The organism is Haemophilus sp. SZY H8, assembly GCF_018829755.1.
Classification (GTDB): domain Bacteria; phylum Pseudomonadota; class Gammaproteobacteria; order Enterobacterales; family Pasteurellaceae; genus Haemophilus; species Haemophilus haemolyticus_K.
The window spans coordinates 575,406-627,603 of record NZ_JAHKJY010000001.1 but is presented as its reverse complement, the minus strand read 5'-3'; the positions used below and the strand labels follow the sequence as shown (position 1 = coordinate 627,603).

Below are 52,198 nucleotides of genomic sequence, written 5' to 3'. Positions count from 1 at the left end.
GAACATAGATAGAAGTTAGAATAAAAGTTATCAAAGAATTATCCTGGCGGCGATAGTGCGGTGGAACCACCTGACACCATACCGAACTCAGAAGTGAAACGCTGTAATGCCGATGGTAGTGTGGGGCTTCCCCATGTGAGAGTAGGGCACCGCCAGGTTACTAAATACAAAGCTAAATTAAATAAAATAAAATAAAAACAGAAGAACCCCAGTTGAGCTACTGGGGTTTTTGTTTTTTATAATTTATTCATTATTTAAAGAAAAGAATTAAAGTAGAAAATAGAAATCTTATTTCAACAACGAGTTTTTATTTTTGTATTGCCTACAATGTAGTTTTAATAAATATACCTATTTATATCATTTAGAGTTTTGATTTTTCATATTTTTCAAATAGACTTTATATATTCATTTCTAATCTCATCCATTATGCTTAAAAATTTAAACGAAATAACTTCAAGTATTATCGCTGATCCTCAAAATAAAGATTTTACACAACGTGGAATTTTTCCTTTATTTTCGGCCCCTAAAACAGCTAGGATTAATATTGTTGGTCAAGCACCTGGATTAAAGGCTGAGCAAACTCGTTTATATTGGAATGATAAAAGCGGTGATCGTCTGCGTGATTGGCTAGGTGTGGATTACGATTATTTTTATAATTCAGGGATATTTGCGGTTCTTCCTATGGATTTCTATTATCCTGGAAAAGGAAAATCTGGAGACTTACCTCCAAGGTCTGGGTTTGCAGAAAAATGGCATCCCCAGATTCTAGAAAATTTACCGAATATTCAGTTAACCCTTTTGATTGGTCAATATGCACAGAAATTTTACCTTTCGGATAATAAAAATAACGTAACTGAAACAGTTAAAAATTATCAAAAATTTTTACCGCACTTTATTCCTTTAGTTCATCCTTCACCTAGAAATCAATTTTGGATAGAAAGAAATCCTTGGTTTGGCGAAAAGGTCATTCCCGATTTGCAAAAATTAGTGAAGCGTATCATCAATGAATCAAAAGGGTAGTTGTCATATTTTTACTTTTTTCAATCTTAAGGCATTTATCAATACAGAAATTGAACTCATCGCCATCGCGGCGCCTGCAATGACTGGATTTAGAAAACCGAAAGCTGCAAGGGGGATGCCGAGAATATTGTAAATCAAAGCAAAAAATAGATTTTGTTTGATATTTTTCAAGGTTGCTCTTGCAATAAAAAGCGCATCCACAAGTTGATTCACCGAATGTTGCATAAGCGTTGCTGAGGCCGTTTGTTCTGCAATATCTGAACCTGATTTCATTGCAAAACTGACGTTTGCAGCGGCTAAAGCAGGCGCATCATTTATTCCATCACCTACCATTGCTACAACATGACCTAGAGCTTTCAGCTTTTGAATTTGTTCCGCCTTATCTCTAGGACTAAGTCCACCAAACGCTTTCTTAATGCCGAGCTGTTTTGCTATGTAATCCACGACAGATTGTTGATCGCCACTCATAATTACTACATCAATATTTTGCTGTTGTAAGCGTTGAATGGCATGCAAGCTATCGTTTTTTAAGGTGTCCGTCAGCGCAAATGCTCCAATAGGTTCATCATTTATAGATACCGCGACAATGCTCGCAATTTGCCAGATATCCTCTAAATTTTTAGGTAAGATTAAACCGCAATAATCTGGTTTACCGACTTTTATTGTTCCCACTTGTTCTAATTTGGCTTGAATTCCTTGACCAACCTCCATCTTTGCGAAAAGTGCGGTAGGAATTTCTAACATTTTTTGTTCTGCTGCGTGCACAATAGCTTTTGCAATTGGGTGGTTAGCTTGTTGCTCAACGGCTGCGGCAAAACGATACAAATCGTCTTCAGAATGCACCGAACTTTGTGGTTGCCATAGTGCTGAAATTTCAAGCTCTCCCTTTGTTAGTGTGCCAGTTTTATCAAGTACAACGGTATCCACATGGGCAGTTCCCTCCATTGCTGCCGCATCTTTAAACCATACGCCAGCATTGACCGCTTTACCTAAACCAACCATTATGGCTGCTGGTGTGGCTAATCCCAAGGCACAAGGGCAAGCAATCACAAGCACGGATACCGCGTGAATAAGTGAAGATACACTATCATTCGTCAGAATGTAAGTGAGAGTGAAAGTAACAAGTGAAATCAGTAATACAGCAGGTACAAACACCGACGCAACTTTGTCAGCAAATCGTGCAATTGGCGCTTTTGAGCCTTGCGCATCAGATAATGCATTCATCATATCGCCAAGTAAGGTTTGGCTACCAAGTTGATTCGCTCGGTAGATAATAGAACCTTCTGTTACCATCGCCCCCGCTAATACTTTTCCACCTTTCTGTTTTTCTTCTGGACGAGATTCGCCTGTTAAATGGCTTTCATCACACCACCCATTTCCACTTTCAATTATGCCGTCTGCCGCAATACGCTCGCCTTGATTCGCACGAATGATTTCGCCGATATTGACTTGGTCAAGTGCAATTTCAGTCCATTTGTCATTACGTAGAGCGGTGACTTTTTTTGGTGTCAGTTGCAAGAGCATGCTTAAACTATTTAAGCTGTGCTTTTTAGTGCGCTCTTCAAGAAATTTTCCAAGACTGACAAAACCAATTACCATAACAGAAGCTTCAAAGTACACATGTCTCATTGCATGATTGGCGTGGTAAAGCAACATGAAAGCAGAATAAATATAAATGGTGAGCGTTCCTGTACTGACCAGTACATCCATATTGGCAAGTCCACCACGAATACTACCGATGGCTCCGCGATAAAATGGAATGGCTAACCAAAGTTGCACAATGCTCGCTAACGCAAATTGCCAAATCGGGGGCAACATCAAATTATGTGAGCCACTCATCATGCCAAGCATACCAATCAGAAATGGAATATTGATTATCCAAAGTATGATTAATCGCCAAGGAATTGATGTATTTTTTTCTTCTATTGGTAATTCATTGGCTTGTTTGATATGAGCAGAAAAACCTGTTTTATGAATAATCTCTATAATTTGAGTTTCGCTTGCTTGCGTAGAGTCAAATACAACTTGTGCTTCTTCGGCGGCAAAATTCACTCCAGCTTGTTGCACAAATGGTTTTTTATTTAAAACTTTTTCAATACGATTGGCACAAGATTGGCAGGTCATCCCACCAATCTGAATCGAAATTTTTTTACTCTGTGGCATCAAATCCGGCATCTTCAATTACCTCAATCAACTGTGCAACATTGACTCGATTTTCATCAAAAGTAATATTTGCTTTACCTTCTAATTGCACAACAGCAGACTGTACGCCATCTAATTCAGTTAAAACTCGAGTAACGCTTTTTACGCAACCGCCGCAATGCATGCCTTCTATGTTTAATGTGATTGTTTTCATTTTTACTCCTTGTTAGTCGTTTTATTGATGGCTACACTATAAACCTTTACGTTAGGTTAAGGTCAAGAAATTTTTTATGAATATTAGTGAAGCTGCCAAATTAGTAGGTTTATCTACGAAACAAATCCGTGATTATGAAAAAATGGGTTTAATTAAACCCGCTGTTCGCAGTTTGTCAGGCTATCGAAATTATGGAGAAAGTGATTTAGAAAGATTGCATTTTATTCGCCACTCACGCGATGTGGGATTTTCGCTACATCAAATCGCACAATTATTAGAACTACAAGATAATCCTAAGCGTAGCAGCCGCGAAGTGAAAGCGCTAACAGCTCAACATATTGCGACATTAAATCAACAAATAGAACAGTTACAAAAAATGGTACAAGAATTGCAGCGTTGGCATGATAATTGTCAGGGCAATGACTGCCCTGAATGTTCAATTTTGAATGGATTAAAAGGATAAATGAAAAGTGCGGTTAATATTCCCAGCTTTCTGGATCAACACCTAATTCACGCATAAGCACTTTGGCATCTTCGGGAATTTCATCATTACGCTCTTTCATTAAATCTGCATCGGTGGGCAAAGGTTGACCGGTGAATGCATGCAAAAATGCTTCGCAAAGTAATTCACTGTTGGTTGCATGACGTAAACTTTTTAATTGGCGGCGAGTGCGTTCATTCGTCAAAATTTCCAATACTTTGATTGGAATAGACACAGTGATTTTTTTTACTTGCTCGCTTTTTTTGCCATGTTCTGCATAAGGGCTGATATATTTTCCGTCCCAATCTGCCATAATTTACCTTAGTGCTTATTGATAACCTTACAAATTGTCCGTATTCTAATGAAAAATCAAATAAATAACAATCTAGACGGCTAAACTTCTATGTTAAAAAGAGAAAGAAAAGTGCGGTAGTTTTTTAGATTAAATATAAATAAACGCTAGACAGTACAGGGTTTTAGTGATAATTTACGCTTCATTCAAAGGGCATATGCCCACCATTCGAATCATCAATTCTTATTAATTCCAATATTTATTCATTATGCATTTAACTGAACTTAAAAATACCCCTGTTTCTGATCTTGTGAAACTTGGCGAAGAACAAATGGGCTTAGAGAATTTAGCTCGTTTGCGTAAACAAGATATTGTCTTTGCAATTTTAAAACAGCACGCCAAAAGCGGTGAAGATATTTTCGGCGGTGGCGTGTTAGAAATTTTACCGGATGGTTTCGGTTTCCTTCGTTCTGCCGACAGTTCCTACCTTGCAGGCCCTGATGATATCTATGTTTCCCCAAGTCAAATTCGTCGTTTTAATCTTCAAACTGGTGATAAAATCGAAGGTAAAATTCGTCCACCCAAAGAGGGTGAACGCTATTTTGCACTTTTAAAAGTTGATCAAGTTAATGATGACAAACCTGAAGTTTCTCGTAGCAAAATCTTATTTGAAAACTTAACTCCATTACATGCTAACTCTCGTTTAAGAATGGAGCGAGGCAATGGCTCAACAGAAGATTTAACTGCACGTATTTTGGATTTAGCATCACCAATTGGTAAAGGTCAACGTGGTTTGATTGTTGCTCCGCCAAAAGCAGGTAAAACCATGTTGCTGCAAAATATTGCGCAAAGTATCACGCATAATTATCCTGATGTAGAGCTTATCGTATTATTGATTGATGAACGCCCAGAAGAAGTGACAGAAATGCAACGTTCAGTAAAAGGCGAAGTCATTGCGTCTACTTTTGATGAGCCTGCAACTCGTCATGTTCAAGTGGCAGAAATGGTAATCGAAAAAGCGAAACGTTCAGTAGAGCATAAAAAAGATGTAGTGATTCTGCTTGATTCTATTACACGTTTAGCGCGCGCTTACAATACGGTAACCCCTGCTTCAGGTAAAATTTTGTCTGGTGGTGTGGATGCTAATGCGTTGCATCGTCCAAAACGTTTCTTTGGTGCTGCACGTAACGTGGAAGAAGGCGGCAGCTTAACTATTATTGCGACTGCGCTAGTTGATACCGGTTCGAAAATGGATGAAGTTATTTTCGAAGAATTTAAAGGTACAGGTAATATGGAATTACACCTTTCTCGTAAAATTGCAGAAAAACGTGTATTCCCTGCAATTGATTTCAATCGTTCAGGTACTCGTAAGGAAGATTTACTTACTTCACCTGAAGAGCTTCAAAAAATGTGGATTCTACGTAAAATTCTTAATCCTATGGGAGAGGTAGAAGCAATGGAATTCCTTATTGATAAACTTATGGTTGCAAAAACCAATGAAGAGTTTTTTGAAGTAATGAAACGTTCATAGAAAGAAATATTCTAAAACTCTTTTATATAGTCGGTACTCTTATAGGAGTACCGATTTTTTATTGTTCGAATTTACCGCACTTTTTATAAAAAAATTTTAACTTGATCACAATTTTAGAATTTGCTCTTTGAGATTCTCTATTTATCGGCATAACATAATACTCAAATTTTGTTAGGGCATATTTTGCTCTGCAAATTGACAAATTTAAATAATTTATGCTTTGGAGCAAACTATGAAACCAACAGAAAAACTCAAATGGAACAAATTTGATGCAACATGGATGTTAAACCTTTTCGGTACGGCGGTTGGCGCTGGCGTCTTATTCCTACCGATTAACGCAGGGATGGGTGGATTTTGGCCATTAGTTTTAATGGCAATTATCGTCGGACCAATGACCTATTTTGCTCACCGTGGTTTAGCCTATTTTGTACTTTCATCAAAAAATCCTGGCAGCGATATTACTGAAGTAGTTGAAGAACACTTTGGTAAAACAGCGGGTAAACTTATCACCCTACTTTATTTCTTTGCTATTTTCCCTATTCTTTTAATTTACGGTAACGGTATTACTAACACGGTCGATTCTTTCATTGTGAATCAACTTGGCATGGCGTCACCAAACCGAGCGATTCTCTCTTTTGTATTAATTGCAATATTGATTTCCGTTATGCTATTTAATGAAAAAGTGATGTTAAAAATCACAGAATGGCTTGTTTACCCGTTAGTATTAATTTTATTCGCACTTTCTATTTACTTAATTCCAGAATGGAATGGTGCGATGTTACATGAATTCCCAACAGCAGGCGGTTTCGTCACAACATTATGGCTTACTATTCCTGTATTGGTATTCTCATTTAACCATTCACCAGCAATTTCATCTTTCACTTGCTCACAATTCCGTGAATACAAAACTTTCGATGGTGCAGAACGCCATATCGGCCATACAGAAAAAGGCACCTCAACGATTTTGTTATTCTTTGTAATGTTCTTCGTATTTAGCTGCGTATTGACATTAACACCTGAAGAATTAGTGGCAGCAAAAGCACAAAATATCAGTATTTTGTCTTTCTTAGCGAATAAATTTGATAATCCATATATCTCTTATTTTGGCCCGCTTGTTGCATTCTTAGCGATTACGAGCTCATTCTTCGGTCACTATATGGGCGCACGTGAAGGCTTAGAAGGCTTATATTTGAAAATGAAAGGCGAATCTGTAAATCGTAAAAAACTCAATTATGCGACCGCACTTTTCTTCTTATTAACTTTATGGGGCGTTGCGATTATTAATCCAAGTATCTTAGGCTTAATCGAATCTCTTGGTGGTCCAATCATTGCGATGATTTTGTTTATCATGCCAATGTACGCGATTCGCAAAATCCCAGCGATGAAACGCTACAGCGGACGTTTCAGCAATGTTTTTGTAACGATTATGGGATTAATCGCTATCTCTGCGGTTGTTTATGGATTATTATAAACGCCCTTTAAAGTTTAGCGAATTTTGAGAAATTTATGATTAGCGTATTTGATATGTTTAAAGTGGGAATTGGGCCATCCAGTTCCCACACTGTCGGTCCGATGAAAGCCGGCAAACAATTTATAGACGACTTAATTGAACGAAATCAGTTTGAACAAACCGCTGAAATTCATGTGGATGTTTATGGTTCTCTTTCAATGACAGGGAGAGGCCATAGTACGGATATCGCCATCATCATGGGGTTAGCGGGTTATTTACCACATAATGTGGATATCGATATGATTTCAGGTTTCATCGAGAAAGTGAAACAAACTGCGCTTTTACCAATTAATGTTGGTCAAAAAACGGTAAAATTTGATTTTGAAAATAATCTCATTTTCCACCGCACTTTTTTAAAATTGCATGAAAATGGCATGACAATTACCGCTCTTGATGAAAATCGCACAGAGCTTTATCGCCAAACCTATTATTCGATCGGTGGTGGTTTTATTGTCGATGAAGCCCATTTTGGTCAAGAAGAAAAAAACACAGTCCAAGTGCCTTATCCTTACAAAAATGCAGAAGATATTTTGAAACATTGCAGTGATAACGGCTTAATGCTTTCCACTGTGATGTTGGAAAATGAAGTCGCCTTGCATGGCAAAGAAGCTGTCAGTGCTCATTTAGAGAATGTCTGGAAGACGATGCAAGCTTGTATCGAACATGGTATTCATACTGAAGGGATTTTACCTGGGCCATTACGAGTGCCACGTCGTGCAGCATCCCTTTATCGTATGTTGCAAGCAAATACTAATTTGTCCAACGATCCAATGCGTGTGATCGACTGGGTTAATATGTTTGCGCTTGCTGTCAATGAAGAAAATGCAGCGGGTGGACGCGTAGTCACAGCGCCAACCAACGGTGCATGCGGGATTATTCCAGCAGTATTAGCTTACTATGAGAAGTTCATCTCACCATTAACGCCTGAGATTATTGAACGCTATTTATTAGCAGCAGGAATGATTGGTTCACTTTATAAAATGAATGCTTCGATTTCTGGCGCAGAAGTGGGTTGCCAAGGTGAAGTGGGTGTAGCATGTTCAATGGCTGCTGCGGGACTGGCTGAAATTTTGGGTGGTAATCCACTGCAAGTATGCATCGCAGCTGAAATTGCAATGGAGCATAACTTAGGATTAACTTGCGATCCGGTGGGAGGCCAAGTTCAAGTACCTTGTATCGAACGTAATGCAATTGCTTCAGTAAAAGCAATCAATGCATCACGAATGGCTTTACGCCGTACCACTAATCCAAGAGTAACCTTGGATAAAGTGATTGAAACAATGTACGAAACAGGCAAAGACATGAACGCCAAATATCGCGAAACATCTCAGGGCGGACTAGCAGTTAAGATTGTGTGTTCTTAGTATAGGTAAAAAAGGATTGAGCAATGCTCAATCCTTTTCATTTTGTTAACAACAAATATCTTGTACCACAAATTGAAGTGAATGGCGCGTAAATTGTTGCTTTTTTCGATGTTTTAAACGTCTTAAACGTGAATTTCGAGATAAAGAGGTTTGTTGTAAATTGGTTTTCTTTTTAAGAAAAGTTTTGCGTTTTAACATTTTATTTATCCTTTTTTCCTTTTATTTCTTCTGCATTTTCAATCGCACTTTCGTTGTTGGCATTATCATTCATTGTTTGATTTTCTTGGACTCGATGATAATTCACAATGCTATTCATATAGCGGCGAATATTTTCTACATATTGATGCGCTTCATAGCCTCGAGCATAGCCGTATTTGAGTTGGGAATAATAACGTTTTTCTGCTAATAAAGGCAGGTTTTTTTTCACATCGAGCCAATTATCTGGATTTCCGCCAAGATTTTTGGTTAAACGACGCGCATCAATTAAGTGGCCAAGCCCCATGTTATAGGCGGCTAAGGCAAACCAAATTCTTTCTTCTTTTTCAATGGTTTCTGGAATTTGACTAATCAGCCAGTGTAAATATTCTGATCCCGCTTTAATGCTTTGTTCAGGATCTGTTCTATCGCTGATTTTCATATGTTGCGCGGTATCTTTAGTTAACATCATTATGCCACGCACACCCGTAGGCGATGTTGCATCAGGATTCCAATGAGACTCTTGATAAGCGATGGCCGCGAGTAATCGCCAATCTAATTCGCCTTTATATTTTTCAAAGAGCGGTGAGAATTGTGGCAGTGTATTTTCAATTGCGTTCATATAAGAGCGCGTATCCACGTAATCAAATTGTGAAATATGCCCTAAATATTTTTCTTTTAAATTATCCACTAGCCCTGTTTCTTGTGCATTATTCATAAAATTGAGTAAGGCAGCTTGCAGATCATTGTAGGCATTATTTGGTAAATACCAGTGAATGTTTGCTTCATCAGTAATATCAAAGGCAATGGCTAATTCTGGTTTGATTTGTTGGATCGCCGCAATATCAATCGAATTTGCAATAACGTAAGGAATTTTTCCTTCAGACAGCTGTAGCAATAGTTCTTCTTGAGTAAACGCTTGATTTCTTTTCCAAGTTAATTGTGGATATTGTTTTTGTAATTCTTTTAGTTTTTCTTCTAATGATGAATTGTTAGCGATATAAATTTCTTTCTTGATATCGCCTAGATTTTTAGGGCGTTGTTCATTTTTTCGATAAGCTAATTGCCATGAAGCGGAATGATATGCTGGGCCAATTTGGAAACGTTCTGCATGATTAGGATGATATAAAAGGTGAGCCGCAGCTAAATCAATATTATGTTTATCTAGCTCATTAAATAATTGTTCTTGATTATCGAAAGTTTTAATTTCGAGTTCTACACCTAGTGAATCAGCAAATGCTTTAGCCAATTCATATTCAAAGCCTCGTTCTCTGTCTTTATTTATAAAATAAGAAATAGGATTGTTCATTGTGCCCACAATGAGTGAGCCTCGTTCTTGAATTGCTGTATAGTGGTTTTCTTCAGCATGGCGTAAAAATTGCCATGGGAATACCATATCTATAGCCCAAAGCAATAAAGCCAAGGCAGTAATAATACGTAAAAAGAGACCTTTCAATGATTTTTCCTATATAAAAAGCTTGCGGGATTGTAGCTAGAATTTAAGCAATAGACAATAAAAAGCCCCTTGAGGTTCAAGGGGCTAAGTTTTGTTTACCGAATAGTGCTAAATTTTAAATGATGCAAAAAACATTAGGAAATAGCACTATTCTTTATATCGCAAGGATACTATCCTCGACGATCACGGCGTGGTTTATCGCTAAAAGAGCGGTTACTTTTTTCATTAAATTTACGATTTCCACGATTGTCATTACTGCGTTCATTACGTCCGCGTTCTCCACGGAAATCGCCACCACGGCCTTTACGTTTACCATTAAAATCATCACCACCACGAGAACTATCAGACTTCACAGCACCTAAGAAAGACATTTGCATTTGTTTATTCAATACGCGTGTTTTACCGAATTGTTGAAGTAATTCTTTCGGCATACCTTGTGGCAATTCAACGGTCGTGTAGTCATCATAAAGTTTGATATGACCAATATAGCGGCTATTGATATCACCTTCGTTAGCAATCGCACCCACGATATGGCGAACTTCTACGCCATCAGCACGACCCACTTCAATACGATATAAATCCATTGGTTGTGGATTTCCGTAGCCTTTACGTTCGCCACGACGTTCAGCTGAACGTGGATTTTCACGGCGATCACCTCGTTCATTACGTTCACGACGACGTTTTTCCATTGGCGGATCTGGAGGAAGAATTAATTTTTGTTTACCTTGAAGCAGCATCAACATTGCTGCAGCAATATCTTCTTGATCCTGATCGGCTGTAAATAAGTCTTCTAATAAACTACGATATTGCTCTAAATCGTGATGCTCGAGTTGTTTCGTAATTTTTGCGACGAATTTTTTGCGGCGGCATTCTTGTAACACAAGATGATTTGGCAATTCTACTTCATTGATACCTTTTTTCATTAGGTGTTCAATATTACGCAGTAAACGACGCTCGCGAGGTTCAACAAACAATAAAGCACGACCAGAACGACCTGCACGACCAGTACGGCCAATTCGGTGCACATAAGATTCTGCATCAAGTGGAATGTCGTAGTTCACCACAAGGCTGATGCGTTCAATATCAATACCGCGTGCGGCCACATCGGTTGCCACAACAATATCTAAACTGCCGTTACGTAAGCGATCGAGGGTTTGTTCGCGGAGTTGTTGTGTCATATCACCATTAAGTGCGGCAGAACGGAAACCATTTTTTTCAAGTAGTTCTGTAATGTCTAACGTACCGGTTTTAGTGCGAGCAAAGATAATCGCTGCATCAAAATTTTCCACTTCTAAGAAACGAAGAAGGGCTTCGTTTTTACGCACGCCGTGCACATACCAACAACTTTGCTCAATATCTGGAGCATTTTCGTTATTAACTTTGATCTTCACTTCTTTCGGATCATTCATAAAACGTTTCGTAATACGACGGATCGGTTCAGGCATTGTTGCAGAGAATAACGCTGTTTGGTGATTTTCTGGTAATTCTGCCATGACAGTTTCTACATCATCAATGAAACCCATACGTAGCATTTCATCAGCTTCATCTAATACGATAAAACGAAGTTCAGAAAGATTTAATGTGCCGCGACGAATATGGTCAAGAATACGACCTGGTGTACCCACAACCACTTGTGCGCCTTGTTTTAATGCACGAAGTTGGATGTCATAACGTTGGCCACCATATAAAGTAACAATGCGGGAGCCATGAGCATATTTAACAAATTGTTCGCACGCATCGGCAACTTGAATAGCAAGTTCGCGAGTAGGCGCCATCACTAACATTTGTGGATGTTTTTCACTTGGATTGATTTGCGCTAATAAAGGCAGAGCAAAAGCGGCGGTTTTACCACTACCTGTTTGTGCCATACCTAGCACATCATTGCCACTGAGCAAATGCGGAATACAAGCTTGTTGAATTGGAGAAGGGGTTTCAAAACCTAAGTCAGAAACAGCTTTTAAGATGAACTCAGGTAAGCCTAAGTCATTAAAAGTAATTTTGTCAGTCATTAAAATACTCGAATATAAATAAGGAAAGCTCAAAGAGGCCTTCGGTTTATTAAGTTGAGCAGAGCGAATGAATTTTTCTATTCGTTCTACTGCAAAGAGCGGTGAGTTTTGGATTGATTTTTAGAAAACAATCGCTTTTGTTACCGCACTTTTCTCTTCTTTTTCGTCTTCTGTTTGAACCGGTTTTAATTTCATGAGTTCAAACGCGGCAAAACGATACTCAACAAAGTTATAAACCTGATTTGCCATAGCTAGTTTAAATAAAGCTGCTGCTTCATCTACTAGCCCTACATTGAGTTTTTGTTTTGCTAGATAAAAATAGGTTTCTGTGAGAATTTCAGCATATTGTTGTGAATTTTCAGCAAATTCACTTGCACGTTGTTGTAATTCTTCTACAGAGATGCGTCCTAAGTAATATTGAACGATGTGTGTACCCCAGAAGTCCTCTGATAGCCCTTTTGCTCGTTCAACAAGGTTTTTTTGGGCTTCTTGTGGTTTTAATTTTTGTTCGTTCAAATATAGCCATAAGACACGATAGGGATCTTTTGTATCGGCTTGGTAGAACTGTAAGAAATCTTGCTGAGCAAGATGGTAGCGCCCTACATAATAAAAATTTAAACCGCGATTAAGGTGGGTATAGTCATAACTTGAGTCTAATTCAAACACAGTATTGAAAGCTTCCAATGCGCCGTCGTAATCTTCTTCAAGCAATAAATAAAGCCCTAAGTAATTGTACACAGATGCCATTTTAGGCTGTAATGCAAGGGCTTGAGTAAAATCGTAACGAGCAAGTCCCCATAATCCAAGGGAATCATAGAGTACGCCACGTTCAAAATGTAGTGATGCACGTTCTTCATTACTCATTTTTCCAACGAGTAGTACTTGGCTTAATCGCACGATCATCACTTCTTGTTCAAAGTGAGTATTCGGGTTTTGTTCAGCCAACACGACATGATTTTTAGACACAAAACCACTCCTAGACTGAACACAGCCTGCAAGGAGTAAGATCGCACATAAGCTAAATAAATAGACTATAAAATTGCGAGATAAGCGAAAACACCGCATTTGCTTTCTTTATGCCTAAAAGTTGGAAAACAACAAAACTTGGCAGCAGTTGCTACCAAGTTTTGATTCGATATTCCAAGATTATTCCTGTTCTTCTACAGAATCTTCTTGGTTAATTTCAGTTTCTTGTTTTGGAGCCAAGTCTTTCATTGTTAAACGAATACGACCTTGACGATCGATTTCAACAACTTTTACATTTACTTCTTGGCCCACTTGGAGGTAATCACTCACTTTCTCTACACGCTCTTCAGCAATTTGAGAAATATGAACTAAACCTTCTTTATTTCCAACGATTGCTACGAATGCACCAAAATCAGCAAGGCGAGTCACTTTACCTTTGTAAATTGCGCCAGCTTCAACTTCTGCAACGATTTCTTCAATACGTCCCATTACGTTTTTCGCTGCATTGCTGTCTACTGCGGCAATTTTCACTGTACCATCATCGTCGATATCGATAGAAGTACCAGTTTCTTCAGTTAATGAACGAATTGTTGCGCCACCTTTACCAATGACATCTTTGATTTTCTTAGGATCAATTTTCATTGTATAGATGCGCGGCGCATAATCGGAGATATCCGCGCGTGGAGCAGGGATTGCTTGTTCCATTACACCAAGAATGTGCATACGTGCACTTTTCGCTTGGTTTAATGCAATTTGCATAATTTCAGGGGTGATACCTTCAATTTTGATATCCATTTGAAGTGCGGTGACACCTTCGCGTGTACCCGCTACTTTAAAGTCCATATCACCTAAGTGGTCTTCATCACCTAAGATATCTGAAAGCACCACGAATTTCTCTTCTTCTTTCACTAAGCCCATTGCGATACCTGCAACAGCGGCTTTGATTGGTACACCTGCATCCATTAATGCTAAAGATGCACCACATACAGACGCCATAGAAGAAGAACCGTTAGATTCAGTGATTTCAGATACAACACGTACAACATACGGGAATTCTGCAAGGCTCGGCATAACCGCCGCTACACCACGTTTTGCTAAACGACCGTGACCGATTTCACGACGTTTTGGCGAGCCGATCATACCAGTTTCACCTACAGAGTATGGAGGGAAGTTGTAGTGGAATAAGAAGTGATCTTGACGTTCACCTGTTAATTCATCAATGATTTGTGCATCACGTTCAGTACCTAACGTTGCAACGGCTAATGCTTGTGTTTCACCACGGGTGAAAATTGCAGAACCGTGAGTACGAGGTAATACACCTGTGCAGATATCTAATGCACGAACGGTATCAACGGTACGGCCGTCAATACGCGGTTCACCCGCAATGATACGGCCACGGACGATTTGGCTTTCAAGTGCGGTGAAAATATCTACGATTTTACCTTCGCTGATTTCTTCATCTTCAGCTGTGATTTGTGCAATCACATCCGCTTTAATCGCATCGATTTGTTCGTAACGTGCTTGTTTTTCAGTAATGCGGTATGCATCGCCTAAACGTGCTTCAGCAATCGCTTTTACTTTGTTGATTAAATCTGTGTCTGGTTGTGGAGCAACCCAATCCCAACGTGGTTTACCCGCCTCTTTCGCGAATTCTTTAATTGCTTCAATCACAACTTGTTGTTGTTGATGACCGAATACGACCGCCGCTAACATTTGTTCTTCAGTTAAAATATCAGCTTCAGATTCAACCATTAATACGGCTTTGTCTGTACCTGCAACCACTAAGTCTAAACGGCTCTGTTTTTGTTCAGCTATCGTTGGGTTTAATACGAATTGATTGTCGATAAAACCAACACGTGCTGCACCGATAGGGCCGTTGAAAGGCACGCCAGATAAAGTTAATGCTGCAGAAGCACCAATCATTGCCACTAAGTCTGGGCTGATTTGTGGGTTTACAGAAACCACAGTTGCCACAACTTGGATTTCGTTGAAGAAACCTTCAGGGAATAATGGACGAATTGGACGGTCGATTAAACGTGCAATCAAAGTTTCGCCTTCAGATGGACGACCTTCACGTTTGAAGAAACCACCTGGGATTTTACCCGCCGCATAAGTACGCTCTTGGTAGTTTACGGTTAATGGGAAGAAGTCTTGACCTTCTTTCACATCTTTTTTAGCCACAACAGTAACGAATACCGTGGTATCGTCCATGCTTGCCATAACCGCAGCCGTTGCTTGACGTGCAATCGCGCCGGTTTCTAGAGTAACGGTATGTTGACCGTATTTAAATTGTTTAACAATTGGATTCACAATGTTTCCCTTAAAATTTATATTAAAAACAATGCCTTATTTTCCAGATTGCGACTAGCAAAAGAAATCTTTTGTAAAAATAACCGCCGAGCGCTTAAAATTGCTTTTGATAGCCGCACGCTAATGTAGAAAATAAAGCCTAGGCATTATACAGAGGTTTTTGTGTGATTGGTAACTTTATTTCATTTAACCGACTTGGTATCATAGGATAACTTTTAGCCACTATAAGGAAAATTCTATGATTATTAGCAGCTTAACCACCCCAAATTTTAAAGTTGGTTTACCAAAAGTGATTGCTGAAGTATGTGATTATTTGAATACGTTAGATTTGAATACGTTAGAAAATGGTCGCCATGATATTAACGATCAAATTTATATGAACGTAATGGAACCAGAAACTGCAGAATCAAGCAGCAAAAAAGCAGAATTACATCATGAATACTTAGATGTTCAGGTGTTAATCCGCGGCACGGAAAATATAGAAGTTGGCGCTAATTATCCTGATTTGTCTAAGTATGAATCTTACAACGAAGTGGATGATTATCAACTTTGTGCAGATATTGATGATAAATTCACCATCACAATGAAACCAAAAATGTTCGCTGTATTTTATCCTTACGAACCGCATAAGCCTTGCTGTGTAGTAAATGGAAAAACAGAAAAAATTAAAAAATTAGTCGTGAAAGTGCCTGTTAAATTGATTTAATTTTTGAAAAAGTGTTTATAAGGAAAAATTAATGAATATTGATGCATTTATTACAAAAACTAGAAAATTTTATAAGGAGCTTCAAGAACACACAGCAAGTCGATACCGTTCTTGGGAGTATTGCTATACTCAGTTTTATGAAGCTAGAAAAAATCCTGAAAGAGCTAATGTTGATAACTTGAGTTTACATTTGGCATTCTATTTAGCTAGTTGGGGGATGTATAGAGGTTCGTCCTTTTTATTACAATATGATTACACTATCCATACTTCAGTAGTAAAGGAAATATTAAAATCCGAATATAGCACATTATTTGGATTAGAGTGCAAAGAGTTAAATAATGAGCAAACCAGTTCGTTACTAAAGAAACTAAATAGTGAAATTAGTACCATTTATAATCCGTTTCGATTAGAACTAAAGGAAACAGAAGTAACACAAGATATTTCAAATATTTTAGTTTCTAAAGTTTTATTGGGCACATTAGGCTGTGTGCCAGCTTATGATCGTTTCTTTGTTGATGCAGTTAAAAAGAATAAAGTGACGACAGGAAATTACAATATAGCGTCTTTGCAGAAATTAATTAAATTTTATGAAGAGCATCAAGAAAAACTGGAAAATTTAAGAAGTGAATTTTTAATTAAATATGAATTTGATGGGGAAGAAAAAACTCTTGATTATCCTCAAATGAAGCTACTTGATATAGGATTTTGGAAAATTGGTTTTGATTTGTCGAAAGAGCCAAAATAGGTTTCCAAATTTAATAGAAAAAGTGCGATTAGAAATTTATATATTTTTCTGACCGCACTTTTTTATTATTTAATCACCGTAATTGACCATTTTGCATCATCAATTTGTTCGAAGTTTGTTACTTCATAACCTTCTTCTGCCGCCCAAGCAGGGATAGCTTCAGTAGCTTGGGTGCAGTCAAATTCAATTTCTAGGCTATCGCCTTTATTTAACTTAGCCATTGCTTCCTTGGCTTCAACGAGAGGAAAGGGGCAAACAAGGCCAAGTGTTGGTAATTTAACTATCATATAAACTCCTTATGATGCTTTTGCTAATTTTAAACGTTGTGGACGGATAATGGTGAAGTAGGCGGCCACCCAAGTGCCGAGAATCATCAATGGCAATGACACCCAGCCTTGCCAAGAGAAAAAGGCAGTTTCGACTAAACCGTTACCGATGGAACAGCCACCTGCAAGGGTTGCGCCAATACCCATGAGAATACCGCCGAGTCCGCTACGTAAAATTGTGGTGGCATCTGGTACACGGACACGAAATTCATTGCTTGCTTTCGCGCCGATGAATGACCCGATAAAAATCCCTAAGACCAAGAATACGCCCCAATTTATAAATTTATTGTCTCCAGTAACGAGGAATTGCATGATATTGGCTGATGGTCCAGTGATCCCGAGTCCAAATTCACGACCAGTAGCAACACTGAGTGGCCAAGCCGCAAGTGCGATTAATCCGATTAATACGGCAGAGAAAAATGGGTGCCAGCGTTTCTCAAATAATAAGTGAGGAAGCCCCGTTTTCTTTGGTTTTAATGCCGCGACTTTTACGCTTGGTTTGCTTAGGTGTTTGTATACATAGAAAGCCGTCACTAAAGTTAATAATGCGACTAACCACCAAGGTGAAATACCGAATGTATCGTAAATATTGCGTTGTTCAATATTGATACTGCGTAAGGTTTTATTGAATTCCCCTAATGGGCCAGTACGCATGATGGCGCTTAATAACATATAAGTGAATAAGGCGACCCAACTGCCGACTAAGCCTTCTGCAGCTCGGTACCATGTGCCTGTTGCACAACCGCCAGCAAGAACAATGCCGATACCAAACACAAAGGCACCGATAATCACGGCTAGAAAAGCAAAATTTTCAGCCGGATCCACATTTAATATACCGATTTCTTTTAAGAGAAAGAAACCAATAGATTGCACGGTAATCGCCAATAAAAGGGCTACAAACATTTTGTTATTTTTGGTGACATACATATCGCGAAATGCGCCAGTAATACAAAAGCGCCCACGCTGCATCACAAATCCGAGTAAAATTCCGCAAAGTAATCCGGTTAAAAGCATAAATATTCCTTCTATTTTAGAACTAAGTAGGTCGGTATTTTCTAAAAAAATAAGAAGGTAGCGCCAATAACTTTTAGCTAGAAAATATGTTTTTTTGATATAAAAAAAGTTCGGTCAAAAAATTTAGTGTTTTCTGACCGCACTTTGTCGTAAGTTATCTTAGTGTTAAGGGCAGGGTTTACTCACCATAATTTCAATTACTTGGCGATCGATGTGGTGCATACTCTTAGAAGCAATTGAGCATAGATTATCGATAGTGCGATCGAGATCATGCTCAACGATACCTTCATTGCCCGTAACATGGGTTTCGTCCATTGCCATAAGTACTGATTTATAGCCTGAAGCCACGCTGGTGGAGACTTTCATTGCACAGCTATTGGATGCACCATCGCAGATGATTCCGCTGATGTCACCAATCATGCTACAAATGCCCATACTTACCGTTTCAAATTTACCTGTAAGCAAATAGGCGATACCCGCACAGCTTCCCATTGATGCGGTTGTTACTGCGCAAAGGGCAGACAGTTTGGGTAATTTACTGTGGATATAGATGGCCATTAAATGTGATAAGAAGAGCGCTCGAAGGCATTTTTCTTCACTCACGTTTAAATAATCGGCGACTACAACTACTGGCATAGTAGCGGCAATCCCTTGGTTACCTGAACCAGAATTGCTCATTGCTGGCAATGTGGCTCCACCCATACGGGCATCGGAGGCTGCGGTAGTTTCAATCATGATTTTGCTGAGTAAATCATCTGACATTAAACCGCTACCAACTTGTTTACGTAACGTTCTACCAATGTGTAGGCCGTAATTTTCCCGTAATCCTTCGTTAGATAGTGCACGATTGAGCGCAGCAGCTTGTCCGATAAAGCGGATTTTATCGAGCTCAACTTCACAAGAAAATTCAAAGATTTCACGTGCACTCACCTGTTTGAAAATATCATAAGGATCGCAATCATTACATTCATCGTGTTCTTTCTCAAAAATGACCTCGCCATTTTTTTCAATCAAAATGATGTTAGTGTGTTGATCTTGAATTGCGACTTTCACGTAATCATTATCGGCAAACAATGTTGATTCTGAATATAAAATATGTTCGGTTTGATGAATATCTACACTCACTAATTTTTGTTCAAGCATAGTCTTGGCGGCAATAACTTGCTCTGGCGTGATGTGCTTTAACACTTCTAACTTACCCTCAGGGTCACCGCCCAATGCGCCAATTGCCGCAGCAATAGGTAATCCCACCATACCTGTTCCTGGCACTGCAACACCCAATCCATTTTTCATGAGATTAGGTGAGACTTTAGCTTCAATGCGTTCAGGTGTTTTGCCCAAATATTTCGCCGCTGTAGCAGATGCGAGCGCAAGAGAAATGGGTTCAGTACAGCCTAGGGCTGGCACAACATCATGTTTAACGATGTGGAGTAATGGTTTTTCAATTTTGTTAAGTCTTTCTTGATTCATAAAATTCTTTTTAAATACTGTCTTCTTTCTCTATGACTAATATACGCGCTTCGCCTTGTGGATGAGCTACATGTTCGGTACCGATACTCGCATAAAAAATATCACCCGTATGGAGCAATACGGCTTTCTCTTGGCCATTTTCTTTGTAGCGCATTTCGACCGTACCATCCATCACTGCAAAGACTTCTTCACCGTCATTGATATGCCATTTGTAAGGTTTATCTGTCCAGTGAAGACGCACGGAAATACCATTCATATTGGTAATATCGAGGGCTCCCCAAGCACGTTCTGCCGTAAAGTGGCGACTTTTAATAACTTTATTCATGATTAAATTCCTTAGTGCGCTTTATCCCAATTTTGTCCAACACCCACTTCCACAATCAATGGAACGACTAATTCAGCAGCGGCTTCCATGTGTTGTTTAATTTGCTCACGGAAAAATTCTACTTTTTCTGACCGCACTTCAAACACTAATTCATCATGTACTTGCATAATCATTTCAATATCTGGATCGTGACGGATTACTTCATCAATTTTAATCATCGCTCGTTTAATAATATCTGCAGCCGTGCCTTGCATCGGTGCATTAATTGCTACACGTTCAGCCCCTTTACGACGCATTGCGTTGCTAGAATTAATATCAGGTAAATATAAACGGCGACCAAATAGCGTTTCCACATAGCCTTGTGCTTTCGCTTTTTCACGGATATCGGTCATAAATTGCTGTACGCCAGGGTAGCGTTGGAAATATAAATCCATGTATTTTTGTGCATCTGGACGGGAAATTCCCAGTTGACGTGAAAGTCCAAAGGCAGACATTCCATAAATTAAGCCGAAATTAATCGCTTTAGCATTGCGACGTTGCTCACTGGAGACTTCATCTAATGATACACCGAAAATTTCAGCAGCCGTGGATCGGTGAATATCCTTGCCCTGAGAGAAGGCGTTAATTAAACCTTGATCGCCCGAAAGATGCGCCATAATACGTAACTCGATTTGAGAATAGTCAGCGGCGACAATAGAATAACCTTCACGTGCGATAAATGCTTGTCGAATACGACGACCTTCTTCATTCCGAATTGGAATATTTTGTAGGTTTGGATCACTTGATGATAAACGCCCTGTTGCCGTGACTGCTTGATGGTAAGAAGTATGTACTCGGCCTGTTTGTGAATTGACCATTTGAGGCAGTTTATCCGTGTAAGTGGATTTGAGTTTGCTCAACCCACGATGTTCGACCAAAATTTTTGGTAATTCGTGGCTATAGGCTAATTCTTCCAATACTTCTTCATTCGTTGATGGCGCACCTTTTGGCGTTTTTTGTAAAACAGGTAGTCCAAGTTTATCGAACAAAATTTCTTGTAATTGTTTGGTGGAGGCCAAATTAAATGGCTGACCTGCTAATGCGTAAGCTTGTTCCTCAAGTGCGGTTAATCTTGCAGCAATTTCGTTAGATTGTATAAAGAGGGCATCACTATCAATCAAAACGCCTGAGCGTTCCATACGAGAAAGCACATGAAGTAATGGTAATTCCATTGTTTTATATAATTCAACAAGTGTTGGTTCTTCTTGCAGTTTCAACCACAGCGCTTGCTGTAATTTCATTGTCACATCAGCATCTTCTGCCGCGTATTCTGTGGCTTGTTCTAATGGAATTTGATTAAACGTAAGCTGACCTTTCCCTTTTCCTGCAATGCTTTCAAATGCGATAGTCTCATGCCCTAAATAACGTTTAGCTAAATCGTCCATATTATGACGACCCGTACTATTTAGCGTATAAGAAAGCAACATCGTATCAAATTCAACACCTTGTAATTCAATGCCATGACGGGCAAAAATACTTTCATCAAATTTAATATTTTGTCCAATTTTGTGAATGTCAGGATTTTCTAAAATTGGTTTGATAGCCGCAAGTGCGGTCGATTTTTCGAGTGTTTTTGGTGCATCCAAATAATCTAATTGCAATGGTAAATAAGCTGCTTCGCCATTTTCAAGACCAAAAGAGATACCTACTAAATTTGCAGACATATAATCAAGACTGTCTGTTTCAGTATCGACTGCAATGAGTTTTGCTGCATTGAGTTTTTCAATCCAGCGCGTTAAATCTGTTTGAGTGAGCAAGGTTTCATATTTTGTACGATCGATTTGAATTTTAGGCGCGTTCTCCACCGCACTATTTCCCACCGAATTTTGAGCTGGTGATGTCGCCTGATACTGGTTCATTTTCACTGGTTGTTCACCGGTTTGGGTTATGGAGTCTGCGCCATTTATCACTTCATTAAGCCAGCGTTTAAATTCGTAGCGAGCAAAATATTCAATAAGTTGATCGTTTTTGCTTTCTCCAAGCAACAATTCATCTGTTGTCACGTTAAGTTCAACATCTGTTTTGATGGTTGCTAATGTATAAGAAAGATCGGCATTAGTTTTTTCTGCCAATAATTTTTCACCTAGTTTTTTCGCCCCACGAATTGGCAATTCTGCTACTTTCTCAAGATTGGCATAAATTTCAGCCATACTTCCGATACCTTGCAGTAAACCAAGAGCGGTTTTTTCGCCAACGCCAGCAACGCCCGGAATATTATCTGCACTATCGCCCATGAGTGCTAGATAATCAATAATGAGTTCAGGTGGAATACCGTATTTTTCAATCACGCCCTCGCGATCCAATAAGCTATTATTCATGGTGTTGATGAGCATAATATTGTCATCAACTAACTGTGCCATATCTTTATCGCCAGTACTAATGAGCACTTTTTTACCCAAACGCGATGCTTGTAGTGCGAGAGTGCCGATCACATCATCAGCTTCAACCCCTTCCACCACTAAAAGCGGAATCCCCAGTGCACGAATCATATCGTGCAAAGGCTGAATTTGTTTGCGTAAATCATCAGGCATTGGTGGACGGTGAGATTTATATTGTTCAAACATTTCATCACGAAATGTTTTCCCTTTTGCATCAAAAACAACAGCTATATGAGTGGGCTGCACTTGTGAGATGAGGCTTTTTAACATATTTAAAACGCCATACATCGCACCTGTTGGCTCACCTGCGGCATTAGTTAAAGGAGGAAAGGCATGAAATGCACGATATAAATAAGAAGAACCATCCACTAGCACAAGCGGATTTGTTGCAATTTGGGCCATAAAAATCTCGTTTTAAACTGAAAAATGCGGGCATTATAGCGTAATTTATGGTGATGAGCGAACGGCGGATTCAATGTAAAATTTGTGACGAACGTTTTTTGCTATGGCATAATATCAACCACTCAAATATTTAATTTAAGGAAATCAAATGTCGTTAAAATTGGTCGAAATTTTAGTTTTGGGTCAGGTCTTGCGTTTAAACGTGCCCGTTGAACAAGAAGAATTACTGCGCCAAGCTGCGCGTAATTTAGATATATTGGTTTCCGAAATGAAAGAAAAGACAGGCCTTATTCAGCTTGATCGTGTGCTTTCGATTGTGGCTCTCAATTTGAGTTTTGAATTAACACAAGAAAAGAATAAAACACTACAAATAGAAGATGTGTTGAGAACGAAAATCCAGCAATTGGATCATTCTTTAGGAAGTGTTCGAGTATTAAAAGAATAAAATCAGTGATTAATTGTGGCTGAAAATTTAATGATTTTCAGCCGTTTTTTATAGCGTTAGACACGCTTGTATAGTCCATTTTCATTCAAAATTAAATCTTGCAATTCAAGATCGAGCAACTGAACAAGTAAAACATCGACACTCAAGTTAAATTCTTCAGCTAAATCATCAATGCTCACAGGCGTGTAACCGATACGCGAGTAAAGTTTCGGGTGACTTGGGGCTTCTACTAATCGGCGAGGATCGGGTGGTGGCGTGTAATTAGGCACTGCGATCTGGTCAAAATCGATTTCAGTTTGGCTATGGATCGAATGTTGGTAGAGGGTTTCCAAAATATCCTTTGCATTTTCCACCAACATTGCGCCTTGTTTAATGAGACGATTACAACCTTGGCTAAATTCACTTTGAATATTGCCTGGCACAGCAAAAACCTCTCGGTTTTGTTCCAATGCATACCGAGCGGTAATCAGAGAGCCGCTTTTTTCCGTGGCTTCAACCACTAATGTCCCAACCGAAAGCCCGCTAATAATCCTATTACGACGAGGGAAGTTTATCGCAATTGGTGCTTGGTTTGGTAAAAACTCAGAAACTAATGTACCGTTGTTTTGCAAAATGAGTTCTGAAAGTTTTCGATGCTTTACGGGATAAATTTGTTCTAATCCGCTTCCTAAAACTGCAATGGTTTGTCCTTGAATATCAACAACTGCTTGATGGCAATGCCCATCTATTCCCAACGCAAGTCCACTGGTAATCGTAAAGCCAGCCAATGAAAGTTCCGTAGCAAAATATTTAGCCCAATATTCACCATAAGCTGTGCAGTAGCGACTTCCCACCATAGCAATTTGACGTTGTGAAAGTGCGGTTAAATTTCCTTTTACAAATAGCAGAGGAGGAAAGCTCGCTATCTGTTTCAATAGAAAGGGGTAAAAAGGGGAAAAATAATTCACCAAATGATTTCCCTCTTTTTGTGACCACTCTAGCGCTGGCTCAATAAATTTTGTTTCAGGCTTGAACCAACGACGAATTTGAATGGCTCCCCATCCCATTTGTCGAAAAGCAACATCATCATAATTGAGCAACTCATCTAGCGTAATATTGGATAAAATTTTATCAATGCCCACTCCGCCAAGTTTAGGGACTTGCATTAGGCGGAGTAGCGTGTAAGTAATATCGTGCATGCTTTTTCCTTTTTGATTTGAAAATTTAGTATGGAAAAAACGAGTGAAAGAAACGATTAACTTGAAAGCATTTTGCGATATAGATCGCAAAAATTCTTTTTGATGAGTAAAAAATTGCAAAATTTTTCTTATTTTGAAAATGTAGAAAATTCAATAATAAAAATTTGCCGATTATAATCTACTTGGTTGAATATTCTTTTTATTTTGAATTTATTAGTTAAATGTATATTTTGTTTTGTGTTGAGATGATTGTTTTTGATATAAAACGCTAAAAAATAGTTTGACAGCCAGTTTTTTATTCGTAATATGAAAAGTGTTTTACACAGAAGGATTTTTATTTATGTCTCGTATTGTTTCTTTATCTCTCAACCTGCTGCTCTCACATTTTGTGTGCGGCTAAGTTGTGGATGAAAAACATCAGATGTAAATACCCAATTTTAAACCCGCACTTTATAAGCTGCGGGTTTTTTGTCTAAAAAATACAGGAAAATGCGCCGCACTTTCGGAGTGATTTAAGAAGGATATAAATTATGATAGATCGCGTTATTATTTTTGATACGACTTTGCGTGATGGGGAACAGGCATTAAAAGCAAGTTTGACGGTAAAAGAGAAATTACAGATTGCTTTAGCACTTGAACGTTTAGGCGTGGATGTAATGGAAGTGGGGTTCCCCGTTTCTTCTCAAGGAGATTTTGAGTCTGTTCAAACCATTGCGCGTCATATCAAAAATTCTCGTGTTGCCGCGTTATCTCGAGCTGTAGATAAAGACATTGATGCCGCATACGAGGCATTGAAAGTCGCTGAAGCATTCCGTATTCATACATTTATTGCAAGTTCCGCATTGCACGTTGAAGCGAAATTAAAACGTTCTTTTGATGATGTGGTAGGAATGGCAGTTGCAGCAGTGAAACGCGCACGTAATTATACGGATGATGTTGAGTTTTCTTGCGAAGATGCCGGCCGTACAGGTATTGATAATATCTGCCGAATTGTAGAAGCCGCAATCAATGCAGGTGCAACTACAGTAAATATTCCCGATACAGTAGGTTTTTGTTTACCAAATGAATACGGCAACATTATTGCTCAAGTGCGCAATCGCGTGCCAAATATCGATAAAGCTGTGATTTCTGTGCATTGCCATAATGACTTAGGTATGGCAACCGCTAATTCTTTAACTGCAGTACAAAATGGTGCGCGTCAAATTGAATGTACTATCAACGGTATCGGCGAGCGCGCAGGCAATACCGCCTTGGAAGAAGTGGTGATGGCAATGAAAGTTCGCCAAGAATTTATGGGTGTAGATACTCGTATCAATACTCAAGAAATTCATCGTGTGAGTCAAATGGTTAGCCAGCTTTGCAATATGCCGATTCAGCCGAATAAAGCCATTGTGGGTTCAAATGCTTTTGCGCACTCTTCTGGCATCCATCAAGATGGTATGTTGAAAAACAAAAATACCTACGAAATCATGTCTCCAGAAACGATCGGTTTGAAAAAAGAAAAATTGAATTTAACTGCACGTTCTGGTCGTGCAGCGGTAAAAGGTCATATGACGGATATGGGCTATAACGAACAAGATTACGATTTGGATAAATTGTACGATGCCTTCTTAAAATTAGCCGATAAAAAAGGTCAAGTGTTTGATTATGATTTGGAAGCATTGGCGTTTATTGATATGCAACAAGGTGATGAAGATCGTTTAGTATTAGATAAACTTTCTGCTCATTCAACGAAAGAATATCCAGCAACAGCCTTTGTTCAATTGAAGTTGGATGGCGAGAAATTAAGTACGTCTTCAATTGGCGGCAATGGCCCAGTGGATGCCGTTTACAACGCCATCTTAAATTTAACTGGCTTAGAAATCAAAATGTCTCACTATAACTTAACCGCCAAAGGCGAAGGCGCAGAAGCCTTAGGTCAGGTGGATATTGTGGTGGAACATGAAGGCCGTAAATTCCATGGTGTTGGTTTAGCGACAGACATCGTTGAATCTTCTGCACTTGCTTTAGTCCACGCGATCAATGCGATTTATCGAGCGCATAAAGTCGCCGATATTAAAAGCCACAAATATCATTAACCCAATTCCCCTCTTTATAAAAGAGGGGAGAAAATATGAAAAAATTAACCGCACTTTAGTGTGACTGAAATAGGAAAAACAATATGCAATCATACAACATCGCAGTTCTACCAGGAGACGGTATCGGTCCGGAAGTGATGGCTGAAGCCATTAAAGTATTAAACAAAGTCCAAGAAAAATTCGGTTTTAAACTTAACTTCAATGAATTTTATGTAGGCGGCGCTGCAATTGATCACTGCGGTTGCCCATTACCGGCAGAAACCTTAAAAGGTTGTGATGAGGCTGATGCGATTTTGTTTGGTTCTGTTGGTGGCCCAAAATGGACAAATTTACCACCGGATCAACAACCAGAACGCGGTGCATTGTTACCATTGCGTAAACATTTCAAATTATTCTGCAATCTCCGCCCTGCTACCCTTTATAAAGGACTCGAAAAATTCTGTCCATTACGTGCTGATATTGCTGCGAAAGGTTTTGATATGGTGGTGGTTCGTGAATTAACAGGCGGAATTTATTTCGGTCAGCCTAAAGGCCGTGAGGGCGAAGGCGCACAAACCAAAGCATTTGATACGGAAGTGTATTACAAATATGAAATCGAGCGTATTGCTAGAGCTGCTTTTGAGGCAGCAATGAAGCGCAATAAAAAAGTCACTTCTGTGGATAAAGCGAACGTATTACAGTCTTCTATTTTATGGCGTGAAACCGTGACAGAAATTGCAAAAGAATATCCAGAAGTCACCTTAGAGCATATCTATATCGACAACGCGACCATGCAGTTAATCAAAGCGCCTGAGTCTTTCGATGTGCTACTCTGCTCTAACATTTTTGGCGATATTATTTCTGATGAAGCAGCGATGATCACGGGTTCTATGGGGATGTTGCCATCCGCTAGCTTAAACGAAGAAGGTTTCGGCCTATATGAACCGGCTGGCGGTTCCGCTCCAGATATTGCAGGCAAAGGCATTGCTAATCCAATCGCACAAATTCTTTCTGCGGCAATGATGCTGCGTTACAGCTTCAACTTAAACGAAGCCGCAGATGCCATTGAAAATGCGGTACAAAAAGTCTTAGCAAAAGGTCACCGTACGGGTGATTTAGCCGATGACTCTACACCTGTTTCAACTGCGGAAATGGGCACATTGATTGCTAACGCAATCTAATAAAAAACAATGAAAGTGCGGTTCAAAAATACCTCGGATTTTAACCGCACTTACCCTAACAAAAGCCTCTAACGAATTGAGAAATATTATGGCAAAAACACTTTACGAAAAATTATTTGATTCGCACATTGTGTATGAAGCAGAGGGCGAAACGCCGATTTTGTATATCAACCGTCATTTAATCCATGAAGTAACCAGTCCGCAAGCTTTTGATGGGCTACGTGTTGCGGGGCGCCAAGTGCGTCAAGTGAATAAAACTTTCGGCACAATGGATCACAGCATTTCTACTCAAGTACGCGATGTGAACAAACTTGAAGGACAAGCGAAAATCCAAGTGTTAGAACTTGATAAAAACACCAAAGCGACGGGTATTAAATTATTTGATATGACAACGAAAGAGCAGGGAATCGTACATGTGATGGGGCCTGAACAAGGATTAACCTTACCGGGTATGACAATTGTTTGTGGTGATTCCCACACAGCCACCCACGGAGCATTTGGTGCTTTGGCATTTGGTATCGGCACCTCCGAAGTAGAACACGTATTAGCCACACAAACCTTAAAACAAGCTCGCGCCAAAAGCATGAAAATTGAAGTGCGTGGCAAGGTGGCACCGGGCATTACCGCCAAAGACATTATTCTTGCCATTATCGGCAAAACCACTATGGCGGGCGGTACAGGCCATGTAGTGGAATTCTGTGGCGAAGCGATTCGTGATCTTTCTATGGAAGGCCGTATGACCGTTTGTAATATGGCGATTGAAATGGGCGCGAAAGCCGGCTTAATCGCACCAGATGAAACCACTTTCGAATACTTAAAAGGTCGTCCGCACGCACCGAAAGGTAAAGATTGGGATGATGCTGTTGCTTATTGGAAAACCTTAAAATCTGATGACGATGCAAAATTTGATACGGTGGTAACATTAGAAGCAAAAAACATCGCACCACAAGTAACTTGGGGTACCAACCCGGGGCAGGTTATTTCTGTGAATGAAACCGTACCAAATCCGCAAGAAATGGCAGATCCTGTACAGCGTGCTTCGGCGGAAAAAGCCTTACATTATATTGGCTTAGAAGCTGGCACTAATTTAAAAGAAGTTAAAGTTGATCAAGTATTTATCGGATCTTGCACCAACTCGCGCATTGAAGATTTACGCGCAGCAGCGGCAGTGATGAAAGGTCGTAAAAAAGCCGACAATGTAAAACGGATTTTAGTGGTACCAGGTTCCGGTTTAGTGAAAGAACAAGCGGAAAAAGAAGGCTTGGATAAAATCTTTATTGAGGCAGGTGCTGAATGGCGTAATCCAGGTTGTTCAATGTGCTTAGGAATGAACGATGACCGTTTAGGTGAATGGGAACGTTGTGCTTCTACTTCAAATCGTAACTTTGAAGGTCGCCAAGGCCGTAATGGACGAACTCACTTGGTGAGCCCTGCGATGGCAGCGGCTGCGGGAATGTTCGGTAAATTCGTTGATATTCGTGACGTAACATTAAACTAAGGAGCAGAAAATGGCAGGATTTAAACAACTTTCAGGCCTAGTAGTGCCATTGGATGCGGCAAACGTGGATACTGATGCGATTATTCCAAAACAATTTTTACAAGCCATTACCCGCGTGGGTTTCGGTAAACACTTATTCCATGAATGGCGTTATTTGGATGTAGAAGGCACCAAGCCAAACCCTGATTTCGTATTGAATTATCCACAATATCAAGGCGCGACCATTTTATTAGCACGTAAAAACCTAGGCTGTGGTTCGTCTCGTGAACATGCACCTTGGGCATTAGCCGATTACGGTTTCAAAGTAATGATCGCACCAAGTTTTGCGGATATTTTCTACAACAACAGCTTAAATAACCACATGTTACCGATTCGTTTAAGCGAAGAAGAAGTAGAAGAAATTTTCCAATGGGTGTGGGCAAATGAAGGCAAACAAATCCATGTGGATTTAGAAGCGATGACCGTAACCGTAGGTGACAAAGTCTATCACTTTGAACTGGATGAATTCCGCCGTCATTGTTTGTTAAACGGCTTGGATAATATTGGTTTAACCCTTCAACACGAAGACAAAATCTCAGAATACGAGAAAAACATCCCAGCGTTCTTGCGCTAAAAAGATAAAAGTGCGGTGATTTTTCACCGTACTTTTTGATCTAATCTAACGTTTTAATGATTCCATTATCGACTGAAAACATTTTTCTGTTTTCGACTTGCATCTCTTTTAATTGTTCTTGAGTAATGGCGGTAACAAACACTTGTGAACCGCTTTGTTGTAATCGTTCTGCTAATAATGCTCGCTTATATTGATCCAATTCCGATGCAAAATCATCGATTAAAAAAATACAATGGCGTTGCTTTTCTTTCATTAAATGCTCGCCTTGAGCCAGTCTCAATGCGCACATTAAAAGTTTAAGTTGTCCACGAGAAAGTACATCTTCCACCGGTAATCCCTGTGCTTTGAAACGAAAATCAGCTTTTTGAGGTCCAGAAAATGTGTAATTTAAGGCACGATCTCGTTCAAAATTTTGCTCAAGAACCTCTGCGTAATCTGTATTTTTTTCCCATCCTTGATGAAAGCTGACATTAATTTCTAATTCAGGGAGGAAAAGTTGGCAAGTTTGCTCGATTTCAGGGCGTAGTGCTTCTGCATAGTCGGCACGCCATTGACTCACTTGATGAGCGAGTTTGGCAAGCTCGACATCCCAAACTTTAATAGCGGAGTAGGGCTGATTTTGTGCAAGCGCTGCATTTCTTTGTTTGAGTAATCGATTAAGGTTGCTCCAGGCAGCATAAAAACTTGTTTGATGGTGAAACAGTCCCCAATCCAAAAATGCTCGACGATAACTTGGCCCACCATTCAGTAAGGTTAAGCCTTCTGGGGTGATTAATTGCATTGGTAAAAGATGAGCAAGATCGGAAATTTTATTGCCATCTTCGCCGTTAATTTTTACTAACGTATTGCCTTGACGAAGTTTTTGTAACCCCACTGACCATTGATGTTGGCTTTCTTGGATTTGTCCAAATAGAGTAAAGTGAGGTTCGTCGTAAGAAATGATGCGATTTGTTACCGCACTTTTGAATGAGCGTCCGTGACCAAGATAAAAAATTGCTTCCAATAAGCTCGTTTTCCCGCTGCCATTGTTACCGACCAAAAAGTTAAAGCCGGGATCAAAATTAAGATCCACGGCTGTTAAGTTACGAAATTTTTCTACCAGTAAGCGCGAAATCGCCATATTATAAACGCATTGGCATAATTACATATTCGCTACTGCTATCTTCGCAGTTTTCGATTAAGCAACTGGAAGAGGGATCAGTTAAGCGCATGCGAACTTGATTGCATTTAAGCGCATTTAAAACATCAAGAATATAGGTGACATTAAAGCCCACTTCTAATTCTTCGCCATTGTAATTTACATCGACGATTTCTTCCGCTTCTTCATGTTCGGTGTTGGAGGCGGTAATTTTTAGTTGGTTTTCGCTTAAGTTTAAACGTACGCTACGCACACGCTCATTCGATAAGATTGATGCGCGAACAAAGGCTTGTTTAAGGATTTCCCAGCTGCCTTCGACAATTTTCGTTGCGTTACGAGGCAGCACTCGGCGATAGTCGGGGAAACGACCATCAATTAATTTTGATGTAAATACAATGTTTTTTAGATGAATACGTAAATTGTTGGTACCGATTTGTAAACGCGCGGGTTCATCGCTTGTTTCTAATAAGCGAACAAGTTCTAACACGCCTTTACGCGGTAAAATCACAGAATGATTTTGTAATTCTTGTTCAAGTGAGATAGTACAGACAGCAAGTCTATGACCATCTGTCGCCACAGTACGCAATAAATTGCCTTCTGTTTCAAACTTCATGCCATTTAAGAAATAGCGCGCATCTTGGTTTGCCATGGAAAATTGAGTGGCTTCAATTAAACGGCGCAAGGTATTTTGCGGTAGTTCAAAATCTACTTCAGACTGCCAATCCGTGAGGTTTGGATATTCTTCTGCTGGTTGAGTTGTGAGTGTAAAACGGCTACGCCCAGATTGCACTAGTGCACGGTCTTCTTCAAAAGTAACCGTGATTTCTGAATCATCAGATAAAGTGCGGCAAATATCTAAGAATTTTTTTGCTGGAATCGTGAAGGTGCCATTTTCAGAAGACGATGAAAGCTGAGTTTGACTCGATAATTCGACTTCCAAATCTGTGCCTGTGATAGTCAATAGATTGTCTTCAATTTGCAACAACACGTTGTTTAACACAGGAATGTTTGGACGATTACTCAATACGCCGCATACTTGTTGCAACGGTTTTAATAAATTTTCTCTTGAAATACTAAATTGCATTGCGTTCTCCTTTTATGCGGACAAAGTGCGGATTAAATTCGCCCAATCTTCTTGAATGCTATTATCTTGCTCGCGGAATTTTGGTACTTCGCGGCAAGCGTTTAATACGGTCGTGTGATCACGGTCAAAGGCACGACCGATTTCAGGCAAACTGCGGTTTGTTAATTCTTTTGCTAATGCCATGGCAATTTGGCGAGGACGAGTCACTGAACGCGCACGACTTTTTGATTTTAAATCTGAAACCTTAATTCGATAATATTCAGCCACTACTTTTTGAATATTTTCAATAGTAACTAAGCGTTCTTGCAGAGCCAAAATATCTTTTAAGGTGTCACGCACGAAATCAATATCAATGTCACCGCCTTTGAAGTCTTGCATTGCTTTCACTCGATTTAATGCCCCTTCAAGTTCACGCACGTTGGTACGCAAGCGTTGAGCAATGAAGAAAGCGACTTCTTCTGGCAAGTTCATATTATGTTCTTCTGCCTTTTTCAATAAAATCGCTACACGCGTTTCAAGATCGGGCGGCTCAATGGCTGTTGTTAAGCCCCAGCCAAAACGTGATTTTAAACGTTCTTCAATTCTTTCAATTTCTTTAGGATAACGATCCGATGTTAAGATAATTTGGCGACCAGTTTCAAATAAGTTATTGAATATATGGAAGAATTCTTCTTGAGTTTTTTCTTTTTCAGCGAAGAATTGAATATCGTCCACTAAAAGCGCATCGAGAGAACGATAGAATTTTTTGAATTGATCCATTTTATTATCACGCACTGCTTTTACCATATGTTGCATAAAGTTATTTGCGTGAATATAAAGCACACGCGCATTCGGTTTATTGGCTAAAATACCGTTGCCAATCGCGTGTAATAAGTGGGTTTTCCCTAAACCTGTACCACCATATAAGAAGAATGGATTGGCTGAAGGTTCACCTGGCGCTTGAGCAAGTTTTTGACCAACTGCACGTGCGAGTTGGTTCGATTTACCTTCAACAAAGTTATCAAATAAGTGTTTAGTATTTAGATGGGATTCAAATTTTACTGAAGCACTAGATTCAGCTTGAAAATCTACCGCACTTTCTGTTTTAGGATTGCCACTTGGTGCACTTTCTACTACTTTAGGTGCAGGTTTGACCCCTTCTTTTAAAGAAATTCGAAGTTCAGGATTTTGTGCAAGTGTTTGACAAATTTGCTGGATTTGTGCGAGATAATGAGTTTCTACCCAACCTTTCACAAACATATTAGAAGCATATAGAACAATGTGGTTATCCGCCACCACATCAGCCTGTAAAGGACGAAGCCAAGTGCTAAGATCGCTGGCCGAAACTTGATCTTGAAGTTGTAACAGGCAACTTTGCCAAAGATTTGAGAGATTCACAAAAGGATCCTTGTTGTTTTTGTAATAGAGAAAAGTGCGGTAAAAATTGGCGGAGATTTTACAATAAATGCGTGGAAAGATCTTCTAAAAAATCGGCTTGAGATTTATACAAAAATCCGTATAATCCCCCCGATTTTGGAAGTTCGAGAGTTTTTCCCGAAAAATTTCCGTTTCTTATTTGACGAACGCGTATTTTATGATTAAAATTGCGCTCTATTTTTATTAACTTATAATCTGGATTTAGGTAGATTACAATGAAACGTACATTTCAACCTTCTGTATTAAAACGTAGTCGTACTCACGGTTTCCGTGCTCGTATGGCAACTAAAAATGGCCGTCAAGTTTTAGCGCGTCGTCGTGCTAAAGGTCGTAAAAGTTTATCTGCATAATCACCGTTCTTAGTGGTTAAGCTGAACTTTTCAAGGGAGTTACGTTTGTTAACTCCCGTTCAATTCAAAAATGTCTTCGAACAACCGTTCAGAGCTAGCACTCCAGAAATAACCATCCTTGCCAGAAAAAATAATCTTGAGCATCCTCGCTTAGGTTTGACTGTGGCTAAAAAACACTTAAAACGAGCCCATGATCGTAATCGTATTAAACGCTTAGTACGAGAAAGTTTTCGTTTATCGCAACATCGTTTACCAGCATGTGATTTTGTTTTTGTTGCAAAAGGTGGTATTGGTAAGCTTGATAATAGCTCTTTTGTGCAAATCTTAGAAAAATTATGGCAACGACACATTCGTTTGGTGCAAAAATCTTAATTGGATTTATTCGTTTCTATCAACTTGTTATTAGTCCTCTTATCGGGCCTCGTTGTCGGTTTGTGCCCACTTGTTCTTGCTATGGCATTGAAGCGTTAAAAACACATGGATTGTTAAAAGGTAGTTGGCTTACTCTAAAACGTGTATTAAAATGTCACCCCTTGAACGCTGGTGGATTCGATCCTGTTCCACCTAAAATCAATAATAACGATGAGAAAAAATAATGGACTCAAGACGTAGCCTATTAGTGTTAGCGCTAATTTTTATTTCTTTCCTTGTTTATCAGCAATGGCAGTTGGATAAAAATCCACAAGTGCCAACTGAGCAAACAACTTCAATGACAGCCAATTCTGATGTTCCGGCAAGTTCTCCTTCTTCTAATTCACAAGTCGTAGCAGATTCTCAAACTCATGGCCGTATTATTACTCTTGAAAACGATGTACTTCGTTTGAAAGTTGATACTTTAGGCGGTGATGTAATTAGTTCTGAATTATTAAAATATGATGCAGAATTGGATTCAAAAACACCGTTTGAGTTATTAAAAGACACCAAAGAACATGTGTATATTGCGCAAAGTGGTTTAATTGGTAAAAACGGTATCGATACTCGTTCCGGTCGTGCGCAATATCAAATTGAAGGTGATAATTTTAAATTAGCAGATGGTCAAGAATCTCTTTCTGTGCCTCTTCTTTTTGAAAAAGATGGTGTAACTTATCAAAAAATCTTCGTATTAAAACGTGGTAGCTATGATTTAGGCGTAGATTACAAGATTGATAACCAAAGTGGTCAAGCTATTGAAGTAGAGCCTTATGGTCAATTAAAACATTCTATTGTTGAAAGCTCTGGTAATGTCGCAATGCCAACTTATACTGGTGGCGCATATTCTTCTTCAGAAACAAACTATAAAAAATATAGTTTTGGCGATATGAAAGATAATAATCTTTCTATTGATACTAAAGCTGGTTGGGTTGCAGTATTACAGCATTATTTCGTATCTGCCTGGATTCCTAATCAAGATGTAAATAATCAACTTTACACAATTACAGATACTAAAAATAATGTCGCTTCAATCGGTTATCGTGGTCCAGTTGTGACAATTCCTGCTGGTGGTCAAGAGACGATTACAAGTTCATTATGGACTGGGCCTAAACTTCAAAATCAAATGGCTACCGTAGCAAACCATTTAGATTTAACAGTTGATTACGGTTGGGCTTGGTTTATTGCTAAACCGTTATTCTGGTTATTAACCTTTATTCAAGGGATTGTATCTAACTGGGGCTTAGCGATTATCTGTGTAACAATCGTGGTGAAAGCAATTTTGTATCCACTTACGAAAGCACAATATACTTCAATGGCTAAAATGCGTATGTTGCAACCTAAAATGCAAGAAATGCGTGAGCGTTTTGGTGATGATCGCCAACGTATGAGCCAAGAAATGATGAAACTTTATAAAGAAGAAAAAGTAAATCCACTTGGTGGTTGTTTGCCAATTCTTCTTCAAATGCCAATCTTCATTGCATTGTATTGGACATTTATGGAAGCTGTTGAACTACGCCATGCTCCGTTCTTTGGTTGGATTCAAGATTTATCAGCACAAGATCCTTATTATATTTTCCCTATTTTAATGGGTATCTCAATGTTCTTGTTGCAAAAAATGTCGCCAACACCAGTGGCTGATCCAATGCAGCAAAAAGTGATGAACTTTATGCCATTAGTGTTTATGTTCTTCTTCTTATGGTTCCCTGCTGGTTTAGTGTTGTATTGGTTAGTTTCTAACTTAATTACAATTGCACAACAGCAATTGATTTACCGTGGATTAGAGAAAAAGGGATTACATTCTCGTAAGAAATAATCTTAAATGAATGGAAAGAAAGGCACCAAAAGTGCCTTTCTTTGTTTTATCAGTCGTGGTAAATATTGCTACGGTTAATGATAGTAATAGCGCTGTTGGTAAATATATACATTTTCTCAATAGGGTAATATTACGATTAGTCTAGAGTATGCTTACTCTACGTGATAATAGGTTTTTTATGAAAGAAACAATCGTTGCTCAAGCTACTGCGCCAGGTCGTGGTGGCATTGGGATTTTAAGAGTCTCTGGGCCTTTAGCAACAGAAGTTGCACAAGCGGTGTTAGGGAAATGTCCTAAGCCAAGAATGGCTGATTATCTCCCTTTTAAAGATGCTGATGGCACTATTTTAGATCAAGGGATTGCCCTTTACTTCAAATCACCAAATTCATTTACTGGTGAGGATGTATTAGAATTGCAAGGTCACGGTGGGCAGGTTGTATTAGATTTATTACTCAAACGTATTTTACAAATTGATGGAATCCGTTTGGCGAGACCGGGTGAGTTTTCTGAACAAGCTTTTTTGAATGATAAATTGGATCTTGCTCAAGCGGAAGCCATTGCAGATTTAATTGATGCGACATCAGAACAAGCAGCGCGCTCAGCATTAAAATCTTTGCAAGGTGAATTTTCAAAGAAAGTAAATGAATTAGTTGAATCGGTTATTTACTTACGTACCTATGTGGAAGCGAGCATTGATTTTCCTGATGAAGAAATTGATTTCTTGGCGGATGGAAAAATTGAAGCAAACTTACGCGGTATTATTAATCAGTTAGAAGATGTTCGCTCTGAAGCCAAACAAGGTTCTATTTTACGTGAAGGCATGAAAGTGGTGATTGCCGGTCGTCCGAATGCAGGCAAATCGAGCTTGCTTAATGCGCTTGCTGGTCGCGAAGCGGCTATCGTCACGGATATTGCGGGTACAACGCGCGATGTATTGCGTGAGCATATTCATATTGACGGCATGCCATTGCATATTATTGATACCGCGGGTCTTCGAGATGCAACCGATGAAGTCGAGCGCATTGGCATTTCTCGCGCATGGACGGAGATTGAACAAGCCGATCGTATTATTTTGATGTTAGATAGTAGCGATCCTGAAAGTGCAGATTTAAGTAAAGTTCGGTCAGAATTTTTAGCAAAATTACCCACAACGTTGCCTGTCACTATTGTTCGAAACAAAATTGATTTAAATGGCGAACAAGCAAATGAAAGCGAAGAAGACGGGTATCAAATGATTAGTCTTTCCGCTCAAACACATGATGGTGTACAACTTTTACGTGATCATTTGAAACAAGCAATGGGTTTCCAAACAGGCATGGAAGGCGGCTTTTTAGCTCGTCGTCGTCATTTAGATGCCCTTGAGAAAGCCGCAGAACATTTACAAATTGGTTTGGTTCAACTTACAGAATTTCACGCAGGAGAACTTTTAGCGGAGGAATTACGTTTAGTTCAAACTTACTTGAGTGAAATTACAGGCGAATTCACATCAGATGACTTGCTAGGTAATATTTTTAGCTCTTTCTGTATTGGAAAATAATTTCTAAATTATGAGCTTTTATACACTTTGTATTATTGCACTGGGCTTATCAATGGATGCCTTTGCTGTATCCATTTCTAAAGGTATTGTATTAAGATCTTTTCGTTGGAAACAAGCTCTTTATATTTCTCTCTGTTTTGGGTTTTTCCAAGGTATCATGCCTGCAATAGGTTTTTTTGTAGGCTTACAATTCAGTTCAATGATTCAAAATTGGGATCATTGGATTGGTTTTGTTTTACTTGCATTAATTGGCATTAATATGGTGCGTGAGGGATTAAATTCAGACTCTGAAGCAAGTGTAGAGCCATCTATAAATTTGAAACGTTTATTGACTTTGGGTTTAGCTACGAGTGTGGATGCCTTAGCAATTGGCATATCTTTTGCTTTTCTTTCTGTCGATATTTTTTCGGCTATGGTAATTATTGCACTGACTACTTTTATCGTTTCATTATTCGGCGTAAAGAGCGGTCATTTTCTTGGGCAAAAATTTAGATCAAAAGCGGAGATTTTTGGTGGCATAGTGCTGATTGGAATTGGCATTAGCTTGCTTTATGAGCACGGTGTTTTCACTTTTTAAGATGCTAATTTTCTACGTTTAGATTATAATCGGGGAAAATTTTATATTTATAACAAGGGTTATAGAATGTTAATTGAAAAAATGCACAATTTATCAAATTCAAAGGCTGCTAAGTTTATTCTGGGTTTGATCACGTTATCGTTTTTAGTCGGCGGTATGTCTGGCTATCTTTTTAGTTCAAATGATACTTACGCTGCAAAAGTTAATGGTGAAGTGATTTCGCAACAAGATTTTTTAAATCGCTATAACCAAGAATTTGAGGCTCGTGCACAACGCGAAGGCGAAGCATTTATGGCTCAGTCAGATTCTCCTGAATTTGTTACCGCACTTCGTCAAAGCACCATTAATCGAATGATTGATCAAGAATTGCTCCGTCAATATGCGAAAGAATTAAAATTAGGCGTCAGTGATGAAATGATTAAACGAGCAATCGTGACGGATCCTAATTTTCAAGTTAATGGAAAATTTGATAACGGTGTTTATCAACAAGTATTACAACAAAATCGTTTAACGTCAGATGGTTATGCAGCTATTTTGCGTGGCGCATTAACCCTTGAACAAATGCAAAGTGGTGTTGCTAACAGTGAGTTTATCGTGCCTGCTCAAGCAAAAAATACCGCAGAAGTTTTCTTTCAAAAGCGTTCAGTTCGTTTAGCAACATTATCTCTTGCTGATGAAATGGCAAAGCAAGCGGTATCTGATGATGAAATTAAAGCTTATTACGAGGCTAATCAAAAATCTTTTGTTCAGCCAGAACAAGTGAAGGTTCAATATATTGATCTCTCTGGTAGCCAAATCGAAAAAGGTATCGAAGTTAAAGATGTAGAAATTGCGCAATATTATCAAGATAATAAAGCTCAATTTATGACTCAGCGTTTAGCACATATTCAATTTGCAAATGAGCAAGATGCTAAGGTGGCTTACGATGAATTACAAAAAGGTGCAAATTTCGCTGATGTAGCTAAAGCTAAATCTTTAGATAAAGTTTCTGGTGAGAATGGTGGTGATTTAGGTTGGGTAAATGCGAATGAATTACCAAAAGCCTTTGAAGCTGCTGCAGCTGCATTGCAGGTAGGTCAATATAGCCAACCAATCAATGTGGATGGCAATTACCATATTGTTTTAGTGCAAGAGCGTAAAGCTCAAACTTTAGATGAAGTGAAAGCACAGGTTGCAGATTTAGTTCGTAAATCCTTGTTAGAAAATCGTTATTACGCAATTGAAAAGCAAGTGCGTGATAAGGCTTTTGAGGATAGTAAATCGTTGAATAGTGCGGCACAAGTTGCAGGTGTTAAAGTTCAAGAAAGCGGTTATTTTTCTCGTCAAAATGTACCTGCAGAATTAAATTTCCCTAATGTAGTTTCTGCGGTTTTTGAATCTGATATTGCCAATGGAGGCGCTAATTCAGAGCCTTTGAATGTTGGCGATTATCACGCTATTGTAGTGCGTGTGTTAGAGCACAAACCTGAAGGTGTGAGAACATTGGAAGATGCGAAAGCAGATATTGAAATGTTCTTAAAACGCCAGAAGTCTGAAAATGTTCTTAACGAAAAAGCACAACAAGTGGTGAAAGCATTAAGCGAAAATGCTGAATCGAAAGTGGATGGAATTAATTTCTCAAGTGAGCAGAGTTTTACTTTAAGTGAAAATAAAGATCCAATTTTAACAAATGATGTATTTTCAATTGCTAAACCAACATCAGGTAAAACGGTTTACCAAGTTGCTCATAATGAGAAAGGCGATGTAGTTATTATTGCTTTAAATAAAGTAGAAGACGGCGTGCTTAACGATAAAGAATTAAGCCAATTTAGTGCCCAATTATTACGTACAAGTCAGGCTGAAGTTCAAGCGCAATTAATGCAAGGATTGCGTGAGAGAGCAAAAATTGAAGTCAATGACTCTTTCATTAATCAAGATGATGAAGCACAGCAATAATTGATTAAATTGCAATCTCAGATAAATTTTGATAAAAAGTGCGGTAAATTCACCGCACTTTTTTATAGGGAGCAAACAATGGCAGAGGAAACAATTTTCAGCAAAATTATCCGTAAAGAAATTCCTGCAAATATCGTCTATCAAGATGAATTAGTCACTGCGTTTCGTGATATTTCACCGCAAGCTAAAACACATATTTTGATCATTCCAAATAAAGTAATCCCAACAGTGAATGATGTGACGGAGCAAGATGAAGTAGCGCTAGGTCGATTATTTAGCGTGGCGGCTAAGCTTGCTAAAGAAGAAGGCATTGCAGAAGATGGTTATCGCCTAATTGTGAATTGCAATAAACATGGTGGGCAAGAAGTATTCCATTTGCATATGCATTTAGTCGGTGGTGAACCTTTAGGTAGAATGTTAGTTAAATAATGAAAAAATATTTTTTAATTTTGGCGAGCCTTGTGCTCGTGGCTTGTTCAAGTTCAGTAGAAGACTTAACTTATTCAACGAAGCCGATTTTAAATATCACATCTAATCTTTTACCTTTAATTCAAGTTGAAACGAGTCAAAAATCAGCGCTTATAAAAAATAAAAGTCAGCAACTTTTGAAGATAAGTTACTACTTGTATTGGTATGATCATTTAGGGGTAACCCAAACTTGGGAAAATCAGCAAGAAAGCTATTCCGCTCAATTGTTGCTAAAACCACAAGAAGAGAAATCAATCGATTTAATTAAACCTACTGTAGAAAGTAAAAATTATCGCCTTTATTTAAAATAATTTATGAGCACGTTGTTAATTGATTTAAAAGGAAAAGAGTTGGAACAAGAGGAAGTTGAGTTACTTTCTCATCCTCTTGTTGCGGGATTGATTTTATTTACTAGAAATTTTGAAGACAGAGAACAAATTCAAGAATTAATTCGTTCTGTTCGTCAACGAGTGAAAAAGCCTTTATTGATTACGGTGGATCAAGAAGGCGGACGAGTTCAACGTTTCCGTGATGGATTCACAATGTTGCCTTCAATGCAGGCTTTTCAAGAAATACTGTCAACAACTGAACAAGTGAGTTTTGCTAAAGAAGCAGGTTGGCAAATGGCTGCAGAAATGATTGCCTTGGATATTGACTTGAGTTTTGCGCCGGTGCTGGATTTGGGGCATGAATGTCGAGCGATTGGTGATCGCAGTTTTTCATCTGATGTAAAAAGTGCGGTAAATTTAGCAATCGCTTTTATTGATGGTATGCATCAAGCAGGTATGGCATCTACAGGTAAACATTTCCCTGGACATGGTCATGTATTAGCCGATTCTCATTTAGAAACCCCTTATGATGATCGCACAAAAGACGAAATTTTTAGTTGCGATCTCCAACCTTTCCAACAGTTGATTTCACAAAATAAACTCGATGCCATTATGCCTGCGCATGTCATTTATAGACAATGTGATAGTCAACCAGCAAGTGGTTCAGAATATTGGTTGAAAGAAATCTTACGAAAACAACTAAATTTCCAAGGTGCAATTTTTTCCGATGATCTTGGTATGAAAGGCGCTGGCGTAATGGGCGATTTTGTAGAGCGTAGCAAAAAAGCGCTTAATGCAGGTTGTGATCTTTTGTTACTGTGCAATGAACGTGAAGGTGTCATTCAAGTATTAGATAATCTAAAACTTACTGAAAATGAACCGCACTTTATGGCTCGTGAAGCTCGCTTACAAAATTTATTTAAACGTAGCGTGATCAAGTGGAATGATTTGGTTTTAGATCAACGTTGGAAACTGAATCACCGAAATCTCGCAGATATTCAAAGCCGTTGGCTAGATATTCAGGCTGCAAGAAAATGATTGATTGTCGATACTATCAACAAAATGAGTGTCGTTCTTGTCAATGGCTTGAAATACCTTATAGTCAGCAGCTAGCTGAAAAACAACACCATTTAAAGCAGCAACTGATTTCTATTAATTGCGATGGAGCGCAATGGTTGGCTCCTTTTGAATCTGATGAACAAGGCTTTCGTAATAAAGCTAAAATGGTTGTTAGTGGCAGTGTTGAACGCCCGATACTTGGCATTTTAAAAAATCCTAATGATCCACAAAGCGCGATTGATTTGTGTGATTGTCCCCTTTATCCAACTCATTTTTCATTGATTTTTCCTGTTCTGAAGGATTTTATTGGCCGTGCTGGTTTAGTACCTTATAACATTGCTAAACAAAAAGGCGAGCTTAAATATATTCTGCTCACAGAAAGTATCGCGACGGGAAAATTAATGTTGCGCTTTGTATTGCGCACAGAAAATAAATTGCCATTAATTCGTCGAGAATTACCCAAATTATTGGAAAAATTATCTCACTTAGAAGTGGTTAGCATTAATTTACAACCACAACACGCAGCCATCTTAGAAGGTGAACAAGAAATTTTTCTGACAGAACAACAATTTTTACCTGAGAATTTCAACGGTATTCCACTCTTTATTCGCCCACAAGGTTTCTTTCAAACTAATCCTAAAGTGGCGGCGGGATTATATGCAACCGCTCAGCAATGGGTAAGAGAATTACCAATCTATAAAGTCTGGGATTTATTTTGTGGTGTGGGTGGATTTGGCTTACATTGCGCGAAAGCTTTAAAGGAAAAATGGGGAAAAAGTATTGAGTTGACTGGAATTGAAATTTCCTCATCAGCTATTTTTGCGGCGAGTCATTCCGCTAAAATATTAGGTTTAGAACATGTAAATTTCCAATCACTAGACGCGACAAGTGTGATGAAAAATCAGAATGAGAATAAGCCAGATCTTGTGATTGTAAATCCACCACGTCGTGGAATTGGAAAGGAATTAAGTGAATTTCTTAACCAAATTCAACCGCACTTTATCTTGTATTCCAGCTGCAATGCCGTGACAATGGGGAAAGATTTACAGCATCTCACTTGTTATAAACCATTGAAAATTCAACTTTTTGATATGTTTCCGCAAACATCTCATTATGAAGTATTAGTTTTACTAGAAAGAAAAAAGAAGAGTTAAAGAAATATAAAAAGGTTGGGGATTTGAACGAAGGGTGGTGGAACTAAGCAGAATTGGTCTTAACAGCAAGTGGCTTACTGCACGCATCCCTGCGGGATTTCTACCTAGCCCACCATAGATTAGAAAATGCATCTTGGTGTTCTAGCTTTTGCGGCATAAAACTATGCAATAAGGTTATAAACCTTTAAAAGCCACTATATCAGGAGACCAATCCTGTCTTCCCACTATATTTGTAAGAATTTGGATAATAATAGAATCCTTTATATTAATTGTCAATTAATGTTTTGAATATTATTTCCAATTAAACAAAAACCATCCAAATTGATTTTGGATGGTTTCATTATTGAATAATTTATGATGAAAAATTATCTTGCGCCATATACAACAATGGTTTTTCCATGGGCATGAATAAGATTTTGATCCTCTAACATCTTAATAATACGTCCTACAGTTTCTCGTGAACAACCAACCATTTGTCCAATTTCTTGACGTGTAATTTTGATTTGCATTCCATCAGGATGTGTCATTGCTTCAGGCTGTTTAGCTAAGTTCATTAGCGTTTGAGCAATACGACCTGCCACATCTAAGAATGCTAAATTACTCACTTGGCGTGAAGTATTTTGTAAACGTCTTGCCAATTGTGCGGTTAAAAACATTAAGATTTCTGGGTTAGCTTGAATTAATTGACGATATTTTTTATAGGAAATTTCAGCAATTTCACATGTTGTTTTTGTTTTAACCCATGCTGAACGTTTTGAGCCTTCATCAAATAGCCCTGCTTCTCCAAAGAATTGTCCGGCTCCTAGATAAGTTAGGATCATTTCTTTTCCTTCATCATCTTTTGCAGAGACCATTACAGTACCTTTAATCACATAATAAAGTGTAGTTGCATCCTCTCCCGCATGAATTAGCGTAGATTTTGCTGGATATTTGTGTAAGTGGCAATGCGTAAGAAACCAGTCTAAAATAGGATCTCGAGTCGTTGATTCTTCTTCCTGTGGTGGAACTGATGCTTCATCAATTTCGGTTAATTCATTTGACATTCGTGCTCCTTACATTCCTGTTTCAAAAATTCCGTTTTATTTTTGATGTCAATGGATTCATGCAATTCAGACCATACAATCACCGCAATTCCATTGCGAATTTGAGTCAGTAAAAGTTGTTTTTTTTGGTTGAGTGAAAGTTCTTCTATACCGTAATCGGTTCCTTCGCGTAAAATTACGCTTTCTACGATATTATCTAATGTTTCTGCTTCCAGTTCTTGCCAAGGAATAATCATATATTTACTCGGTAAAGTCAATTAGGCAAAAAGTGGCTCGATAAAACGCCATTGTTGTTCGAAAGACTGGCTTGCATTCAGACGGAAATTAGTACGAACATAGCGCATAAATTGTCCTTCACATAGTGTGACTAAATGCGAAGCAATTATGCGTTCATCCACATTAAAGCCGCGTCCTTCACGCAATTTTCGCATTTGTAAAATATTGACAAACTGCATTTCAAGACGATTAAAAAATTGTGCGACTCGAACTTGCAATTGCGCATCTTCAAACATTAATGCATGGCCCGTTAGAATTCGAGTTAACCCAGGATTTTTACGGGCAAAATCTAAGATCGTTTGTAAAATATCATGAATGCGATTCATTGTTTGGGTTTCGTTACGCATAGAAGCGGTAATACGGCTTAGTAGGGTATTTTCGATATGCTCGATTAAGGCTTCAAACATTTTTGTTTTGCTTGGAAAGTAACGATATAACGCAGCTTCAGATACCCCAACTTCTTTTGCTAGACGAGCCGTTGTCATACGCTCCATACCTCGTTCGGAATGAAGCATATGTATCAATACAGTAAGCACTTGTTGACGACGTTCTTTTACCGTTCTTTTTTCAATTTTTGGTGTTTCAATTTTAGGCGTAATTTCTTCCACGCCCGATAAAGATAATTGTTCTTCTACCATAAATTATTGTTTACCTGAATGACCGAAACCGCCTTCACCACGTTCGGTTTGTTGAAAATTTTCTACAATATTAAATTCGGCTTGTACTACTGGCACGAAAACAAGTTGAGCAATGCGATCGCCGACTTCAATTTTGAATGGCTCATTTCCACGGTTCCACATTGATACCATTAATGCTCCTTGATAATCGGAGTCAATTAATCCCACAAGGTTTCCTAGCACAATACCATGTTTATGGCCAAGACCTGAGCGAGGCAAAATCACTGCCGCTAAATTTGGATCTGCAATATAAATTGAAAGCCCCGTCGGAATTAATTTGGTTTCACCTGGTTGAATTTCAAAGCTTTCATCGATCAACGCACGTAAATCAAGACCCGCCGAACCTTCAGTTGCGTAAGTTGGCAGAGGAAATTCATTTCCAATGCGAGAATCTAAAATTTTTACGTCAATTTTTTTCATGTAATACTCCGTTTGAAATTCATTTTTAGGTAAAAGTGCGGTTGGAATTATAAGGTTTTTTGATAGCGTTCAATGATTACATTAACTAAATCAGCTGCAAGTTCCACTTTTGATTTTAGCGATAATTTTTTATGACCATTTTTCCAGAAAAGCTGTAAGGCATTTTCATCTGCGTTAAAAACTTGTCCGCCAGATACATCGTTGGCACAAATCATATCAAGATTTTTGCGTTCAAGTTTATCTTTTGCGTAATCATCAACATTTTGGGTTTCAGCCGCAAATCCAACAGTAAAAGGGCGATGTGTTTTTAAATGTCCTACATCTGAGATAATATCGGGATTTTTAATTAACTTGATAGATATTTCATCGCCAGATTTTTTAATTTTTTGGTCAGCAACTTCGGCTACTCTGTAATCAGCAACAGCCGCACAGCCAATAAAAATTTGATTTTTCGCCGCACTTTCAAGAGAGGCTTTCCACATATCTTGTGCTGAGATGACATTGATTCGATTTACATTTTTTGGTGTTGTTAAATTCACTGGCCCTGAAATTAGCGTGACGTTCGCCCCACGTTCGGCAAATGCTTCAGCAATCGCAAATCCCATTTTCCCTGAACTATGGTTAGAAATATAACGAACGGGATCGATTGCCTCACGCGTTGGGCCTGCTGTAATAGCGACATTTAATCCTTGTAGCTCTTGTTTTTGAGAGAAAAAGTCAGAAAGTGCGGTAAAAATTTCCTCTGGTTCTGACATACGTCCTTTCCCCATATCGCCGCAAGCCTGAAAACCACTATTCGGGCCAATAAGCTCAATTCCACGCGTTTGAAGAGCCGTTAAATTTTGTTGAGTAATGGATTGGCGATACATCTGCTGATTCATTGCTGGGGCAAGAAAAATTGGCGCATCAGTCGCAAGACAAATTGTTGAAAGTAAATCATTCGCCATGCCTACAGTAAGACGGGCAATAAAGTCTGCACTAGCTGGCGCAATAATAATGGCATCGGCCCATTTGGCAAGCTCAATATGCCCCATTGCCAGCTCTGCTTGTGGATCAAGTAAAGATTGTGCGACAGCATTGCCAGAAATGGCTTGAAGCGTTAAAGGCGTAACAAATTCTGCCGCAGCAGGGGTTAATACTACACGTACTTCAGCTTCTGCTTTGCGTAATAAACGAATCAACTCTATTGTTTTATAGGCAGCAATTCCGCCAGTAATGCCAACTACAATATGTTTTCCGTTTAATTTCATGTTTCAACCTTTGTTAGTACTTAGCCACAATTCTGTTATTTTACTTTAATTTTATTGAATGCCCAATGCTATTTTTGCGATGCATATCGCAAACTTTACATAAGTTACTCGTAAAACAAGAAAAGAGCGGTCAAAATTTTTTCTATTTTGCGTTTAATATTTTATGGAAAACAATGATGATTTAATGCCACGGGAAAAATTGCTTAAATTTGGTGTAGAAACGCTCGCTGATTATGAATTGCTGGCGATATTTTTACGAACTGGCATAAAAGGCTGCCCAGTAATTCAGCTTTCGAAAAATGTCTTATCACATTTTGGTTCCTTGCATACGTTACTTTCTGCAGATGAAAAATCCTTCTGTTCCGTAAAAGGCTTAGGCATTACGCAATTTATTCAGCTGCAAGCAATTACGGAAATGACCAAGCGTTATTTAAAGCAAGAGATGTTAAGTACTCCGATTATTAATGATCCTGAAACGGTAAAACTTTTTTTACTCACTGAATTGCAACATGAGGAAAGAGAAGTGTTTATGGTTTTATTTTTGGATAATCAACATCGTCTGATTAAAAAAGAGCGGTTATTTTTAGGTACAATTAATGTGTCAGCGGTTTATCCTCGGGAAATAATTAAAGAGGCACTTTATTGTAATGCGGCTGCTTTAATTTTGGCGCATAATCATCCTTCGGGTATAACGGAGCCGAGTTATTCGGATCAGCTTATTACTAAAAAAATTCAGGAGTCTGCAGAACTAATGGAAATCAGAGTGCTTGATCACTTAATTGTCGGAAAAACAGATTGCTATTCTTTTGCAGAGAACTTTTTATTATAAATTTTTATAATGTTGACCATTTTTTTACCGATTACATTCAGGAAAATCGCATTTACACTTGAGAAATGAAAACAAAGCCAGTATAATTTGCGACCTTTAATATAGTAAGCGGGTCGGATTAGCGCGACCTGACGAGGTAGCAAGCTGGTTTTAACTGGCTTTAAACAATCCGAACCGTAAGCTCGAGCTTATATTTAATTATTGGAGATTATTATGTCTAGAGTTTGTCAAGTAACAGGCAAGCGTCCAGCTGTGGGTAATAACCGCTCACACGCGTTGAATGCGACACGTCGTCGTTTTCTTCCAAACCTTCACACTCACCGTTTCTGGGTTGAAAGTGAAAACCGTTTCGTAACCTTACGTTTAACTGCGAAAGGTATGCGTATTATTGATAAAAAAGGCATTGATGCAGTATTAGCTGAAATCCGTGCTCGTGGCGAAAAAATCTAAGGAGCTAAAAAATGGCAGCTAAAGGCGCTCGTGAGAAAATCCGTTTAGTTTCTACTGCAGAGACCGGTCACTTCTACACAACTGATAAAAACAAACGTAATATGCCTGAAAAAATGGAAATCAAAAAATTTGATCCAGTAGTGCGTAAACACGTTATCTATAAAGAAGCAAAAATCAAATAATTTTGCTTATTTAGAAAAAGCCCGACATTGTTCGGGTTTTTTTGTATCACAAATTTATTAAGGAACAAATCATGCCGGAACTTCCCGAAGTCGAAACTGCACTACGCGGTATTCGCCCTTATCTTAAGAATTTTACGATTGAGAAAGTTGTCGTGCGCCAGCCTAAATTGCGCTGGGTCGTATCAGAGGAATTGATAACCCTTAAAAATGTAAAAATTGTCGATCTCACTCGTCGAGCAAAATATTTGATTATTCATACGGAAAAAGGTTATATCATCGGGCATTTGGGCATGTCAGGTTCGGTGAGAATTGTGCCACAGGATAGCGCAATAGATAAACATGATCATATTGATATTGTAATGAACAATGGCAAATTATTACGTTATAACGATCCTCGTCGTTTCGGTGCATGGTTGTGGACGGAGAATTTAGATGACTTTCATCTTTTCTTAAAGCTAGGGCCTGAACCGCTTTCTGATGAATTTAATGCAGAATATTTATTCAAAAAATCTCGTCAAAAATCAACCGCACTTAAAACCTTCTTGATGGATAACGCTGTGGTGGTGGGCGTTGGAAATATTTATGCGAATGAAAGTTTGTTTATTTGTGGTATTCATCCACTTAAACTCGCTAAAAATCTGACCCGCAATCAATGTATTTCCTTAGTGAATACAATTAAAGATGTTTTGAGAAAAGCTATTATTCAAGGTGGAACCACACTTAAAGATTTCTTACAGCCAGATGGGCGCCCAGGTTATTTTGCACAAGAATTATTGGTATATGGCAATAAAGATAAACCTTGTCCAAAGTGCGGTACAAAAATTAAAAGTTTAGTAATTGGACAAAGAAATAGCTTTTTTTGTTCTAGATGTCAGAAAAAATAATAGGTATAACCTCTCAAAATTTAACAAAAAAGAGTTAACTCTTATTGGTGCCATACCTATATTTTAGTATTTTGAAAAATAAGTTTGATCGATCTCAAGTTTTTCTACAGAGACTGTAGAAAAACTTTTTTATTTTGTTATTTTACCCTCGAATGAATCTATATCCACATGTTTTATGTGGTATTAAGAATAATTCTCAACTTCCTATTTAACCTAACTTTTTTATTACAACAAATGGAGTGATTATCGTGAACGCATTCAAAAAAAGCCTCATTGTGGCAGCGTCTTTCGCGAGTTTAAGCTTATTTAACTCAGCGGTAGCTGATATGGTTTATAAGCCATTAGAACAACCTGTTGAACCAGTAAAACCAGATTTGAAAATTGAATCTGTAAATGAAAAATTTGCAGAAAAATATCCAAATCAATATAACAGCTGGCGTTCAACTGCAAATGGCAACGGCGAAAAAATTATTTATGCCGATGAAGAAAATCCACGCTTAATTGTTCTTTGGGGCGGTTATTCATTTGCAAAAGAATACAATGCACCGCGTGGTCACTTTTATGCGGTCACTGATGTTCGTAGCATTCTACGTACTGGTGCACCAAAAACAGCAAATGATGGTCCACAACCAATGGCATGTTGGACATGTAAAGGCCCTGATGTTCCACGTTTAATCGCGGAATGGGGCGAAAAAGATTATTTCAACGCGAAATGGGCAAAAGGTGGTCCAGAAATCGTGAACTCAATCGGTTGTGCTGACTGTCACGATACGACCTCTAAAGATTTTGCTGAAGGCAAACCAGCATTACGTATTGCACGTCCACACGTATTACGCGCCCTTGACGCTTTAGAAAAAGCAACTGCTGAAAAAGATAAAGCGGAAGGTCGCCCACACAATAATTTAAGTTTCAACACTGCAGCTCGTACTGAAAAGCGCGCTGAAATCTGTGCAAACTGCCACGTTGAATACTACTTCGCAGGCGATATCAAACAAGTAACCTTCCCTTGGAATAAAGGTCAAACTGTTGATGATATTGAAAAATATTATGATGAAATTGGTTTCAGTGACTGGACTCATAGCCTTTCTAAAGCACCAATGTTAAAAGCTCAACACCCTGACTTTGAAATTTGGTCTTTAGGTATGCACGGTAAAAACGGTGTAACTTGTGTAGACTGTCACATGCCAAAAGTACAAGGTAAAGACGGTAAAGTTTATACTGATCACCAAATCCAAAATCCATTCGATGCATTTGACCGCACTTGTGCAAACTGTCACGATCAAAGCAAAGAAAAATTACGCGATATCGTCACTTCACGTAAAAAAGAAGTGAAAGATGTAATGGGTCGTTTAGAAGAGCAAGTTGTTAAAGCTCACTTTGAAGCGAAAGCTGCTTGGGATGCAGGTGCAACTAAAGAAGAAATGGAAGCGGCATTAATGGATATTCGTCATGCTCAATGGCGTTGGGATTATGCTGCAGCAAGCCACGGTGGTCATATGCACGCACCTGAAGTAGTGCTTCGTGTATTAGGTTCTGGCTTAGATAAAGCAGCGGATGCTCGTACTAAACTTGCAGCAATCTTAACTAAACACGGTGTGAAAACTCCAGTTCAAATCCCAGATATTTCAACAGCTGATAAAGCATGGAAAGTAATGGGTATTGATATTGAAAAAGAACGCAAAGCTAAAGAAGAATTCTTAAAAACTGTGGTACCACAATGGGAACAACAAGCTAAAGAAAAAGGCTTATTAGTTGATCCACCAGCACAAAAATAAATGAAAAATCCACCGCACTTTTAAGTGCAAAATGGAAAGTGCGGTGATTTTCAAGGTCAAATTTGAGGTAACCCAAATGAATTTAACTTCTTTAATCAACAAATCTGCAAAAGCGTTAGCGTTAAGTGCGGCATTTGTAGCAGTGCCATTTTTGGCTCATGCTGATGATGCACAAAAACCTGCGGATCACTTTACTTATGAGCCGCAATTAGATAACCAACGCGATCCAAATCAATATTGTGCTAAATGCCATAAATTCGACAAAGTAGATAAAAACCAAACTGTAGATCAGTCTGGTGGCGAACTTCACTTTGGTAAATTCCATGGTGCACACTTAGATAAGAAAAATCCAAATAACGGTAAAGCAATTACTTGTGTAAGCTGTCATGGTAACGTTTCTGAAAACCACCGCCGTGGTGCTAAAGATGTTATGCGTTTTGAAGGGGATATTTTCGGTAATAAAAAACCGATGTATTCAGTTCAAGAACAAAACCAAGTTTGTTTTGCTTGTCACCAACCTGACAAACTTCGTGAAAAACTATGGGCGCATGATGTACACGCAATGAAATTACCTTGTGCAAGTTGCCATACGCTTCACCCGAAAGAAGATGCAATGAAAGGTATTCAACCAAAACAACGCGTTAAACTTTGCGTAGATTGCCATGGTGAACAACAAAAACGTAAAGCAGAACAAGATAAACTAACCGAACAAAAGGATAAAAAATGACAGCCTGCTCACGCCGAAACTTTGTTTCCGGCATGGGGGCAGTGATCCTTATGACGGGAACATCTTTACCTTCTTTTGCGAAAGAAGACAAGGCGGATAAACCTAAACGTTACGCAATGGTACACGATGAAAATTCGTGTATCGGCTGTACAGCCTGTATGGATGCATGCCGTGATGTAAACCAAGTGCCAGAAGGCGTTTCTCGCTTAGAGATTCTACGCAGTGAACCTTACGGTGAATTTCCAAATCAGGAATATGAGTTCTTCCGTCAATCTTGCCAACATTGTACAAATGCACCTTGCGTAGCAGTTTGTCCAACTGGTGCATCTTTTATTGATAAAGAGACTGGCATTGTAGATGTACATAAAGATTTATGCGTAGGCTGCCAATACTGTATAGCAGTTTGCCCATATCGTGTACGTTTTATTCATCCAGTACATCGTACCGCAGATAAATGTAACTTCTGCCGCGATACAAATTTAGCTAATGGTAAACAACCGGCTTGTGTGGAAGCTTGCCCAACCAAAGCATTAACCTTTGGGGATAT

General features: G+C 38.8%; 52 protein-coding genes and 1 rRNA gene (1 of these 53 running past the window's edge). 31 read left to right on the top strand and 22 right to left on the bottom strand.

Annotated features, from left to right (window positions below):
* Positions 1–42: 42 nt before the first annotated feature.
* Both rrf and KKW16_RS02985 read left to right on the top strand, forming a co-directional pair.
* Positions 43–158: ribosomal RNA gene (gene rrf / locus KKW16_RS02990) — 5S ribosomal RNA — on the top strand.
* Positions 159–426: 268 nt separating this feature from the next.
* Entirely contained in the window at positions 427–1,020 is a 594-nt protein-coding gene (locus KKW16_RS02985; RefSeq protein ID WP_048954299.1) for a uracil-DNA glycosylase family protein, read from the top strand.
* 3 nt (positions 1,021–1,023) lie between these two features.
* Here the strand turns inward: KKW16_RS02985 and KKW16_RS02980 are convergent, their stop codons facing one another.
* Both KKW16_RS02980 and KKW16_RS02975 read right to left on the bottom strand, forming a co-directional pair.
* Complete coding sequence (locus KKW16_RS02980) at positions 1,024–3,195, bottom strand: heavy metal translocating P-type ATPase (protein WP_048954297.1); 2,172 nt, start codon at positions 3,193–3,195, stop codon at positions 1,024–1,026.
* Positions 3,170–3,376 (bottom strand): heavy-metal-associated domain-containing protein, encoded by a 207-nt coding sequence (locus KKW16_RS02975; protein WP_048954296.1) that lies wholly within the window; start codon positions 3,374–3,376, stop codon positions 3,170–3,172. Before KKW16_RS02975 ends, KKW16_RS02980 begins: the two co-directional genes overlap by 26 nt.
* Positions 3,377–3,452: 76 nt before the next feature.
* Between KKW16_RS02975 and cueR the strand changes: the two genes are divergently transcribed.
* The gene (gene cueR / locus KKW16_RS02970) at positions 3,453–3,839 is read left to right on the top strand and encodes a Cu(I)-responsive transcriptional regulator (RefSeq protein ID WP_005629546.1); all 387 of its coding nucleotides are present in this window, start codon (positions 3,453–3,455) and stop codon (positions 3,837–3,839) included.
* Positions 3,840–3,852: 13 nt separating this feature from the next.
* On the opposite strand, the gene metJ is transcribed toward cueR, so the two are convergent.
* Positions 3,853–4,170, bottom strand: coding sequence for a met regulon transcriptional regulator MetJ (gene metJ / locus KKW16_RS02965; protein WP_005634287.1), 318 nt, complete (start codon positions 4,168–4,170; stop codon positions 3,853–3,855).
* A 247-nt stretch (positions 4,171–4,417) separates the two neighbouring features.
* Here metJ and rho point away from each other — a divergent pair, with 247 nt between their 5' ends.
* The 3 genes from rho (at position 4,418) to KKW16_RS02950 (ending at position 8,554) form a co-directional block, all read left to right on the top strand.
* The gene (rho, locus tag KKW16_RS02960) at positions 4,418–5,680 is read left to right on the top strand and encodes a transcription termination factor Rho (RefSeq protein ID WP_048954295.1); all 1,263 of its coding nucleotides are present in this window, start codon (positions 4,418–4,420) and stop codon (positions 5,678–5,680) included.
* Between the two features lie 232 nt (positions 5,681–5,912).
* The gene (locus KKW16_RS02955; RefSeq protein ID WP_048954294.1) at positions 5,913–7,151 is read left to right on the top strand and encodes an HAAAP family serine/threonine permease; all 1,239 of its coding nucleotides are present in this window, start codon (positions 5,913–5,915) and stop codon (positions 7,149–7,151) included.
* Between the two features lie 35 nt (positions 7,152–7,186).
* Entirely contained in the window at positions 7,187–8,554 is a 1,368-nt protein-coding gene (locus KKW16_RS02950) for an L-serine ammonia-lyase (protein WP_048954293.1), read from the top strand.
* Positions 8,555–8,599: 45 nt separating this feature from the next.
* On the opposite strand, the gene KKW16_RS02945 is transcribed toward KKW16_RS02950, so the two are convergent.
* The 5 genes from KKW16_RS02945 to pnp all read right to left on the bottom strand — a co-directional run bounded on the left by KKW16_RS02945 (position 8,600) and on the right by pnp (position 15,490).
* Positions 8,600–8,752: a hypothetical protein gene (locus tag KKW16_RS02945; protein ID WP_165818712.1), complete on the bottom strand. Its 153-nt coding sequence runs from the start codon at positions 8,750–8,752 to the stop codon at positions 8,600–8,602.
* 1 nt (position 8,753) lies between these two features.
* A complete protein-coding gene (gene mltF, locus KKW16_RS02940) occupies positions 8,754–10,205 on the bottom strand; it encodes a membrane-bound lytic murein transglycosylase MltF (RefSeq protein WP_048954292.1) in 1,452 nt (483 codons plus the stop codon).
* A gap of 170 nt (positions 10,206–10,375) precedes the next feature.
* The gene (locus KKW16_RS02935) at positions 10,376–12,214 is read right to left on the bottom strand and encodes a DEAD/DEAH box helicase (RefSeq protein WP_048954291.1); all 1,839 of its coding nucleotides are present in this window, start codon (positions 12,212–12,214) and stop codon (positions 10,376–10,378) included.
* Positions 12,215–12,334: 120 nt separating this feature from the next.
* Positions 12,335–13,279 (bottom strand): lipoprotein NlpI, encoded by a 945-nt coding sequence (gene nlpI / locus KKW16_RS02930; protein ID WP_048954290.1) that lies wholly within the window; start codon positions 13,277–13,279, stop codon positions 12,335–12,337.
* 81 nt (positions 13,280–13,360) lie between these two features.
* Positions 13,361–15,490, bottom strand: a complete 2,130-nt coding sequence (pnp, locus tag KKW16_RS02925) for a polyribonucleotide nucleotidyltransferase (RefSeq protein WP_048954288.1) — start codon at positions 15,488–15,490, stop codon at positions 13,361–13,363.
* Positions 15,491–15,728: 238 nt separating this feature from the next.
* On the opposite strand from pnp, the gene nanQ reads away from it, so the two are divergent.
* A complete protein-coding gene (gene nanQ / locus KKW16_RS02920; RefSeq protein ID WP_048954287.1) occupies positions 15,729–16,196 on the top strand; it encodes an N-acetylneuraminate anomerase in 468 nt (155 codons plus the stop codon).
* Between the two features lie 31 nt (positions 16,197–16,227).
* Positions 16,228–16,941 carry a hypothetical protein gene (locus KKW16_RS02915; protein WP_048954285.1) on the top strand — a complete coding sequence of 238 codons (714 nt, stop codon included), beginning with the start codon at positions 16,228–16,230 and terminating at the stop codon, positions 16,939–16,941.
* A 65-nt stretch (positions 16,942–17,006) separates the two neighbouring features.
* Here the strand turns inward: KKW16_RS02915 and KKW16_RS02910 are convergent, their stop codons facing one another.
* The 5 genes from KKW16_RS02910 to polA all read right to left on the bottom strand — a co-directional run bounded on the left by KKW16_RS02910 (position 17,007) and on the right by polA (position 22,895).
* The gene (locus tag KKW16_RS02910; protein WP_048954284.1) at positions 17,007–17,228 is read right to left on the bottom strand and encodes a sulfurtransferase TusA family protein; all 222 of its coding nucleotides are present in this window, start codon (positions 17,226–17,228) and stop codon (positions 17,007–17,009) included.
* Between the two features lie 9 nt (positions 17,229–17,237).
* Positions 17,238–18,281, bottom strand: coding sequence for a YeeE/YedE family protein (locus KKW16_RS02905; protein ID WP_048954282.1), 1,044 nt, complete (start codon positions 18,279–18,281; stop codon positions 17,238–17,240).
* A gap of 165 nt (positions 18,282–18,446) precedes the next feature.
* Complete coding sequence (locus KKW16_RS02900) at positions 18,447–19,751, bottom strand: L-cysteine desulfidase family protein (protein ID WP_048954280.1); 1,305 nt, start codon at positions 19,749–19,751, stop codon at positions 18,447–18,449.
* Between the two features lie 10 nt (positions 19,752–19,761).
* Positions 19,762–20,076 carry a cupin domain-containing protein gene (locus KKW16_RS02895; protein ID WP_048954279.1) on the bottom strand — a complete coding sequence of 105 codons (315 nt, stop codon included), beginning with the start codon at positions 20,074–20,076 and terminating at the stop codon, positions 19,762–19,764.
* An 11-nt stretch (positions 20,077–20,087) separates the two neighbouring features.
* Positions 20,088–22,895 carry a DNA polymerase I gene (gene polA, locus KKW16_RS02890; protein ID WP_048954277.1) on the bottom strand — a complete coding sequence of 936 codons (2,808 nt, stop codon included), beginning with the start codon at positions 22,893–22,895 and terminating at the stop codon, positions 20,088–20,090.
* Positions 22,896–23,043: 148 nt separating this feature from the next.
* On the opposite strand from polA, the gene KKW16_RS02885 reads away from it, so the two are divergent.
* On the top strand, positions 23,044–23,340 hold the full coding sequence (locus tag KKW16_RS02885) for a cell division protein ZapA (RefSeq protein ID WP_048954276.1): 297 nt from the start codon (positions 23,044–23,046) through the stop codon (positions 23,338–23,340).
* A gap of 56 nt (positions 23,341–23,396) precedes the next feature.
* Here the strand turns inward: KKW16_RS02885 and dprA are convergent, their stop codons facing one another.
* Positions 23,397–24,518 carry a DNA-processing protein DprA gene (gene dprA, locus KKW16_RS02880; RefSeq protein WP_048954274.1) on the bottom strand — a complete coding sequence of 374 codons (1,122 nt, stop codon included), beginning with the start codon at positions 24,516–24,518 and terminating at the stop codon, positions 23,397–23,399.
* Between the two features lie 530 nt (positions 24,519–25,048).
* Between dprA and leuA the strand changes: the two genes are divergently transcribed.
* The 4 genes from leuA (at position 25,049) to leuD (ending at position 29,867) form a co-directional block, all read left to right on the top strand.
* The gene (leuA, locus tag KKW16_RS02875) at positions 25,049–26,596 is read left to right on the top strand and encodes a 2-isopropylmalate synthase (protein WP_048954273.1); all 1,548 of its coding nucleotides are present in this window, start codon (positions 25,049–25,051) and stop codon (positions 26,594–26,596) included.
* 83 nt (positions 26,597–26,679) lie between these two features.
* On the top strand, positions 26,680–27,756 hold the full coding sequence (gene leuB / locus KKW16_RS02870) for a 3-isopropylmalate dehydrogenase (RefSeq protein WP_048954271.1): 1,077 nt from the start codon (positions 26,680–26,682) through the stop codon (positions 27,754–27,756).
* An 88-nt stretch (positions 27,757–27,844) separates the two neighbouring features.
* Complete coding sequence (leuC, locus tag KKW16_RS02865; protein ID WP_048954269.1) at positions 27,845–29,254, top strand: 3-isopropylmalate dehydratase large subunit; 1,410 nt, start codon at positions 27,845–27,847, stop codon at positions 29,252–29,254.
* A gap of 10 nt (positions 29,255–29,264) precedes the next feature.
* On the top strand, positions 29,265–29,867 hold the full coding sequence (gene leuD / locus KKW16_RS02860) for a 3-isopropylmalate dehydratase small subunit (protein ID WP_048954267.1): 603 nt from the start codon (positions 29,265–29,267) through the stop codon (positions 29,865–29,867).
* 40 nt (positions 29,868–29,907) lie between these two features.
* Here the strand turns inward: leuD and recF are convergent, their stop codons facing one another.
* From recF to dnaA, 3 genes are read right to left on the bottom strand one after another with little or no spacing between them, the layout of a single operon-like run.
* Positions 29,908–30,987, bottom strand: a complete 1,080-nt coding sequence (gene recF / locus KKW16_RS02855) for a DNA replication/repair protein RecF (RefSeq protein WP_048954265.1) — start codon at positions 30,985–30,987, stop codon at positions 29,908–29,910.
* A 1-nt stretch (position 30,988) separates the two neighbouring features.
* Positions 30,989–32,089, bottom strand: a complete 1,101-nt coding sequence (dnaN, locus tag KKW16_RS02850; RefSeq protein ID WP_140524232.1) for a DNA polymerase III subunit beta — start codon at positions 32,087–32,089, stop codon at positions 30,989–30,991.
* Positions 32,090–32,101: 12 nt separating this feature from the next.
* Entirely contained in the window at positions 32,102–33,466 is a 1,365-nt protein-coding gene (gene dnaA / locus KKW16_RS02845; RefSeq protein ID WP_140450180.1) for a chromosomal replication initiator protein DnaA, read from the bottom strand.
* A 254-nt stretch (positions 33,467–33,720) separates the two neighbouring features.
* Here dnaA and rpmH point away from each other — a divergent pair, with 254 nt between their 5' ends.
* From rpmH to rlmC, 11 genes are all read left to right on the top strand, one after another.
* Positions 33,721–33,855: a 50S ribosomal protein L34 gene (gene rpmH / locus KKW16_RS02840; protein WP_005539760.1), complete on the top strand. Its 135-nt coding sequence runs from the start codon at positions 33,721–33,723 to the stop codon at positions 33,853–33,855.
* Between the two features lie 12 nt (positions 33,856–33,867).
* Complete coding sequence (gene rnpA, locus KKW16_RS02835) at positions 33,868–34,227, top strand: ribonuclease P protein component (protein WP_032803246.1); 360 nt, start codon at positions 33,868–33,870, stop codon at positions 34,225–34,227.
* Positions 34,191–34,451, top strand: a complete 261-nt coding sequence (gene yidD, locus KKW16_RS02830; RefSeq protein ID WP_005631409.1) for a membrane protein insertion efficiency factor YidD — start codon at positions 34,191–34,193, stop codon at positions 34,449–34,451. The genes rnpA and yidD overlap by 37 nt, the downstream gene beginning before the upstream one ends.
* Positions 34,451–36,079 carry a membrane protein insertase YidC gene (gene yidC, locus KKW16_RS02825; RefSeq protein ID WP_048954259.1) on the top strand — a complete coding sequence of 543 codons (1,629 nt, stop codon included), beginning with the start codon at positions 34,451–34,453 and terminating at the stop codon, positions 36,077–36,079. The genes yidD and yidC overlap by 1 nt, the downstream gene beginning before the upstream one ends.
* A gap of 178 nt (positions 36,080–36,257) precedes the next feature.
* Positions 36,258–37,616: a tRNA uridine-5-carboxymethylaminomethyl(34) synthesis GTPase MnmE gene (mnmE, locus tag KKW16_RS02820; RefSeq protein ID WP_140524230.1), complete on the top strand. Its 1,359-nt coding sequence runs from the start codon at positions 36,258–36,260 to the stop codon at positions 37,614–37,616.
* Between the two features lie 10 nt (positions 37,617–37,626).
* Positions 37,627–38,193: a manganese efflux pump MntP gene (locus tag KKW16_RS02815; protein WP_140450182.1), complete on the top strand. Its 567-nt coding sequence runs from the start codon at positions 37,627–37,629 to the stop codon at positions 38,191–38,193.
* Positions 38,194–38,259: 66 nt separating this feature from the next.
* Positions 38,260–40,128, top strand: coding sequence for a peptidylprolyl isomerase (gene ppiD / locus KKW16_RS02810; protein ID WP_140524227.1), 1,869 nt, complete (start codon positions 38,260–38,262; stop codon positions 40,126–40,128).
* 78 nt (positions 40,129–40,206) lie between these two features.
* Positions 40,207–40,557 carry a purine nucleoside phosphoramidase gene (gene hinT, locus KKW16_RS02805; RefSeq protein ID WP_032803248.1) on the top strand — a complete coding sequence of 117 codons (351 nt, stop codon included), beginning with the start codon at positions 40,207–40,209 and terminating at the stop codon, positions 40,555–40,557.
* Positions 40,557–40,907 carry a YcfL family putative periplasmic lipoprotein gene (locus KKW16_RS02800; protein ID WP_048954250.1) on the top strand — a complete coding sequence of 117 codons (351 nt, stop codon included), beginning with the start codon at positions 40,557–40,559 and terminating at the stop codon, positions 40,905–40,907. The genes hinT and KKW16_RS02800 overlap by 1 nt, the downstream gene beginning before the upstream one ends.
* 3 nt (positions 40,908–40,910) lie before the next feature.
* Positions 40,911–41,963 carry a beta-N-acetylhexosaminidase gene (gene nagZ, locus KKW16_RS02795; protein WP_048954248.1) on the top strand — a complete coding sequence of 351 codons (1,053 nt, stop codon included), beginning with the start codon at positions 40,911–40,913 and terminating at the stop codon, positions 41,961–41,963.
* Positions 41,960–43,138, top strand: a complete 1,179-nt coding sequence (gene rlmC, locus KKW16_RS02790; RefSeq protein ID WP_048954247.1) for a 23S rRNA (uracil(747)-C(5))-methyltransferase RlmC — start codon at positions 41,960–41,962, stop codon at positions 43,136–43,138. The genes nagZ and rlmC overlap by 4 nt, the downstream gene beginning before the upstream one ends.
* Before the next feature lie 365 nt (positions 43,139–43,503).
* On the opposite strand, the gene crp is transcribed toward rlmC, so the two are convergent.
* Genes crp through coaBC form a run of 5 tightly spaced genes read right to left on the bottom strand, consistent with a single transcriptional unit; the run spans position 43,504 to position 46,804 of the window.
* Complete coding sequence (gene crp, locus KKW16_RS02785) at positions 43,504–44,181, bottom strand: cAMP-activated global transcriptional regulator CRP (RefSeq protein WP_048954245.1); 678 nt, start codon at positions 44,179–44,181, stop codon at positions 43,504–43,506.
* Entirely contained in the window at positions 44,166–44,417 is a 252-nt protein-coding gene (locus KKW16_RS02780; RefSeq protein WP_005631427.1) for a YheU family protein, read from the bottom strand. Before KKW16_RS02780 ends, crp begins: the two co-directional genes overlap by 16 nt.
* Positions 44,418–44,438: 21 nt before the next feature.
* On the bottom strand, positions 44,439–45,095 hold the full coding sequence (slmA, locus tag KKW16_RS02775) for a nucleoid occlusion factor SlmA (protein WP_048954244.1): 657 nt from the start codon (positions 45,093–45,095) through the stop codon (positions 44,439–44,441).
* Positions 45,096–45,098: 3 nt separating this feature from the next.
* Positions 45,099–45,554 carry a dUTP diphosphatase gene (gene dut, locus KKW16_RS02770; protein ID WP_215767900.1) on the bottom strand — a complete coding sequence of 152 codons (456 nt, stop codon included), beginning with the start codon at positions 45,552–45,554 and terminating at the stop codon, positions 45,099–45,101.
* A gap of 47 nt (positions 45,555–45,601) precedes the next feature.
* Positions 45,602–46,804 carry a bifunctional phosphopantothenoylcysteine decarboxylase/phosphopantothenate--cysteine ligase CoaBC gene (gene coaBC / locus KKW16_RS02765; RefSeq protein ID WP_215767899.1) on the bottom strand — a complete coding sequence of 401 codons (1,203 nt, stop codon included), beginning with the start codon at positions 46,802–46,804 and terminating at the stop codon, positions 45,602–45,604.
* Between the two features lie 163 nt (positions 46,805–46,967).
* Here coaBC and radC point away from each other — a divergent pair, with 163 nt between their 5' ends.
* The 7 genes from radC to nrfC form a co-directional block, all read left to right on the top strand.
* Positions 46,968–47,633 carry a RadC family protein gene (gene radC, locus KKW16_RS02760; RefSeq protein ID WP_215767898.1) on the top strand — a complete coding sequence of 222 codons (666 nt, stop codon included), beginning with the start codon at positions 46,968–46,970 and terminating at the stop codon, positions 47,631–47,633.
* 213 nt (positions 47,634–47,846) lie between these two features.
* Positions 47,847–48,083, top strand: a complete 237-nt coding sequence (gene rpmB / locus KKW16_RS02755; RefSeq protein WP_005599762.1) for a 50S ribosomal protein L28 — start codon at positions 47,847–47,849, stop codon at positions 48,081–48,083.
* Positions 48,084–48,094: 11 nt separating this feature from the next.
* Entirely contained in the window at positions 48,095–48,265 is a 171-nt protein-coding gene (rpmG, locus tag KKW16_RS02750; RefSeq protein ID WP_005613503.1) for a 50S ribosomal protein L33, read from the top strand.
* A 71-nt stretch (positions 48,266–48,336) separates the two neighbouring features.
* Positions 48,337–49,149 carry a DNA-formamidopyrimidine glycosylase gene (gene mutM / locus KKW16_RS02745; protein ID WP_215767897.1) on the top strand — a complete coding sequence of 271 codons (813 nt, stop codon included), beginning with the start codon at positions 48,337–48,339 and terminating at the stop codon, positions 49,147–49,149.
* A gap of 248 nt (positions 49,150–49,397) precedes the next feature.
* Positions 49,398–50,924, top strand: a complete 1,527-nt coding sequence (nrfA, locus tag KKW16_RS02740) for an ammonia-forming nitrite reductase cytochrome c552 subunit (protein ID WP_048954238.1) — start codon at positions 49,398–49,400, stop codon at positions 50,922–50,924.
* Between the two features lie 76 nt (positions 50,925–51,000).
* Positions 51,001–51,651, top strand: coding sequence for a cytochrome c nitrite reductase pentaheme subunit (gene nrfB / locus KKW16_RS02735; RefSeq protein WP_118861666.1), 651 nt, complete (start codon positions 51,001–51,003; stop codon positions 51,649–51,651).
* Positions 51,648–52,198, top strand: the 5' portion of a protein-coding gene (gene nrfC / locus KKW16_RS02730; RefSeq protein ID WP_046939769.1) for a cytochrome c nitrite reductase Fe-S protein. Its footprint extends 127 nt past the window's final position; 551 of the gene's 678 nt are visible here — the first part of the coding sequence; its start codon is at positions 51,648–51,650; its stop codon lies off the right edge, out of view. The genes nrfB and nrfC overlap by 4 nt, the downstream gene beginning before the upstream one ends.

What these genes read in the sequence shown, in the direction of transcription:
- KKW16_RS02985 (WP_048954299.1), top strand. Translation starts at nt 427, where the DNA reads ATGCTTAAAAATTTAAACGAAATAACTTCAAGTATTATCGCTGATCCT.
- KKW16_RS02980 (WP_048954297.1), bottom strand. Translation starts at nt 3,195, where the DNA reads ATGCCGGATTTGATGCCACAGAGTAAAAAAATTTCGATTCAGATTGGT.
- KKW16_RS02975 (WP_048954296.1), bottom strand. Translation starts at nt 3,376, where the DNA reads ATGAAAACAATCACATTAAACATAGAAGGCATGCATTGCGGCGGTTGC.
- cueR (WP_005629546.1), top strand. Translation starts at nt 3,453, where the DNA reads ATGAATATTAGTGAAGCTGCCAAATTAGTAGGTTTATCTACGAAACAA.
- metJ (WP_005634287.1), bottom strand. Translation starts at nt 4,170, where the DNA reads ATGGCAGATTGGGACGGAAAATATATCAGCCCTTATGCAGAACATGGC.
- rho (WP_048954295.1), top strand. Translation starts at nt 4,418, where the DNA reads ATGCATTTAACTGAACTTAAAAATACCCCTGTTTCTGATCTTGTGAAA.
- KKW16_RS02955 (WP_048954294.1), top strand. Translation starts at nt 5,913, where the DNA reads ATGAAACCAACAGAAAAACTCAAATGGAACAAATTTGATGCAACATGG.
- KKW16_RS02950 (WP_048954293.1), top strand. Translation starts at nt 7,187, where the DNA reads ATGATTAGCGTATTTGATATGTTTAAAGTGGGAATTGGGCCATCCAGT.
- KKW16_RS02945 (WP_165818712.1), bottom strand. Translation starts at nt 8,752, where the DNA reads ATGTTAAAACGCAAAACTTTTCTTAAAAAGAAAACCAATTTACAACAA.
- KKW16_RS02935 (WP_048954291.1), bottom strand. Translation starts at nt 12,214, where the DNA reads ATGACTGACAAAATTACTTTTAATGACTTAGGCTTACCTGAGTTCATC.
- nlpI (WP_048954290.1), bottom strand. Translation starts at nt 13,279, where the DNA reads ATGCGGTGTTTTCGCTTATCTCGCAATTTTATAGTCTATTTATTTAGC.
- nanQ (WP_048954287.1), top strand. Translation starts at nt 15,729, where the DNA reads ATGATTATTAGCAGCTTAACCACCCCAAATTTTAAAGTTGGTTTACCA.
- KKW16_RS02915 (WP_048954285.1), top strand. Translation starts at nt 16,228, where the DNA reads ATGAATATTGATGCATTTATTACAAAAACTAGAAAATTTTATAAGGAG.
- KKW16_RS02910 (WP_048954284.1), bottom strand. Translation starts at nt 17,228, where the DNA reads ATGATAGTTAAATTACCAACACTTGGCCTTGTTTGCCCCTTTCCTCTC.
- KKW16_RS02905 (WP_048954282.1), bottom strand. Translation starts at nt 18,281, where the DNA reads ATGCTTTTAACCGGATTACTTTGCGGAATTTTACTCGGATTTGTGATG.
- KKW16_RS02900 (WP_048954280.1), bottom strand. Translation starts at nt 19,751, where the DNA reads ATGAATCAAGAAAGACTTAACAAAATTGAAAAACCATTACTCCACATC.
- KKW16_RS02895 (WP_048954279.1), bottom strand. Translation starts at nt 20,076, where the DNA reads ATGAATAAAGTTATTAAAAGTCGCCACTTTACGGCAGAACGTGCTTGG.
- polA (WP_048954277.1), bottom strand. Translation starts at nt 22,895, where the DNA reads ATGGCCCAAATTGCAACAAATCCGCTTGTGCTAGTGGATGGTTCTTCT.
- KKW16_RS02885 (WP_048954276.1), top strand. Translation starts at nt 23,044, where the DNA reads ATGTCGTTAAAATTGGTCGAAATTTTAGTTTTGGGTCAGGTCTTGCGT.
- dprA (WP_048954274.1), bottom strand. Translation starts at nt 24,518, where the DNA reads ATGCACGATATTACTTACACGCTACTCCGCCTAATGCAAGTCCCTAAA.
- leuA (WP_048954273.1), top strand. Translation starts at nt 25,049, where the DNA reads ATGATAGATCGCGTTATTATTTTTGATACGACTTTGCGTGATGGGGAA.
- leuB (WP_048954271.1), top strand. Translation starts at nt 26,680, where the DNA reads ATGCAATCATACAACATCGCAGTTCTACCAGGAGACGGTATCGGTCCG.
- leuC (WP_048954269.1), top strand. Translation starts at nt 27,845, where the DNA reads ATGGCAAAAACACTTTACGAAAAATTATTTGATTCGCACATTGTGTAT.
- leuD (WP_048954267.1), top strand. Translation starts at nt 29,265, where the DNA reads ATGGCAGGATTTAAACAACTTTCAGGCCTAGTAGTGCCATTGGATGCG.
- recF (WP_048954265.1), bottom strand. Translation starts at nt 30,987, where the DNA reads ATGGCGATTTCGCGCTTACTGGTAGAAAAATTTCGTAACTTAACAGCC.
- dnaN (WP_140524232.1), bottom strand. Translation starts at nt 32,089, where the DNA reads ATGCAATTTAGTATTTCAAGAGAAAATTTATTAAAACCGTTGCAACAA.
- rpmH (WP_005539760.1), top strand. Translation starts at nt 33,721, where the DNA reads ATGAAACGTACATTTCAACCTTCTGTATTAAAACGTAGTCGTACTCAC.
- yidD (WP_005631409.1), top strand. Translation starts at nt 34,191, where the DNA reads ATGGCAACGACACATTCGTTTGGTGCAAAAATCTTAATTGGATTTATT.
- yidC (WP_048954259.1), top strand. Translation starts at nt 34,451, where the DNA reads ATGGACTCAAGACGTAGCCTATTAGTGTTAGCGCTAATTTTTATTTCT.
- mnmE (WP_140524230.1), top strand. Translation starts at nt 36,258, where the DNA reads ATGAAAGAAACAATCGTTGCTCAAGCTACTGCGCCAGGTCGTGGTGGC.
- KKW16_RS02815 (WP_140450182.1), top strand. Translation starts at nt 37,627, where the DNA reads ATGAGCTTTTATACACTTTGTATTATTGCACTGGGCTTATCAATGGAT.
- ppiD (WP_140524227.1), top strand. Translation starts at nt 38,260, where the DNA reads ATGTTAATTGAAAAAATGCACAATTTATCAAATTCAAAGGCTGCTAAG.
- hinT (WP_032803248.1), top strand. Translation starts at nt 40,207, where the DNA reads ATGGCAGAGGAAACAATTTTCAGCAAAATTATCCGTAAAGAAATTCCT.
- KKW16_RS02800 (WP_048954250.1), top strand. Translation starts at nt 40,557, where the DNA reads ATGAAAAAATATTTTTTAATTTTGGCGAGCCTTGTGCTCGTGGCTTGT.
- nagZ (WP_048954248.1), top strand. Translation starts at nt 40,911, where the DNA reads ATGAGCACGTTGTTAATTGATTTAAAAGGAAAAGAGTTGGAACAAGAG.
- rlmC (WP_048954247.1), top strand. Translation starts at nt 41,960, where the DNA reads ATGATTGATTGTCGATACTATCAACAAAATGAGTGTCGTTCTTGTCAA.
- crp (WP_048954245.1), bottom strand. Translation starts at nt 44,181, where the DNA reads ATGTCAAATGAATTAACCGAAATTGATGAAGCATCAGTTCCACCACAG.
- KKW16_RS02780 (WP_005631427.1), bottom strand. Translation starts at nt 44,417, where the DNA reads ATGATTATTCCTTGGCAAGAACTGGAAGCAGAAACATTAGATAATATC.
- slmA (WP_048954244.1), bottom strand. Translation starts at nt 45,095, where the DNA reads ATGGTAGAAGAACAATTATCTTTATCGGGCGTGGAAGAAATTACGCCT.
- dut (WP_215767900.1), bottom strand. Translation starts at nt 45,554, where the DNA reads ATGAAAAAAATTGACGTAAAAATTTTAGATTCTCGCATTGGAAATGAA.
- coaBC (WP_215767899.1), bottom strand. Translation starts at nt 46,804, where the DNA reads ATGAAATTAAACGGAAAACATATTGTAGTTGGCATTACTGGCGGAATT.
- radC (WP_215767898.1), top strand. Translation starts at nt 46,968, where the DNA reads ATGGAAAACAATGATGATTTAATGCCACGGGAAAAATTGCTTAAATTT.
- rpmB (WP_005599762.1), top strand. Translation starts at nt 47,847, where the DNA reads ATGTCTAGAGTTTGTCAAGTAACAGGCAAGCGTCCAGCTGTGGGTAAT.
- rpmG (WP_005613503.1), top strand. Translation starts at nt 48,095, where the DNA reads ATGGCAGCTAAAGGCGCTCGTGAGAAAATCCGTTTAGTTTCTACTGCA.
- mutM (WP_215767897.1), top strand. Translation starts at nt 48,337, where the DNA reads ATGCCGGAACTTCCCGAAGTCGAAACTGCACTACGCGGTATTCGCCCT.
- nrfB (WP_118861666.1), top strand. Translation starts at nt 51,001, where the DNA reads ATGAATTTAACTTCTTTAATCAACAAATCTGCAAAAGCGTTAGCGTTA.